This window comes from Caldicoprobacter algeriensis (assembly GCF_023838525.1).
Lineage (GTDB): Bacteria > Bacillota > Clostridia > Caldicoprobacterales > Caldicoprobacteraceae > Caldicoprobacter > Caldicoprobacter algeriensis.
The window spans coordinates 115,343-173,013 of the sequence record NZ_JAHUQD010000002.1; the positions used below are offsets into that span (position 1 = coordinate 115,343).

Annotated in this window: 42 protein-coding genes and 1 riboswitch (2 of these 43 running past the window's edge); of the genes, 9 read left to right on the forward strand and 33 right to left on the reverse strand. The window is 46.6% G+C overall.

What is annotated here, in order from left to right:
* The 5 genes from KVG29_RS01780 to KVG29_RS01800 form a co-directional block, all read right to left on the reverse strand.
* Positions 1-1,537: the 5' portion of an alpha-glucuronidase family glycosyl hydrolase gene (locus KVG29_RS01780; RefSeq protein ID WP_252226028.1), read on the reverse strand. The gene continues 524 nt to the left of window position 1, outside the view; the window shows 1,537 of its 2,061 coding nt (coding positions 1-1,537); the start codon lies at positions 1,535-1,537; its stop codon lies off the left edge, out of view.
* Positions 1,538-1,561: 24 nt separating this feature from the next.
* Entirely contained in the window at positions 1,562-2,638 is a 1,077-nt protein-coding gene (uxuA, locus tag KVG29_RS01785) for a mannonate dehydratase (protein WP_252226030.1), read from the reverse strand.
* A gap of 87 nt (positions 2,639-2,725) precedes the next feature.
* The gene (locus KVG29_RS01790) at positions 2,726-3,931 is read right to left on the reverse strand and encodes an ROK family transcriptional regulator (RefSeq protein WP_252226032.1); all 1,206 of its coding nucleotides are present in this window, start codon (positions 3,929-3,931) and stop codon (positions 2,726-2,728) included.
* A gap of 102 nt (positions 3,932-4,033) precedes the next feature.
* Positions 4,034-7,675, reverse strand: a complete 3,642-nt coding sequence (locus KVG29_RS01795; protein ID WP_252226034.1) for a UvrD-helicase domain-containing protein — start codon at positions 7,673-7,675, stop codon at positions 4,034-4,036.
* Positions 7,591-10,773 carry a PD-(D/E)XK nuclease family protein gene (locus tag KVG29_RS01800; RefSeq protein WP_252226035.1) on the reverse strand — a complete coding sequence of 1,061 codons (3,183 nt, stop codon included), beginning with the start codon at positions 10,771-10,773 and terminating at the stop codon, positions 7,591-7,593. Before KVG29_RS01800 ends, KVG29_RS01795 begins: the two co-directional genes overlap by 85 nt.
* A 226-nt stretch (positions 10,774-10,999) precedes the next feature.
* On the opposite strand from KVG29_RS01800, the gene KVG29_RS01805 reads away from it, so the two are divergent.
* Entirely contained in the window at positions 11,000-11,416 is a 417-nt protein-coding gene (locus KVG29_RS01805; protein ID WP_252226037.1) for a bacteriohemerythrin, read from the forward strand.
* A 73-nt stretch (positions 11,417-11,489) separates the two neighbouring features.
* Positions 11,490-12,647 (forward strand): aldo/keto reductase, encoded by a 1,158-nt coding sequence (locus tag KVG29_RS01810; protein ID WP_252226038.1) that lies wholly within the window; start codon positions 11,490-11,492, stop codon positions 12,645-12,647.
* Between the two features lie 346 nt (positions 12,648-12,993).
* Here the strand turns inward: KVG29_RS01810 and KVG29_RS01815 are convergent, their stop codons facing one another.
* The 8 genes from KVG29_RS01815 to KVG29_RS01850 form a co-directional block, all read right to left on the reverse strand.
* A complete protein-coding gene (locus KVG29_RS01815; RefSeq protein ID WP_252226040.1) occupies positions 12,994-14,250 on the reverse strand; it encodes an anaerobic sulfatase maturase in 1,257 nt (418 codons plus the stop codon).
* Positions 14,251-14,312: 62 nt separating this feature from the next.
* Positions 14,313-14,984, reverse strand: coding sequence for a vitamin B12 dependent-methionine synthase activation domain-containing protein (locus KVG29_RS01820; protein WP_252226200.1), 672 nt, complete (start codon positions 14,982-14,984; stop codon positions 14,313-14,315).
* A 271-nt stretch (positions 14,985-15,255) separates the two neighbouring features.
* Entirely contained in the window at positions 15,256-16,113 is an 858-nt protein-coding gene (locus KVG29_RS01825; RefSeq protein WP_252226041.1) for a damage-control phosphatase ARMT1 family protein, read from the reverse strand.
* 15 nt (positions 16,114-16,128) lie between these two features.
* Complete coding sequence (locus tag KVG29_RS01830) at positions 16,129-17,565, reverse strand: glucose-6-phosphate isomerase (protein ID WP_252226043.1); 1,437 nt, start codon at positions 17,563-17,565, stop codon at positions 16,129-16,131.
* Between the two features lie 172 nt (positions 17,566-17,737).
* The gene (locus tag KVG29_RS01835; protein ID WP_252226045.1) at positions 17,738-18,457 is read right to left on the reverse strand and encodes an alpha/beta hydrolase; all 720 of its coding nucleotides are present in this window, start codon (positions 18,455-18,457) and stop codon (positions 17,738-17,740) included.
* A gap of 81 nt (positions 18,458-18,538) precedes the next feature.
* Complete coding sequence (locus KVG29_RS01840) at positions 18,539-18,955, reverse strand: secondary thiamine-phosphate synthase enzyme YjbQ (RefSeq protein ID WP_025747460.1); 417 nt, start codon at positions 18,953-18,955, stop codon at positions 18,539-18,541.
* 47 nt (positions 18,956-19,002) lie between these two features.
* On the reverse strand, positions 19,003-21,381 hold the full coding sequence (locus tag KVG29_RS01845) for a DNA internalization-related competence protein ComEC/Rec2 (protein ID WP_252226047.1): 2,379 nt from the start codon (positions 21,379-21,381) through the stop codon (positions 19,003-19,005).
* 192 nt (positions 21,382-21,573) lie between these two features.
* Positions 21,574-22,311: an MBL fold metallo-hydrolase gene (locus KVG29_RS01850; protein WP_252226049.1), complete on the reverse strand. Its 738-nt coding sequence runs from the start codon at positions 22,309-22,311 to the stop codon at positions 21,574-21,576.
* Positions 22,312-22,529: 218 nt separating this feature from the next.
* Here KVG29_RS01850 and KVG29_RS01855 point away from each other — a divergent pair, with 218 nt between their 5' ends.
* Together KVG29_RS01855 and KVG29_RS01860 are read left to right on the forward strand one after the other, a co-directional pair.
* The gene (locus tag KVG29_RS01855; protein WP_252226050.1) at positions 22,530-23,051 is read left to right on the forward strand and encodes a ribonuclease H-like YkuK family protein; all 522 of its coding nucleotides are present in this window, start codon (positions 22,530-22,532) and stop codon (positions 23,049-23,051) included.
* Between the two features lie 566 nt (positions 23,052-23,617).
* Positions 23,618-24,742 carry a uroporphyrinogen decarboxylase family protein gene (locus KVG29_RS01860; RefSeq protein ID WP_252226052.1) on the forward strand — a complete coding sequence of 375 codons (1,125 nt, stop codon included), beginning with the start codon at positions 23,618-23,620 and terminating at the stop codon, positions 24,740-24,742.
* A 204-nt stretch (positions 24,743-24,946) separates the two neighbouring features.
* Here KVG29_RS01860 and KVG29_RS01865 read toward each other — a convergent pair whose 3' ends face one another.
* The 10 genes from KVG29_RS01865 to KVG29_RS01910 all read right to left on the reverse strand — a co-directional run bounded on the left by KVG29_RS01865 (position 24,947) and on the right by KVG29_RS01910 (position 40,860).
* A complete protein-coding gene (locus KVG29_RS01865) occupies positions 24,947-26,728 on the reverse strand; it encodes an aminopeptidase P family protein (RefSeq protein ID WP_252226053.1) in 1,782 nt (593 codons plus the stop codon).
* A gap of 284 nt (positions 26,729-27,012) precedes the next feature.
* A complete protein-coding gene (locus KVG29_RS01870) occupies positions 27,013-28,983 on the reverse strand; it encodes a glycoside hydrolase family 127 protein (RefSeq protein WP_252226055.1) in 1,971 nt (656 codons plus the stop codon).
* A gap of 47 nt (positions 28,984-29,030) precedes the next feature.
* Complete coding sequence (locus KVG29_RS01875) at positions 29,031-30,575, reverse strand: xylulokinase (protein ID WP_252226056.1); 1,545 nt, start codon at positions 30,573-30,575, stop codon at positions 29,031-29,033.
* A 173-nt stretch (positions 30,576-30,748) separates the two neighbouring features.
* Entirely contained in the window at positions 30,749-31,819 is a 1,071-nt protein-coding gene (locus KVG29_RS01880) for an NAD(P)-dependent alcohol dehydrogenase (RefSeq protein WP_252226057.1), read from the reverse strand.
* A gap of 423 nt (positions 31,820-32,242) precedes the next feature.
* Positions 32,243-33,568, reverse strand: a complete 1,326-nt coding sequence (locus tag KVG29_RS01885; RefSeq protein ID WP_252226058.1) for a pyrimidine-nucleoside phosphorylase — start codon at positions 33,566-33,568, stop codon at positions 32,243-32,245.
* 110 nt (positions 33,569-33,678) lie between these two features.
* A complete protein-coding gene (locus KVG29_RS01890; protein ID WP_252226059.1) occupies positions 33,679-34,845 on the reverse strand; it encodes an ABC transporter permease in 1,167 nt (388 codons plus the stop codon).
* Positions 34,842-35,525, reverse strand: a complete 684-nt coding sequence (locus tag KVG29_RS01895) for an ABC transporter ATP-binding protein (RefSeq protein ID WP_252226202.1) — start codon at positions 35,523-35,525, stop codon at positions 34,842-34,844. Before KVG29_RS01895 ends, KVG29_RS01890 begins: the two co-directional genes overlap by 4 nt.
* Before the next feature lie 25 nt (positions 35,526-35,550).
* Entirely contained in the window at positions 35,551-37,329 is a 1,779-nt protein-coding gene (locus KVG29_RS01900) for an HlyD family efflux transporter periplasmic adaptor subunit (protein ID WP_252226060.1), read from the reverse strand.
* A 311-nt stretch (positions 37,330-37,640) separates the two neighbouring features.
* On the reverse strand, positions 37,641-38,990 hold the full coding sequence (locus KVG29_RS01905) for a GH1 family beta-glucosidase (protein ID WP_252226061.1): 1,350 nt from the start codon (positions 38,988-38,990) through the stop codon (positions 37,641-37,643).
* Between the two features lie 79 nt (positions 38,991-39,069).
* Positions 39,070-40,860 carry a DUF2207 domain-containing protein gene (locus tag KVG29_RS01910; protein ID WP_252226063.1) on the reverse strand — a complete coding sequence of 597 codons (1,791 nt, stop codon included), beginning with the start codon at positions 40,858-40,860 and terminating at the stop codon, positions 39,070-39,072.
* 144 nt (positions 40,861-41,004) lie between these two features.
* Here KVG29_RS01910 and KVG29_RS12495 point away from each other — a divergent pair, with 144 nt between their 5' ends.
* Both KVG29_RS12495 and KVG29_RS01920 read left to right on the forward strand, forming a co-directional pair.
* Positions 41,005-43,200 (forward strand): SpoIID/LytB domain-containing protein, encoded by a 2,196-nt coding sequence (locus KVG29_RS12495; RefSeq protein WP_252226065.1) that lies wholly within the window; start codon positions 41,005-41,007, stop codon positions 43,198-43,200.
* Positions 43,201-43,280: 80 nt separating this feature from the next.
* The gene (locus KVG29_RS01920) at positions 43,281-44,642 is read left to right on the forward strand and encodes a CCA tRNA nucleotidyltransferase (protein ID WP_252226067.1); all 1,362 of its coding nucleotides are present in this window, start codon (positions 43,281-43,283) and stop codon (positions 44,640-44,642) included.
* A 20-nt stretch (positions 44,643-44,662) separates the two neighbouring features.
* Here the strand turns inward: KVG29_RS01920 and KVG29_RS01925 are convergent, their stop codons facing one another.
* Both KVG29_RS01925 and KVG29_RS01930 read right to left on the reverse strand, forming a co-directional pair.
* On the reverse strand, positions 44,663-45,700 hold the full coding sequence (locus tag KVG29_RS01925; protein WP_252226068.1) for a YkvI family membrane protein: 1,038 nt from the start codon (positions 45,698-45,700) through the stop codon (positions 44,663-44,665).
* A 109-nt stretch (positions 45,701-45,809) separates the two neighbouring features.
* Positions 45,810-46,004: a DUF3006 domain-containing protein gene (locus tag KVG29_RS01930; RefSeq protein ID WP_252226069.1), complete on the reverse strand. Its 195-nt coding sequence runs from the start codon at positions 46,002-46,004 to the stop codon at positions 45,810-45,812.
* A gap of 183 nt (positions 46,005-46,187) precedes the next feature.
* Between KVG29_RS01930 and KVG29_RS01935 the strand changes: the two genes are divergently transcribed.
* A complete protein-coding gene (locus KVG29_RS01935) occupies positions 46,188-46,529 on the forward strand; it encodes a hypothetical protein (RefSeq protein WP_252226071.1) in 342 nt (113 codons plus the stop codon).
* 85 nt (positions 46,530-46,614) lie between these two features.
* Here the strand turns inward: KVG29_RS01935 and KVG29_RS01940 are convergent, their stop codons facing one another.
* From KVG29_RS01940 to KVG29_RS01975, 8 genes are all read right to left on the reverse strand, one after another.
* Positions 46,615-48,357: a tetratricopeptide repeat protein gene (locus KVG29_RS01940; protein ID WP_252226073.1), complete on the reverse strand. Its 1,743-nt coding sequence runs from the start codon at positions 48,355-48,357 to the stop codon at positions 46,615-46,617.
* 121 nt (positions 48,358-48,478) lie between these two features.
* Positions 48,479-49,381 carry an Hsp33 family molecular chaperone HslO gene (gene hslO / locus KVG29_RS01945; RefSeq protein WP_252226075.1) on the reverse strand — a complete coding sequence of 301 codons (903 nt, stop codon included), beginning with the start codon at positions 49,379-49,381 and terminating at the stop codon, positions 48,479-48,481.
* Positions 49,382-49,416: 35 nt separating this feature from the next.
* Positions 49,417-50,181, reverse strand: a complete 765-nt coding sequence (locus KVG29_RS01950; protein WP_252226077.1) for a class I SAM-dependent DNA methyltransferase — start codon at positions 50,179-50,181, stop codon at positions 49,417-49,419.
* Between the two features lie 81 nt (positions 50,182-50,262).
* Positions 50,263-51,072, reverse strand: coding sequence for a YesL family protein (locus KVG29_RS01955; RefSeq protein ID WP_252226078.1), 810 nt, complete (start codon positions 51,070-51,072; stop codon positions 50,263-50,265).
* Positions 51,073-51,169: 97 nt separating this feature from the next.
* On the reverse strand, positions 51,170-52,333 hold the full coding sequence (locus KVG29_RS01960; RefSeq protein WP_252226080.1) for a M20 metallopeptidase family protein: 1,164 nt from the start codon (positions 52,331-52,333) through the stop codon (positions 51,170-51,172).
* Between the two features lie 131 nt (positions 52,334-52,464).
* A complete protein-coding gene (locus tag KVG29_RS01965; protein WP_252226082.1) occupies positions 52,465-53,637 on the reverse strand; it encodes an iron-containing alcohol dehydrogenase in 1,173 nt (390 codons plus the stop codon).
* A gap of 262 nt (positions 53,638-53,899) precedes the next feature.
* Positions 53,900-54,484: a hypothetical protein gene (locus KVG29_RS01970; RefSeq protein ID WP_252226084.1), complete on the reverse strand. Its 585-nt coding sequence runs from the start codon at positions 54,482-54,484 to the stop codon at positions 53,900-53,902.
* A 43-nt stretch (positions 54,485-54,527) separates the two neighbouring features.
* Positions 54,528-55,031, reverse strand: coding sequence for a matrixin family metalloprotease (locus KVG29_RS01975; RefSeq protein WP_252226085.1), 504 nt, complete (start codon positions 55,029-55,031; stop codon positions 54,528-54,530).
* A 311-nt stretch (positions 55,032-55,342) separates the two neighbouring features.
* Positions 55,343-55,525: riboswitch (Lysine riboswitch) on the forward strand.
* Between the two features lie 227 nt (positions 55,526-55,752).
* Here KVG29_RS01975 and KVG29_RS01980 point away from each other — a divergent pair.
* Both KVG29_RS01980 and dapA read left to right on the forward strand, forming a co-directional pair.
* The gene (locus tag KVG29_RS01980; protein ID WP_252226086.1) at positions 55,753-56,772 is read left to right on the forward strand and encodes an aspartate-semialdehyde dehydrogenase; all 1,020 of its coding nucleotides are present in this window, start codon (positions 55,753-55,755) and stop codon (positions 56,770-56,772) included.
* Positions 56,773-56,804: 32 nt separating this feature from the next.
* Positions 56,805-57,671 carry the 5' portion of a 4-hydroxy-tetrahydrodipicolinate synthase gene (gene dapA / locus KVG29_RS01985; RefSeq protein ID WP_252226087.1) on the forward strand. 21 nt of this gene lie beyond the right edge of the window, so only the first 867 of its 888 coding nucleotides appear in the window; it begins with the start codon at positions 56,805-56,807; the stop codon falls past the right edge of the window.

A 57,671-nucleotide genomic window follows, 5' to 3' on the forward strand; every position in this document is an offset into this window, starting at 1 on the left:
TGGAAGTCATCAGCATGGACACTATTGTGTCTACAACTTGTTTATCGTTGCCGAAAGTCAACTTTACCCATTCTTCGGCTATCTCCTGAGCAGATAGATCAGGGTTCCATCCCAATCGCCCAAACCCGTATAAGTTAGCCTGTGCCAGCGGATGGCCGGTCCAGCATTTGCTGTCTCCAATATTCGAAACACCTACTACGCCCCCGTATTTCATCCCAAAAAGCGAACCGCTGACAACCTTGCTGACCGTTGACCCCTGCCCCTTTGCATAAGTATCAAAATCCAGCACCTCTTTCCACATAGTAACGAGATAACACAGGTCCTTTTGCTGACCCGTATACTCTTGAGTAATTTGAAATTCTACAGCAACGTTGGTCTTTTCCATGGCACCAAACAGCGGAGAAACCGGCTCCCTTATCTGAAAATCCATTGGGCCATTTTTAATCTGTACAATTACGTTGTCCAAAAACTTTCCATCCAGCGGTTTGAAGTTATCATATGCAGCTTTAGCTCTATCCACACTGCGGTCTCTCCAGTCAACCTGGCAATTGTATACAAAAGCCCTCCAGAAAACCACACCGCCGTGAGGTTTCAAAGCCTCGGCCAGCATGTTTGCCCCCTCGGCATGATTCCTGCCGTAAGTGAAAGGTCCCGGCCTGAATTCCGAATCGGCTTTGACAACAAAACCACCAAAATCGGGAATGTATCTATAGACATTGTCAGCTACATCCCTCCACCACTTTTTGACCGACTCATCCAGGGGATCAGCGGTGGGCAAGCCACCTATCTCCACTGGAGCAGCAAAATTTATGCTCAAATACAGCCTTATCCCGTACTGCCTGAATACATCAGCTATTCTTGCCACATCAGGCAAGAATTCGTCGGTTATAAGACGTGTCTCTACCTGATGTACATTGACATTGTTGATGGCAACTCCATTTACACCAACAGATGCCAGAAGCCGTGCATAGTCCTTAACCCTGCTCAAATCGCTGACAATCCTGTTATCCTTAAAAAATATGGATTTACCGGCATATCCCCTTTCTATATCGCCGTTCATATTATCCCAGTGATTTATAACCCTCAAAGGGTTACGCGGGGCATCAATGCCCTGCACCTGGGCAAGCGATTTTCCACAACACATCGACCTTAAAAGATGAAATACCCCGTACAACGCCCCTTTTTCGTTTTTCCCTATCACGGCCAGCACATTTCTGCCATTGCGCTCAAATCTTTGCACAATGAATCCATCCTCAGGCAAATCGCTGTGGTTTACCCAAGGCATTTCAGCGTCCATATCATCCCAGGTACCTACAAATATACAGTCGGAATCAGGATAAGACTCCTCTACCTTAGGGGATTGTCCGGTAAATATGATAAATGCCAACTTAAGTTCTTCAATAGCCGCATTTATAATGGAATGCTTGCTTCTGGCTACAATACAGTTACAAAAACTTCTATATTCTTTATCAAAATTATCAGGCAAATACCTGTAATTTAACCAGCATTCATAAACCCTGCTTTTGTTTAAACCCACTGCCTATCACTCCATTTCCAGCTTTTATCTTCTGCTCATCTTGTCAATCGCTTCCCACAGCCCGAGCAGATACATTATTCCCAGCGCTCTATCATATAAACCGTATCCCGGCCGTGCCTTTTCGCCCCATATCATCCGTCCATGATCGGGACGCATATACCCATCAAAGCCTATATCGTAATAGGCCTTCATGATTTCAAACATATCAAGCGATCCATCAGAAGACAGATGGGACGTCTCATAAAAGACCCCCTGCTTTTCAATCTTGATATTCCTTATATGGGCAAAGTGTATCCTACCCTTGCCGCCAAAATATCTTATCATCTCAGGTAGGTTGTTTTCCAAATTGGCTCCCAGCGAACCCGTGCACAGCGTGAGCCCGTTATACGGGCTGTCAACAAGATTGATTATCCTATCTAAGTTTTCTTTACTGGTGACGATTCGCGGCAGTTTAAATATTGACCATGGTGGATCATCAGGATGGATAGCTAGCTTCACATCATATTCTTCACAAACCGGAACTATACTTTCAAGAAAATACTTCAGATTCTGAAACAGCTTTTCCTCATCAACATCATTATAAAGTTCAAACAGCCTTCTTATCTCTTTCAACCGGTAAGGCTCCCAACCAGGCAGCGAATATCCTCTTGAGCCGGATTCCATCTCATTGATCAGTTGAATGGGATCCAAATCCTTGATTTCGTTATCGTCATAGGACATGACTTCCGAGCCATCAGGTAATTTCATGGCCAGATCGGTTCGTATCCAATCGAATATCGGCATGAAGTTATAACACAACACCTTGATACCGGCCTGACCCAAATTTTTTATGGTTTCTTTATAATTGTCTATGTAACGGTCTCTGGAAGGCAGGCCCAATTTTATATCCTCGTGGACATTAACGCTTTCTATCACCTCTAGTTTTAACCCGTGATCCTCTACCTTCTTCTTCAATGCCAGTATCCTTTCTAGAGGCCACACTTCTCCTACTGGAATGTCAAACAATGCAGAAACCACTCCGGTTACACCGGGTATTTGCCGTATCTGTTCAAGGGTTACGCTATCGTCGTTTTCTCCAAACCATCTGAATACTACCTTCACTCCATTCACTCCTTTTAATGATTTTTGTAGTAGATATTATACACTATGATAGTCGCTCCAACAAACTTAAAAGATGTTTATAAAGGCTCAGGAAATATCAGGATGAGCAAATAGCTCCGAAATAACCAGGGATACCGCTCCCATAGCTCCCGCATGAAGCTTCAACCTCGAAGTCCTGATTTTTGTTCTGTGGTATTTATATACCAAACATTTCTTCTCCACTTCATTCAATATTTCAGGCAGGATAATGTCTTCTGCCAGAGACAGCGTATTCCCGATTATCACCAACTCTGGATTAAAAGTATTTATTAAATTTATTATTCCTATACCCAAATTCCTGCCTATCTCCTTTAACCCTTCTACTGCAATGATACTACCTTCCCGCGCATACCGTATTATACTCAGCGCATTTAATCCATCTATGGTATTGCGATTTATATATTTGTCCTGATTCCCCCTCTCCAATTGAGCATACATGTAATTGAGCAATGCCCTCTCGGAAGCATAATTCTCCCAGCAGCCAGTATTCCCACAGCTACATATTTCATCGTATATATTTATAGTCGCATGCCCTATTTCTCCAGACAAACCAGATGCTCCTCTGTACAGTTCTCCGTTAATTATTATCCCTGTGCCAATTCCTATCCCTGCACTCACATACACGAAGTTGCTGCATTCAATGCCAATCCCAAACCACTTTTCACTCACCGCTCCTACGTTGGCTTCGTTATCTATATGAACCTTTATTTCAAATCTATTCTCCACAATGTCTTTGAGAGGCACATTTGTCCATTTCAGGTTGGGTGCCATCAATATTGTTCCCTTTCTGTAATCCACAATACCAGGAACGCCTATACCAATACCCATAATTCCATTAACAGTCTTAGGGGTATTTGCCACAGCTTCAGCAATAGATTGCAGCAAAAACTCAATGACCTTTTCTTGCCCTTCTCCAAGCCTTAAATCTACCTTTTTTTCCCAGATTATATTCCCGGTCAAATCAGCCAAAACAGTTAAAATATAATTTACGCCTAAATCAACCCCTATTATGCAACCTCCTTTATCGTTTATTGTTAGCATAATAGGTTTTCGTCCACCCTTTGATTCACCGGGCCCTATTTCCTTTACAAAGCCCTCACGTATGAGTTCATCTACTAGAAAAGAAACCGTTGACTTATTCAAGCCTGTAAACTCAGCAATACCAGCCCTTGAAATGACCTCTTTTTTTCTTATAGTATTTAAAACTATGGATTTATTGATCTGTTTGACCAATAGTTGATCCGCTGTAATCATATTATGCCCCCACTTCACTTAATCAACTTTTTTGTCTTTCAAAAATATGTATTATGGTTTATAGTATATAATAACATAAACGCAAGCCTTTTTCATCAAAATTCAAGAACTTCCGACAACCACATCGCAAAACCTTCTCACCGGACACAAAGCACATGCCTCGGATTTTTTGGGTTTGTATTCATCAAATGGTTTCATGCCCAGCAAAGCAGGCGACTCAGCTACCATCTCGTCAATTATTTTCTCGGCATATCCTTTATTGATCGGGACGCTTATAGCCCGGCCTGCGTTTAAGAAATATATAACCGCCTCGTCCACAATTACCCTTTCACCCTTGTAATGGAGTACCTTATTCAAAGCCCAGGCGTAGCAGACAAGCTGGTCGTGATAGTACATCGCCTTTTCTTCGGCTTCAGCAAGGCTGTTTACGCGAGTGGTTTTATAATCTATGACGGTGGCCCTGAACCGTCCTTCTCCCCGATAAATATCCACCCTATCGACGATCCCGGAGAAGTAAAGGCCCTCATCGATAGGCACCCTAAAGGCGTATTCTCTCAAGCTATCGAGCAGCTGACCTCGTACCTCTTTTGCGCGCTGTTTCTCTATCTCACACAACCCCTGCATATATCCTTTAAGCGCCGACACATCGCGTTGGATATCGATGCCCAGTTCTCGAGCAAACTCGGTCAAGGTTTCGATTTTCAATCCGGGCAAATCAGCCACATCGACTTCCTTTAGCAAAAGATGAACGTTTATCCCTAAATCAACAGGTGTGGTCTCACCTGCCCACTCATCCATCCTCTCTTCCAGCAATTCATGCAGAAATGCGCGGCTGTCCTGTTTGAGGTTCAATATATTTTCAAAGTAAAACCTTCTGGGGCAGTCCTTATATTTCAGCCAAGACGATATGCTTATGCTTCCTTCACGGGAAGCATCCAGGGGTTTCAGTTTCAGCGTAAAAGCACCACCTACATCGACGCTCTTCAAAACGCCTTGACCATTGTTCCCCTGCTTTGCTTGGAGACACAGCAGTTCCTCTGCCTTCACTTCTATCAGCTCGGCAATGTTGCCGGATTGCTTTATAGCCCACGTGAGCTGCTTCATGAAACTGTTCAGCTTTTCAGGGGCGCAATCCTCACCTATATCCTGACGCTCGCCTATCAATGCCAGATACTCCCTTGCACGGGTAGCCGCGACGTAGAAAAGCCTTCTTGACTCGTCAAGCTCTGCCAGCAGCCTACGGTTATAAATCTCGGCATATGCTGGGTTTACGGCCTCGTTTAGCTTGCCTTCACCGTCAACACCCATAGCCACCAGGTTGTTGTGTTCATTCAGCAGGAAAAGGAACTTATTCTTTTTGGCCTGCGCATCCAGCGCCTGATCCATATCGGGTATTAAAACCGCCCTGAACTCCAGGCCTTTTGAAGCGTGGATGGTCAATATCTTCACCGCATTGCTGTCCTCGCTGTCCAGCGAAGCCTCTTCTTCCCTATCCGATGACCTGCTCAGAGTATCCACGTACACCAGGAAATCCCGGGCTGTATATATCCCCTTATCCTCAAACCGCTCAACTATTCCCATCAGCTTTTCCAGGTTGCGCAGCTTTTTCTCGCCATAGGGTAGGGCCATCAAGATTTCATCATACCCTGTCAGCTCAATGAGCCTATCAAATAATTCCGCTGCATTTGTTATCCCGCCAAGGGCACAGACGCCTTTAAGTATTGAAGCCGCCCTTTGAACCACCCATGCTTCCTCATCCTGCAAAGCTTCTGAAAAAGCCTCCATCAACGCATCCGGCCTGGTATGTTCCATCCCCTGTTCTTTCACAAATCCTGCAAATTCGAGCAAAAGGTCATCGGAAAATCCGAATATTGGCGATCTCAGTACGGTAAACAGAGCCAGCCTGTCGTACGGATAAAACACCAGCCTGTATAGAGCCAGTATGTCGGTTACCTCCTGCTTGCTCCAAAACCCTATTCCCCCAAGCACGCAGTAAGGGATACGGTGGTTTGTAAGCGCCCGTTCGACCTGCGCCAGCGAAGACCTGCTCCTTAAAAGTATGGCTATGTCGCTGTAATCAAAGCCTTGTGATACAAGCCTGTGAATGGCTGCCGCAATCACATCCCCCTGGTAGTCCTTTTTGCCCACCGAAACTATATCGTCGTATTCCCCTTCCAATACCTCTTTAAGCTGATCCATCGAATCCTCGGAGAGCAGCAACCCCTTTGCCAAATCCCATCTTGTCCTGGGCTTGACCTGCTTTAAAGCCTCCTTACCCCATGTTATAAGCTCCACCTTTGGCTCATTGTAGCGTTCATCCTTCTGCTGCTCGGGGTATTTTAAAGGCTCATATGGGTTCAATAGGTGTTTAAACACCCCGTTGACAAAACCTATGATGGTTTTGGTGCTCCTGTAGCAATTGCTCAAGTATTCCACCCTTCCACCGTGCTCAGAGATCTGCCTGCACCCCTCTTCAAACACCCTGTAATCCGAACCCCTGAATCCGTATATGGACTGCTTGTAGTCTCCGACTATGAAAAGCCTTCCTGCAGGTATGCATCCATTCCTGTGCGTAAGGAGATCAAGGATTTTCTTTTGAAGGGGATTGAGGTCCTGAAACTCATCCACCATTATGGCAGTAAACTTCTCATGGTAGTATTTCTGTATATCGGGGTTGCTGAGCAGCCTCAAAGCATTAAGCTCCAAATCGTTGAAATCGAGCATATTCTCTCTGTCCTTGTACTGGCTATAGCTCCTGTACAGGCATTGTATCAGCCGCAGGCCCACATCTTCTAAAATGTGCATAAGGTCCGCTTCTGCACCTTTTACCTTATCCTCCTGGCTGTATTGCCCCACCTGCACAGACTCTTGACTCACCCGGCCGTCCGTTACACCATCGCAACCGTCCCCTGGGCCATCGCAGTCAGATTCTTCATAAACATTATTTGCGCTTTCATGAGCGCAATCAGTTTCTCCATCCACTTCATCGCTTTGAATATCACTACTGCCCTTTTGCTCTGTTTCTTCACAGCTTTCTCCGGTTCCAACGCTCGATTTCAGATCCTCTGGCGTACATCCCCTTTCCATCATCGCCTTGAATGCCGATAAAATACCATCTTTAAGCTCACCGGTAAAAAACGATATCGGCAATCTGTCGGCAATAGCCGCAACCATCTTTGTGTTTTGCGGGTCCTCGACAAACTCCCGTATTACTTCATCGGCTATCCTTGAAAGCACGATATCCCTGTCGATCTCGTCCATTACCTTAAAATCGGGGTCGATGCCCAGATACGCAAAGTTTTCGCGCAGCAGCTTGGCGCAAAATCCGTGTATGGTATCGATGTTGGCGCTGGTGATACGCATCCTCAATCCCGAAAGCCTTTTCTTTTCATCCATGCTGCTTTTTAGGATCCTATCCGAAAGCTCCTTGCGTATCCTATCCTTCATCTCGGCTGCGGCTTTGCGGGTAAAGGTTATGGCAACGATCCTGTCAAGGTCCACATCGGGATTTTCCAGGATCAGCCTTATGAAGCGTCGCGTTAACACCCGCGTCTTGCCGGAGCCTGCACCCGCCCTCACTGCGATGCTGGCAGCGATGTCAAGAGCCCTGGCCTGTTCCTCGTTTACGCCATACCTCTCGCATATATCCTGAAGCATCATCACACCCTCTCCTTTCTGGCCATCCTGGCTTGGTCGTGCCTGCACATGCCGCTGTAGGCACAGCCGAAGATTCCCGCCGGGCACTCCTTTTGCGGCATGAAGTACCCCTGCCTTATCCTGTCTATGACCTTTGCGGCCTCCTTCAGGCTCCAGGACAGCACTACCTGCATATTGCCTTTGGCAGGGGTTGCCCTAGGCCCTTTTTTACCTTCAAACAGCGCATTCTTTATATCCTTCCGAATTATGCCGTTCCATTCCAGCTTTTCAATGCTGTAATACAAAAGGGCCAAGCACTCGGGATTTTTCACTCCAAACCGCCTCTTTATCATTTCGTCGACGGCAGCGTGGTACAGCGGCAACTGAAAATCGCTGCCCTCTATGCATTCCTTTATGCTCTTTATGCCGCTCTTTTTGTAATCGTATATTATGTATCTGCCTGTAAATCGGCCTTTTGCATCGGCCTCCATATCCACCCTGTCTGCTACGCCCCGTATGACGGCGCTGCATCCGTCGATTGTGGTTTCAAAAAATTCTTCCAGCATCACCGGTTTCAAAATACGCCCCGTAACCTCATAGTACCTTGCCATGCTCCGGGCATCATGGATGATGAAATTCTCCAGCACGCTATGCAGCTGCTTCAAAGCAAAGTCCTTAAGCGGAGGCAATACATGGTCGAGGTGCAGATCCTGTGCCTGCTCAAAGAAGATGGCGTTAAACCTTTGCATATCGGGTGTCAACACATCATCATTGCCATGATAGTAAGCCTTCAGTACGGAGTGATAAAAGCTCCCAATGCCCATAGATCGTTCAGCGGCATCATCCTCAGCCTGTATGTCAAGAACCCTCTGGGCAAAATAGGTGAAAGGGCACCACACATAGCTGTTGAGCTGCGAAGCAGAGAAGGCATACTCCAAATCCTGCTGTTTGAGGCGTGGTAGCGTAAGCCTGCCATCGTAGGAATCAAATTGAGGGCAAAATTCCCTTGAAAATTCGATATTGGCTGCATAAGCCGAATACCTAAGCCTGTTTGCTGCCTCGTCAGCAGACACTTTCCAATCAATACGCCGGCCGCCCTGAGCATTCCTAATGTGCAGGCTGAAGGCCTTTATCGCTTCCCTTGCGCTGCAGGGTTTTTCATCAGACGCCATCCTGTCCCTCATGCTGACATGCTGTGCCACCACAGCCCTACGGGTTTGCTCATCCAAAGTCGACAGCACTTCGTCTATAAAAGGCGAGGGGATCATCACGCTCCCGTCCTCATCTGCCGTCCTGTAGGAGAGATAAAGGCTTTTTCGCGCCGAAGATATGCAGGCATTAAACCTGATTTTCTCACGCTCAAGCTCCCACCACAATGGCCTTAAGTTGATGCCCACTTCGAAAAGCCTGTCAACTTCGCATCCGTCAAATATGCCGACGCCGCTGCCGCCGACAGGGAAGATGCTCTCGTTCAATCCCAGGACAAAAACCGCATGGTACCGCTGTCCCCTTAAGAGGTCGGGAGTAATAAGCCTCACCCCTCCCCTCTCCGCGCTGAGGTCAGCGGCCTGTTGCTCAGATAAAGCAGATATAACATCATGGACAGCCTGTTGTAAAGTTGCAATGCCGCCTTCGGAAGCATACTGCCCATAGGCCTTATACAACCGTTCCAGGGCCTCAAACATCCTGCTCACGGCCTCTATATCGCGCAGCCACAGCCCCACATCCAGCAGGCCACGGTTGTAAAGCTTTGAAATTTTATCCTCTATGTTAAGCCTTTTCAAAAGCTCGTTAAAGAGCTGAAAAAACTCCACCGGGCTGGAATTTGGGGCGTTCACAAGGCTCTCCAGCCCGCTTAAAAATTCGGTGACCACGCCTATGTACTCCTCCATACCTGCCCTGGCTGCATCGTCCTGCGCTGTCTCAGCGTACCCTTTTAAAAATTCCGCAAAGTACATTCCGGGCTGTCCAGAATACTCTCCAAGTATGCGCTCGGCAATAGCAAGCAGCCTTGCAACATCAAACCCTTCATGATGCAGGACGTCAAACGGCAACAGATACTTGGAGGTAACTATGGATACAAAAGCGCTGTCCCTCTCCTCCTGATAGAGCACAAATTTGAGCAACGATATTATATCCTTTATCAGCGGTATCGACACCAAGCCGTTTTGCCTTCGAGCCTTTATGGGGATGCCATACTCCCTAAATACCTCTAGAACCTTATCCCTGTAGCCATCCATGTCAGCAACCACAACGGCTATATCAGAGGGATTCACGTTTGAATCCTGTATAAGCCCTTTTATTCGCCTGGCCGCCGTCCTTATCTCATGGTCAATACACGGGCTGTTCAGTATTTGTAGGCTTTCGCCATCAATCTTTACGCTTGCCCCTCCGGAATAAAGCCTTCTGGCCAGCTCCTCAAGATAGAAACCAGCATCAACACCGGCTTCTACGCGCTCAAATCCCAATCCCTCAAAATCCTTGACTATCTCCTCCATCACAAACTCTCGATTATAGTCATTTTTAAATGGTACATTGACGTATATGGGAATATCGGGATGGCTCTCCATTATTCTGCTGACCAGGTTCAAGTTCACGGGGTCCACGTTTACAAACCCATCTATGACTATAACGCCCGTGGCTTTCAATATTCTGGCATCCTTGCACGCCTTGATAGCCTCAATCGAAATGTCTTCTATGTCCATGAGATTCCTACGCGCCTTAAACCTCTCATACTGATGATAAATTTCGTACACACTCCGGCACTTTTCAAGTAATCTGCCGTAAAAGCTCGAGGTCCTGACCCAAAATTCATCGGGCGTGACGCACGAACGCTTAAAAAGCCTTATGGTATCAATCATGAGATTTAAAAAGCCCTGCTTGTATCTCACTCGCCTGAAAAAATTATCCTCCGAAAGCCCCTCAACCAACCGCCTTAATATGACCCTTTTCTCGGTATCATCGATCACACGCTTCTTCCTCAGCTCATTCTCCAGGATCATCCGTTCCAGGTCATCAAAGCCAAAAACGTGGCAGTTGAAGATACCCCCCATTTGTTCGGCAAAAAGCCGCCTCACGTCAAACATGGCTTCCCTTGAAGGCAGTATGTACAACGCCGTCTGCCCCTGCTTTATGCGCTCTATGCACTCCATGACCAATGCATGTCGCCTTTTACATGAATAGGGTTCAAAGTATAAAATGCGCATAAGGTACCCCCCAGCTTATGATTGATAACAGCCAGAATGAAAACGTAGCAGCTGTTTCGCGCATGCTTTTTATTTTATCTTGAGTGCTGATTTAATTTACGTGCTCCATAAGTTATGGTACTACATGGAAACAAACATGTAAATATCATAAAAAATATGTTTTACAGCCTCAAAATCCGTTTATGAAAATATATTATAAAGAATGAGGACGAAAGAAGGTGGTACTATGTCCATAAAGTGGAGGCCCGAGTTGGAAATCGGCATTGAGGAGATCGATAGACAGCACAAAGCGCTGATAAACGCCGTCAACGATTTTTTACAGGCCTGCGCCGAAGGGAAAGGCAAAGAAGAAGTGGGCAGCACAATGGACTTCCTCTCGAATTACGTGGTGACGCATTTCAATTACGAACAGGATTATCAAAAGAAATACGACTATCCCAAGTATGAGCAGCATTTGATGATGCACCAGGCTTTCCTCAAAGAAGTTGAAAATTTAAAGAAGAAATTTGAGAATGAGGGAGCTTCCCTACATTTTACCATTCAGTTTAGCAAAAAGGTGGTAAACTGGATTATAACCCATATTTGCGGGGCCGATGCAGAATTTGCTGCATATGTTAAATCCCTGAAAAACAGCGATAAATAGGCGTTGACTTTAATTTTAACTGTAAATTTGATATAATTTTAAAGGGCCATAAACAAAGTAGGGAGGGATTAAATTGTATTACAGGGAGTTTGGGAACTTAGGGTTTAAAGTTTCAACATTTGGTATGGGTTGCATGCGTTTGCCCCTTAAAATACAGCCGGACGGTTCAACGGATCAGTCGGTCATAGACGAAGAAGAAGCCATCAAGATGATCAGGTATGCAATAGACAACGGAGTCAATTACATAGATACCGCTTATCCGTATCATGGCGGCAACAGCGAAATTGTGGTGGGCAAAGCCTTAAAGGATGGATACCGTGAAAGGGTGAAGCTGGCCACTAAGCTTCCCATGTGGAAAGTGGAGTCTTATGAAGACTGCGAAAAGCTGCTGGACGAGCAGCTGTCAAAACTTCAGGTTGACTATATTGATTTCTATTTGCTGCACGCTCTGGATAAGGAAAGATGGGAAAAAGTAGAAAAATTCAACATATTGAAGTTCCTAGATAAAGCTGTCGAATCTGGAAAAATAAAATATCCTGGATTTTCATTTCACGATGAACTGCCGGTATTTAAATCGATAATAGACGCATATGACTGGAAGATGTGCCAGATCCAGCTCAATTTCCTGGATGAGAACTATCAGGCCGGGGTAGAAGGCATGCGCTACGCCGCATCCAAGGGAATACCCGTCGTGATAATGGAGCCCTTAAAGGGTGGCAGGCTTGCCCATAACATACCCAGGGATATTCAGGAGCTGTGGGACAGCTTCAGCGTGAAACGTTCTCCGGTTGAATGGGCATTCAGATGGCTGTACAACTTCCCTGAGGTGACAGTCATCTTAAGCGGCGTCAGCACCATGGAACAGCTCAAGGAAAATATCGAGATATTTAAAAACGCGGCCCCCAATTCAATGGCTCAAGAAGAGCTTGACTTGGTTGCCAAGGTAAAAGCCGCGTATGAAAGCAAGATAAAGGTGAGCTGTACATCCTGCAACTACTGCATGCCCTGTCCTTCGGGAATAAATATACCCAGAATATTCAGCCTGTACAACAACGCCTCCATGTACGATGATATTGCAGGTCAGAGCAAGGGATATAAGAAACTCATTGATGAAGGGGCCGATGCTTCCAACTGCGTAGAATGCGGCCAGTGTGAGAGCGCATGCCCACAGGGCATACCTATAATAGAGAAGCTCAAGGAAGCACACCAAGTGCTGACACAGGGATTTTAACATCTTTGCCGGAAGAAGTCTCCATCTTCTATAAGATGGAGATGAATTGTGGTTGACTCGATTGGCAAGAAGAATCTTCCACTTTTTTAAACGAGAAATGCATGTTGTACGGAGATGATCGCAAAGAGCAATATCTGTAAAGCCTTTGATAAAAGAAAGGCAAAGGAAGAGAGGCAGAGGATGTCAAAAAGAAAAGCTCCTTGCCCTTCTAGCAGCGATGAGCAAGGAGCCTTTCTTTTTTACCGCTAAATTTGTACCAATTGAACATGCCAGTTAAACATACCCATTTTATACCAATTAAGCATGCTCATAGCTTAACTATTAAAATGAAAAACGTTTATCAACTCTAAGAAGCATCAGAAACATCAATATTTCCATGGCATTTCTTGTATTTCTTGCCGCTACCGCAAAAACAGGTATCATTGCGTCCCAGCCGTTTTTCTGGGAACAGCTCATATCGCCCTGTTTTTGCAATAATGCCGGCGCGTTCCCTTTCTTTCAATACCTTCAAAGCCAATTGTTTGAAATAGGGCATGGAATGCTCAAAGAATTTTTTCCAGCCAGCACACAGCCAGCTCAGCTTACTGGAATTGCCGCCACCATACAGCCTGTGCTTGAGGCAGTCTCCCGAGCATAGGTAAAGCCACCGGCACCTCTGACATTCGCTGTTCCACTCGGCCTTTTGCTTCCCAAACTCCACATACGTGGGGCTGTTTTGCAGCTCCTCCCAGCTGTCCTCCATCACGTTCCCCAGCTTAAGCTGGCGGGTGACAAAGAAGTCGCAAGGGTATATATCCCCATTGTACTCCACCACAAAGTACTGACAGCAGTTCCCCGCCAGATGGCATGTGGTGTATATCCCATCCACCAGGAAATTCAATATCGAATCAAATATCCGAACCGATACTCTGTACACGTCTGACTTTATCCACTCATCAAAAATTTCGCACAGAAACCTTCCCCATTCTTCCCCGGCTACGGTGTAGGGCATGGGATTTCCCTTTTCATCAAACTCCACGCAGGGGATGTACTGGTGATAGAAGCACCCCATGTCCTTCAGGTATTGGTATATCTCCCTGCCTTGCCCCGCGTTTTTTGCATTGACCAGCGTCAGTATGTTAAACTCCACCCTGTTTTTGCGCAGGCATTCGATGCCCTTCAGCACCATACTGTGGGTTCCCTGACCGCCAGCTGTCCTACGATAGTGATCGTGCAGCTCCTCTGGCCCATCCAGGCTGACCCCTACCAGAAAGTTGTACTGCGCTAGCAGCGCAGCCAGTTCATCGTCTATAAGCGTGGCATTGGTCTGAAGGCCGTTGGAAACCTTAGCGCCCAACCTACCATACCGCTGCTGAAGCGAAACCACCTTTTCAAAAAACCGCACTCCCATAAGAGTGGGCTCCCCACCCTGCCAGCCAAACGAATAAACCGGCTGCTCTGTTGCCATATAAGTGGATATCATACGCTCAAGGACATCATCAGGCATCCTGTGAATATGAGTTTCGGGATACAGCAAAGACTTGTCTATATAAAAGCAGTATTGGCACCGCAGATTGCAGTCGGCCGACGCCGGCTTTATAAGCAAAGAAAAAGGCTTGACCATTTCCCCTTTAAAACCCCTTTTGCTGATATCTTAACGCTTTTTATAGTTGATCCTGCTAAATATCACATTCCATAAGACTTTACAAACTCCGGGTCATATGGCGCCCTTCTGCCGGGACAATTCTCCCTGGAACACAGCTTGCAGTTCTCAAAGCCGACCTCCGTAGCAAACCGAATGCCCGATACCGACTTTATAGGCAGCATCAAATAGCTGTCGGTCAATTCCACCCCTATATACCGCTTAGGGTCATCCAGTATCTGAAAAAGCTGCCTCTGCTGGCTTATTGGCCAATCTTGCAGCGAACCCGGGTTCATGCTAGACGTTTTGCCCGGATGGAAGTTCTCATCAAGGTGTCTCTCAAAAGCCTTTAAGGCTTCATAGAGCGCCATCTCCTTGATGCCGTCTGCCCAGTAGCTCTCCAGAATATCATCTATGGTCTCGGACCATCTTTCCAGTTCAATACCGCAAGTGACGATATACGGGAACACCCTGTATACGTGCTCCAGGTTGGTGCGAAGTATACGGCTGGTCAATTTTATCCCGTCCACTATTACGAAATCCTCTCCCTTATCCTCTACATAGGCCTCCTTGTACAACACCTTGGGCCTGCCTATCTCTTCGGCCTGACGCGCCAGCGCTTCCACCTTTGCCGCATCCTGACTGCCCGGCTGCAAACGAAACTTCTTAAGCAGCCTGTCAACATCCACCTTCCAGGAAATATTATCCAATACCATTAACCCCACAGTACATCCCCCGTTTCCAATCAATACTATAGTCTCAGAGCCCTCTTAACATCATATGTTTGCCTTTTATTTTTTATAAAGCAAATCTTTTCGGTTCATCAAAATGCCATTGAAACAATGGATTAATTGCTCAGCTAAAAATCAACAATCTCGTTGAGCATATTCAATAAAGTCTGTTATTAACAAAACCAGAGCTCACTTGCTACACAAAACTGCAGGGTTTTTGCTTTAATGTTACCTACAACCTTAAAATAATCAAATGCTATACAGTGAAAAATACAACATCACCCAGCGCTGCTCCTGCAGCCTTTGCCACCTCATCACATTTTATCTTGAGCAAAAAGAATATCCTGTCCCGTGCCATCTCATGCTGCTCAAGCGACTCAAAATTGGCCTGCCCCTTTGATATGATGAGTGGAGCTTTGTTCAGTGCATCGGCGAACTCCTGGGACATGTGCTTAAAGCTTACGCCCAGAAACCGCGAGCCCGTGGTGATCACCCTTGCCGCCTTGTCCATACCCACGTAGGCAGCATCTTCCATGGTAGAATCATTGAGCACAGGGCCCTCTTTGACGACATACGTCACCTTTTTCCCCAGCCTCACCAGCTCTTCTACCAGTACCTTGTCAAACACAATCTCTCCCGCATTGTCACCCAAAAACAGCACTTCATCAACTTTCTCGAGCTTTTGTTTGAATCTATCGTAATGGTCCTTCGAAAAGCCGGTTTCTATGCTGTACCGCAATTCTCCTTCGATGTCAAAGCTTCTTCTTATACCCAGATCAATCACATTCCCTGCCACTGCTATCTTGAGGGCACTATGCAGCCTGTCTCCATACTCGTCCAGCATCTGTTTTAGGCGGGGATACAGCTCAAGCGCCAGGTCATTTGATTGTCTTTTAACTTCCTTATAGGGGTCATCCACACCCATGAGCTCATATGTTTTCAAGACGGCATAGGTGGAATTTTCCGCAGGGGTGGCATTCCTGTCAAACTCCTTCACATAATCCATGAGCTTGAACAATATCTCATGCTGAGAATCCTCATTAAGCCCCGCCATTCTCATGCACGACACGGCCTGCTTCAGATAGCAATGCACGCAATCAACCGTGGCTTTCAACGCTGTGATTCCCCCTTATATTATATACTCCTCGCGCTTCTTTGGCCTGCCCTCCAGTTCTGCCTTCTTCTCCTCATAACCTGGGCGGCCCATAAGCGCATATGTGGCGTTCTTGCCTTCCTCCACTCCCGGCTGGTCAAACGCATTGATGTTGAGCAGCTCACCAGCAAAGGCCGTTTCAACTTCCAGCAGATAAAGCAGCTGCCCCACTGTAAACGCATTGACCTCAGGCAGTATGATGGTCCTGTTCATCCGTTTGGCCTTGTAAAGCGCATATTCAGTGGCCGTCTGCTCGGCATGTAAAAGCTGTCCCAAAGTATGGCCTCCAAGAAACGAAACGGCAGGCATGTCCTCATAACCTTTGGGGATATCAACTTGGCTGCGGAAATTCTCCACCTTTATGAAGGTTATGACCTTGTCAAAAGGCCCTTCGGTATACAGCTGTATCTGGGAGTGCTGATCGGTAACGCCCAGAGCTTTTACGGGAGTTTGTCCCACATACACTTCTCTGCCCTCAACGTCAAACTTTTTGCCTAAGCTCTCAGCCCACAGCTGTGCATACCAGTCAGCCATATACTTCAAGGAATCGGCATAGGGCATCATGACGGATATGTTCTTGCCCTGTTTCATGGCGATGTACTGAAGAACAGCCGCCATATAAGCCGGATTTTCAAACACGTCATCCTTGCTGCACAGCTCATCCATATAAGCCGCCCCTGCCAGCAACTCCTCGATATCGATGCCGCACACCGCCGCTGGCAAAAGCCCCACAGGTGAGAGCTCGGAGAACCTGCCTCCCACACCAGCAGGAATATAGAAGGTCTTAAATCCTTCCTCCCTGGCTATACGGATGAGATTGCCCTTCTCGGCATCGGTAGTGGCAATGATATGCTCACGGTACTTATCCCCAACAGCTTCTTTTAGCATGTCCCTCACAATCAAAAATTGAGCCATGGTCTCCGATGTGCTACCGGATTTTGTTATAACGTTAAACGCCGTACTCTTGACATCAATGATATCAAACAGAGCTCTCATCCGTTCAGGGTCTATGTTATCCACCACATAAAACCTCGGACAGCCGTTTCGCTTTTCCCTGGGCAGCTCGTTGTAATGCAGATGGTTGAGCGCCTGATGTACCGCTATAGGCCCCAAAGCCGACCCACCAATGCCCAGTACCACAAAGCACTCGAATCTTCTCTTTATATCCTCTGCAGTGGCCAAAATATCCTTGACCATATCAGCCTGGGTATACGGCAGGTCCCTCCACTCGGTTTTACCGGCCTTTCTCTTCTCCTTCAAAGCTTCAATGGCAGCCTTTATCCTGGGCTGCAGCGCAAGGATCTGCTCCTTGCTTATGCCGTATTCCTCTCCAATCATATCTGACATCATGTTGTTGTAATCAAACCTTATCCTCATGCTTTCTCTCCAGCTGGCATCTTCAAACCTCTTCATGAGTATCTTACCCCTTTCTTTAATAAATCTATGATCTTACTGTAAAAGGTGTATTTTGCTGCTTTAAAACGAAATCCGCAATTTTGAAGAAAAAATAACAATAAGCGAAAAACTGCAAGCCGAAGCTTTGTTTTATCAAGCTACATTTAAGCAAATTAAGTTTGCAGCAAAATCAAATATACCCTTCTATCAGCATCTTATTTTCCACGCTCTTCTCAATGAACTGATGCAACCGTATGAACACCAGTCGGCTCTCACAATCACGGAAGATAAAGTGCCCGGATTTAGGGAAATACTGAATTTCTTTATTTTGACCCAAAAAACTGTCGTATATGTAAGACGCACTCTTCCAGTCTACGATATCGTCCTTTTTCCCCTGTATCACTAGAAGAGGGCAGCGCAGCCTGTACAGTGCCTTTTTTACCTGATGGAACAGCCTGTTAAAGCCCATCAAGTGGTACAAAGCCAGGATGATAATCCTGTTAAGATGCGGGTTACCCACTCTTACACCTTCACGGTACAGCATTTCAAGCAGTTTCTTGGCATCAACCAGATATATGGGGGTATTTATGGTTATCAACGCATCCACCATATACTTTTCGGCAAGAAGTATGCCTATCAGTCCCCCAACCGAAACGCCTATGACCACCACATAATCGTATTCTTTGTAAAACTCCTCAAACTCCCTCTCGGCCCTGTACAGCCATTCTAAATAGGCATAAGTGTTAAACAACTTTACAGAGCCAAATTCTATGCCAATTCCACAACAATATGTACCGTACCCCTGCTCCTCCAGGTAAGAACAGAGAGCTTCCACTCCAAAGCGGTCACCGCTGACACCGTGAAGGATAAAACACCCTACCCGACCGTTTTTTTTAGCAAATACAGCCACGACTGCCCTCCTTTCCGATTCAGATTAACAGACATATTTTATCATACACAGCCGGCACCTTCCATGAACAATTATTCCCATTTATTCCCCTATGATCTTTACGAGAACGCGCTTGCGCCGTTTCCCGTCAAACTCGCCATAGAAAATCTGCTCCCAGGGTCCCAGATCCAGTTTACCATCGGTGATTGCAACCACTACCTCTCTGCCCATTATGGTGCGCTTCAAATGGGCATCGGCATTGTCCTCAAATACATTATGCCTGTACTGTGAATATGGCTTCTCGGGAGCCAGCTTCTCCAGCCATTCCTCAAAGTCCTGGTGAAGTCCTGGTTCGTCATCGTTTATGAACACGCTGGCGGTGATATGCATGGCATTGCATAGGAGCAAGCCTTCCTTTATCCCGCTTTCCCTCACACATTCCTCCAAAATAGGGGTAATATTGATAAAATCACGTCGCTTGTTTACCTCAAACCAAAGCTCCTTCCTGTAACTCTTCATTGCCTTCCAGCCCCCCTCCTTTACTTTTAGTTTTGCCCTTCATCTTTTTACCATTCATCAATCATCCAGCGTATACGCCATTTTCTTCCTGTATAACGGGCTATGACTGCCCCGTGATGGTCGTTTCGCAACACCTTTGATCCTCTATTCTCCAGCCTCTGCAGCACCTCAGGGCTCGGATGCCCAAAGGTATTTTCTCCAACCTGTATAACCGCCAGCTGCGGCCTTAAAACCTCCAACCATTCATCAGAAGAGGAGGTATTGCTGCCGTGGTGAGCTACCTTCAATATATTTATCGGCAAATTCCAGCTTTTCAACAAGTATTTCTCTACATCAGCCTCTATATCTCCTGTAAAGAGAACAGCGGCATCCCGGTAGCGCAGCAAAATCACCAGCGAACGGTTGTTATCGCCTCTATCGAATAACGCTTCAGGCTGCGCCCCTTCAGCATCGGGATACACCACATCAAGCCGCACGTCCCTGCCCACCCTGTACGACAGGCCAGAATAAGCATACACGTTTTTGATGCCTTTTTCAAGCACCAGCTCTTTGAGGCGGATATATTTATCACTTTTCTCCCCAGGAGGATATTCCATAAAAGCCCTCACAGGAATATTTTCAAACACCGCAACCAATCCTCCGATGTGGTCATCATGAGCATGGGACATGACCACAAGGTCGAGATGCCCCACACCGTTCTTCAGTAAGAAAGGCACTACGACGTCTTCACCTACATCAAACGTACCAGTATAGCTTGCGCTCTTACCACCACCATCTATCAAAATGTACTTTTCATCCGGAGTCTTGATGTATATACAATCTCCCTGACCAACATCTAAAAATACCACTTCCAGGTCATTATCCAGCAGGGGAGCCAGTATCCCAGCCAGCAACAGGACAGCCGCCATGACGCCGCACCACAGCAAAGGCTGCCTCACCCATCCCGGCTTCTCTGGCGACAGAAACCAAATCGCCAGGTAATAGCATGCCAGAAAAAGGAATGAAGGCGAAACCACGCGCACAAAAGCCCATGAGATGGCTGCAAAAATTTCATTTCCCCTCACGAGCAAAAAACTCAAAAGTTTGACGGCCGGCCCCAGCAAAACTCCCATAGGCGAAATCAGCAAAGCCCCGACCATCAACGCAAAACCCGTCAAAACTAACAACCCTGACAGGGGCACCAAAAACAGGTTGGCAATCATGGCAACAACCGAAAAAGCGTTAAAATGATAGGCTATGATGGGCCATACCCCCAGCTGGGCCGACAGGGTAACCGATAAGCCGGCCGCCATCCACCTGGGCAAAAACTTCAACCAGCTCTCAAAGCATTCGGCAAACAGGATGATGCCCACAACTGCAGCAAACGACAGCTGAAAGCCTACATCAAACAGGTCCAAAGGCCTGACCAGCAATATCGAGAAGGCAGCCACAAACAGGTTGTTGAGCATATCCGGCTGGCGCCCCACCGCTTTACCTCCCAGAAGCAAAGCGGCCATAACAACGGCCCGCACCACCGATGGGGCAGCCCCCACCATAGCGCAGTAAAGGCACAGCAGGCATACCTGAAAGACAAACGCCTGCTTTTTTGTAAGGCAAAGCAGCCTCGCAATGGACAACAGGGCAGCCGCAATAAACCCTACATGCAGCCCTGATATGGCAAGCAGGTGAGACAGACCGGTAGTCTGAAAATTCCGCTGTACCTCTGAAGGCAGTAGCCACTTCTGACCAAGCAGCATGGTCTTTACAAGAGCGCCCTCTTCACCGCCCACATATAGATCAAATACGGCCTCAGCACGGCTCTTTAAAGCATAAATTAATGACCGCACATATGAGAGACTGCCAATACCTGTCTTTTTTATGCTATATGGCTGCACCGACATAACGTTGTAAATGCCGCGCCTTTGCAGGTATGCCCTGTAGTCAAAGCCTTTTGGATTGCGCTGGCCCGGCGGCTCTTCAAGCCTGCCCCTTACCTCAACGATATCCCCATAGCTGTAGCGCTGCCTCTCCTTTTGTTGGCCTTCGGGATAAACGCTAACCTGAACCTTGGTTTTTACATTTCTCTTGTCCCCCTCCGCCACAACCCAAAGCGTCTCAACTACGTAAATATCTCGTTGCTGGGTATACCTCGGGCTTTCCACAATCTGTCCCTGTATCTGTACCAGTTTATCCGTTATGTCTCCAAGAGGGTTTGTGGGATTCAGCCTTACCTGTACGGCCAGAATGCCAAACAAGCCAAACAGAATCAATACCGGGATCAGGCCGGCATTGCTCTTACGCTCCAGCATCCAGGCCATACCGGCTACCAGAACAGCAGCCACTCCGGCAAACAAGGCAAGTTCCTTACTGAGCCTTGTTCCTACCACAATCCCGATGATATAGGCGGATGTCAGCCATATCGCAGGACGTTTTACCCAAACCGTCAAGGCCCATGAAACCCCTTCCACTCGTGTCAATCGTACCGAATGTGCAAAGCATTTAAATAGCCGCTTAATCTTACAGGAGCAGATTTCAGCGGGTTGAATGTAAAACAAACCGCTTTTCTAAAACACGATTTTTTAAGATAAAACTTCACAAAACTTTCTATCACCAAAGTCTTCTTCAGCCTAAGCCAGGTCTTATACACTGTATGCCTTCATTTCCTGGGCAATAAACGCACCGGGATAGCTTGCCGCAGCTTCAGCCAGTATGTCGTTTTCGTCATACCATGGCCATATATGGGTGAGCATCAACTGCTTTACATTCGCCTTTGCCGCGATAAGCCCAACCTCCCGGGCAGTGAGGTGTGGCACGTTCGGACTGGTTTTGTCCTTCTCCAGCAATCCCGCATCGGCAATAAAGAGGTCAGCGCCACAGGCAAACGCTTCTATTTTTTCGTTATAGTTGGTATCGCCCGTGTACACTAATGTCTTGTTCCCTCCTGCGATTTTGATGCCAAAGCTCTGAACGGGATGCGTCATTTCCTGGAAATAAAATGACAGGTCCTCTATTTGCAGCTGCATACCATCGTGGATCGGATGCACTTCAAATACGTTTTTAAAAAACAACCTATCGTATTCATCCTTAGGAGTCTCAGGAACATACACGGGAAGCGGTTTAACCTCCCTGAGCCCGCGGACGTTTAAAATATCCAGTGCATAACGTAGCACCAGCATATCCGACATATGGTCGCTGTGCAGATGCGAAATGATAATCGCATTTAATTCATCTATAGGGCAAATCTGCTGGAGTCGGCTGAGCACCCCATTGCCGCACTCCACCAGTATCCTGGTATTTCCCTCCTGTACCAGATATCCCGAACAGGCTCCTGAAGCCGCAGGAAACGGCCCGTATTTGCCAAGCACCGTAACCTTCACAGCCATCGTCCTCCTCTATGGCTTATTTTTCCTCAAAATTCTCGATTATATATCAAATATTAGCATATTTTGCTATATAAATAAAGAAAAAACGGGCAGAAAATTTTTAAAACACCCTGTGAAAATAGTATCAATTGATGTATAATAATATATAAGCCAAAAACTCGGGAGGGATCAGTATAAAAGCTACAGCAACCAGGTCGGTACAACAGACGTTATTGTTCTCCAACTCAAAATACCATAACTTAACTTTTGACCAGGTGTATGAGCATATACTCAACTTCATCAGGCAGGCTCCTTATTGCGAATACCGCCTGTCGGTGGGTTCGGATTCGCAGGTGGGCAGAAATACTGTGTTTGTCACCGCCATACACCTTCACCGTATTGGCAGGGGTGCCATTGGCTTCATTACCAAACACGTAGTTCCCAGGCCCATGAAAAGCCTCCGGGAAAAGATATATTACGAAACCGCCAGGACCCTTGAAGTGGCTGCCCTATTCACTCCCGATAAAATTGAGAAAATCGTGCAGTGCCTAATCAGGCCTTCGGGCCGTTCAGGCGATATACACTTTGAGTTTCACCTTGATGTCGGTATCAATGGTGCCACCAGGGATTTAATAAATGAAATGGTGGCCATGGCCAAGGGCACAGCCTTTGAACCAAAGATTAAGCCTGAAAGCTATGCGGCCAGCTGTTATGCCAACCGCTACACCAAAGACTCACACCTGTATAGAGTATAAGAGACGGTTTTAGCCATTAGCAGGGTTTAGCGTGTTTTTTGAGGAGACTTATATTTATAGGATGTGTAGTGAAAAGACAAAACTTAGACTGTTTAAATAGCAGCAAAGCCCCCTCTTTTTTAATTTCCTTTTATTGAAAAATGCTCTTATTTTGTAGTGCCTTAATTTTGCATCATTCATTGACACGCGCTCCAAAATTCCTGGTAGCATATTCGAGCACCAAACCCTGTCATGTCTAACCTAACCAGCATCAGTTCTAGCATCTATTTTATCGAAAGAATATGCAAAAAGACCCCATCTTTTACAAGATGAAGATGAATTGCTAAAAATGTGATAAAATATTTTTCGGGTGATGGCTAAGGTACAGAACTTAAAGTAGCTGGCGAGTCTGCAGTTGAGCAGATAGTCAGTAGTGGATGTGTGGACCACCCTGTGAGAATAAGGGTAGCTTAGACTACCAAACTTCTCATGAAGCCACCACCGCTATAGGTGGTTGATAGTTCACTTCAAAATAGGGTAATAAAGCACAAATAAATAAAAATCACGCCTATAAGGAGGAAATTTTTATGAAAAAAATAACGCCTTGCCGCCCGAAATGGAATGGTACCATGACAGACCGCGAGCGGTTTAACAATCAGATGCATTACAAGCCCTTCGACCGGTGCTTCAATATGGAGTTTGGATACTGGGATGAAAATTTCAAAGAATGGCCCATATTTGTGGAAAACGGCATCACCAACAACCATGAAGCCGACATCTTCTTCAATTTCGACAGAATAGAAGTAATAAGCGGCAACGTATGGATGTCCCCTCCCTTTGAATCAAAGGTGATTGATGAGACCGAAACCACCAAAATCCTCATCAACAGCGACGGCCTCCTGGCTGAGGTGCCAAAAGATGGCCATGACACCATTCCACACTTCATAAAATCCTCCATCGTAACCCCTGAAGACTGGAAAAGGTGCAAAGAAGAACGCTTCCGAAGGGATGACCCTTCGCGGAAAGTGGATATCGAAGCGCTCAAAAAAGCCCATCCACCCGACAGGGACTATCCGTTGGGCGTAAACACCGGTTCAATGATCGGTAAGATTCGCGACATGCTCACATTCGAAGGCCTGGCATATGCCTGTTATGACTATCCTGATATGGTTGAAGACATGGTGGAGACCTGCTGCGTCCTAGTTGAGGATTTTTTGGATCAGGTGCTGCCACATTTCGATTTCGATTTTGCAGCAGGATGGGAGGATATATGCTTCAAAAACGGGCCCATAGTCTCGATCGATTTCTTTAAAAACGTGGTGGTGCCGCGCTATAAGCGCATACATAAGAAGCTCAAGGAAGCCGGTATAGATATATGGTATGTTGACTGCGATGGCGACGTCCGGCCTCTTTTGCCTTACTTTTTAGAGAGCGGAATCAATTGCCTGTTCCCCTTTGAAGTCAACAGCTGCTGCCATCCAAAAGAGCTCCTTAATGAATACGGGAAGGAATTGAGAATCATGGGCGGTGTAGACAAAATGGTACTGGCCCAGGGTAAAGAAGCCATCAAGGAGTACCTCGAAAGCCTTGTACCGCTGGTGGAAAGAGGAGGATATATCCCGTTCTGCGACCATCGCTGCCCGCCCAACGTAAAACCCGAAGATTACCTTTATTACCTCGACCTGAAAGAGGAGCTGTTTGGCATGAAATAGCCTGCCGTTATATAAAGCTACATAAAAAACAAAAGGAGCCATGGGGACTTATAAAAACCTCGTGGCTCCTTTTCGTTTTATCAATTCTTGTTGTTCGTTTCATCCCCGAAAATAAATTCCCATACGCCAATTTGTATCCAGTACACCTGACGGCAGGCTCGAAGACGGCATCATTTACAGCTAAACCTTTAAGTGCTATCTATGTTACTCTATCGGCCTGGTCTTGACTTTGAGCCATTCTCTCTCCTGTTCGTCCAGTAAAGGCGATAACAACTCATACACCATGGCGTGGTATTCATTAAGCCATCTCTTCTCCTCTTCACTTAAAAGGCCGGGATCAATTCCATTGAGGTCAATAGGGCAGTATGTGACGGATTCAAACCTTAAGAACTTTCCAAATTCGGTCTCTCCGTCCTCTACCACCAGCATCTCATTTTCGGTGCGTATGCCATACTGTCCCTCGATATACACCCCCGGCTCGTTGGTCAAGATCATCCCCTTTTCCAGCTTGACGTTGTTGGGGATCTGGCTCATGCGCTGTGGCCCTTCGTGGACATTGAGGAAATACCCTACTCCGTGCCCGGTACCGCATTTGTAATCAATTCCCTGTTCCCAAAGGGGCAGCCTTGCCAGTATATCTATGTTGGAGCCCGTAGTCCCGTACAAAAACCTCGCCCTCGCCAGGTTTATGTGCCCTTTGAGCACCAGCGTAAAATCCCTTCGCTGCCTGTCGGTGATGGGCCCTAAAACTATTGTGCGGGTTATATCGGTAGTCCCTCCCAGATACTGGCCTCCCGAGTCGATAAGCAAAAAACCCTCCTTTTCAAGAGTATAGCAGGTTTCATGGGTGGCCTGATAATGCATCATGGCAGCATGGTCCCTGTAGGCTGCAATGGTGGCAAAGCTAGGGCCCATAAAGCCTTCCTGCTGCCACCTGAACTCTTCCAGCTTTTCGGCCACGGTAATCTCGGTTATTTCCTCCTTGCCCAAGTTCTGCTCAAGCCAATAGAGGAATTTGACCATGGCCACCCCATCACGCACATGCACCTTTTTCAGGTTCTCTATCTCAACCTCATTCTTCACAGCCTTCAATCTGGCAATAATGCTCAGGTCCTCTACCTTTTTACACTCCTTTGCCATGGCGTCATACAGCCGGCTATTGGTGGCGGCCGGGTCAAAGAGTATAGCATCGCCTTCTTTCAACCTGGCAAGGTGCTCATATATCTTTTCGTAGTTCTCGACGATTATCCCATTCTCATCAAGCATGCACGCCACATCATCAGGAACCTTACTTTTGTCTATAAACAGCCAGGCCTGACTGGAAGAAACCAGGGCATATGCTATGGCCACTGGATTGTAGGCTATATCGCTGCCACGAATGTTATACATCCATGCCACATCATCCAGACTGCATACCAAATAGTAATTGACGCCTTTCTTTGCCATTTCCTGGCGCACCATATGCAGTTTTTGAGCAGCAGTTCTCCCCGCAAAGGCCACATCGTGAACAAATACCGGCTGCTGGGGTACTGGAGGCCGTCTCTCCCATATCTCCTCCACCAGGTCGAATTCCTTGTTGAGGGATATGCCTTTTTTTGAGAGCTCCTTCTCCATTTCCTTAACCTTGGAGACTGAGAACACCTCACCGCATATCCCAACACAGCTATTTTCAGGAAGTTCCTGCCTAAGCCATTCTATGTAATCAGGTACCCCTGGCATTCCAGCTTTAAAAAGCTGTATTCCCGTGCCTTCAAGCTGCTTTTCGGCCTGGATGTAGTATCTGCCGTCAGTCCACAGACCGCTTTTTTCACAGGTCACAACCAAAGTCCCAGCCGAACCTGTAAAGCCAGACAGCCATTTCCTGCTCTCCCAGCGAGGAGCTACATACTCGCTCATGTGAGGATCCGAACTGGGAACGATGTAGGCCTCCATGCCCTTCTCCAGCATCTTCTCACGCAATCTATTTATCCGCTCTTTTACATCCAAACGATTACCCCTCCCCGATTTGTTGTATTTGCTATACATCTGCGGTATAGATGTTATGGAGCTATCCCCGCCTATCCACGCTCAAAGAATTTTCCCGTCTCCTTTTTATCGTCCACATGGCCTTTATTCGCACCTTCGACGCTAAATCTATGAAAACATTTTACCATATTTTTAAAGGCAATTCACCCTCATCATAGAAGATGAATTGCCCCTTAGGACAAATTCTACTAGAAACAAAGTTCTTTTATGACACTTTACACAACAGCATTAAAATCTCCTCATCTCTACTTCAAAATGCAGGTTTCCTCTCTCAGCCAAACCATCATCTCACCGGTCCCCCTGTTGCCCCATGCATAATAGGGCACAGCCTTAACCTCTACTTCTTCATAGCCATTTTGAGCGAAGCTATAGCATTCATCATCAAGCCAATCTTTCAACCTGTACGCCTTAAAGTTTATGGTTACTACTCCGTTTAAAAGCTCCTCCTCAAAAACTTCCCTAAACTCCACATTCTTGGGTACTATGATTTTGTGTAGCCCTTTCCCGTTATCCACCTCTTCTATGCAATAAACCATTGGCCCACGCTGTATAGCTACTTTCCCCACGTTCTCCCGCACTTTGGGGTTAGCCCGTACCAGCACAGCCTTCATCGGATAAATTACATCGATCTCATCATTGGGCTCCCACACCCTCCTTATCTTAACATATCCCTTCTCAATATGCTCTCCTATGTGCACCGTCTGTCCGTTCACACGAATGGAAGGCTGTTCACACCATGAAGGAATGCGTATTGCTATAGTAAACTCCCCTTTTGAATCAGGATTGACATTGATGTTTATATTTCCATCCCAGGGATAGCGGGTCTTAACATCAAGAGCAACGTTTTTGCCATTTAAAGCTATATTTACGCTGCTGTTTGCGAAAAGGTGGATATATATCTCGCCATCGCTGGAGGTAGAATACATGTAATCGCCTATCGAGGCATAAAGCCGGCTGACATTGGTAGGACAGCAGGCACAGGCAAACCACGCTGAACGTTGCGGCCTCACATGCGAGTGGTCCATCCTCTTCTCGCACGCCTCAGGATCCACCTCAAGGGGGTTAACGTAGAAAAACTTTTTGCCATCAAGCGATATTCCGCTTAAAATTCCATTGTATATGGCTTTCTCCAAAACATCCGCATACCTGCTATCTGGGTCCATCTGAAGCATTCTGTGGGCAAAAAACGCAAGGCCTATAGAGGCACAGGTCTCACCGTAGATGGTATCATTGGGCAAATCATAATCAAATGAGAAGGACTCCCCATAACTTTGCGAACCTATAGCTGCCGTTATGTACATCCTCTTCTTGGTCACGTTATCCCATAGCCTTTTCAGCACCGCAAACAATTCCTGATCACCGGTTTCCCTGGCTATATCAGCCATACCGGCATACAGGTACATAGCCCTTACCGCATGCCCTTCAGCAGTTGTCTGTTCTCTCACCGGCAGATGAGCCTGGCAGTACCTATACCCAAACCACTTGCCACCTCCACCGGTGGTAATCTCGTGCTCCCCTCTTTGTTCAGCCTCGAGTGTGAAATAATGTGGCTGTGTACCCCTCTCATCGATGAAGAACTTGGAAAGCTTCAAATACTTTTGATCACCTGTAACTTTATACATCTTAACCAGGGCAAGCTCTATCTCCGGATGACCGGAATACCCTCTCTTTTTCCCCGGCTCAGGGCCTAGCACTGTTAATATATGATCAGTAAACTTGCTCATGATGTCAATGAGCTTGGTCTTACCAGTAGCTCTGTAGTACGCGACAGCGGCTTCCATCATATGCCCTGCACAGTAAAGCTCGTGCAGGTCCCTCAAGTTGGTCCATTTTTTATCGGGATGGGCTACAGTAAAATACGTATTTAAATACCCGTCTGGCTGTTGCGCCCTGCCGATGAGGTCAACCAGTTCATCCAAAATTTTCTCCAGCTCAGGGTCAGGTTTCAACATCAGGCTGTAGCTGGCAGCTTCCAGCCATTTAGCCACATCGCTATCCTGAAAGAACATGCCGTAAAACTCGCCCTTTTGCTCCCCTGCTGCAATGCGAAAATTGGCTATAGCGTGGCTTTTGGGTGCCCCCTCCACATTGTCATTAAGTACATCGTACTGGTATGGGATGGTCTCATTCACGATTAAATCTTGAACAGATCCCAACAGTCCTCCATTGAGCTTTACATTTTCCATTTTGACGTTGGTAAGTTTGTTTAGCGTCAATATATATACCTCCTCCCTCATGTTATCAATCAAAAAAGATATAATCTCTAATCAACTCCCATCAACCTTGCTATCTCATCATATATGGGTTTTAGCTGCCTGTACATCATGTTATATATCCGGTAGTAGCTTTGATAGGCCTGCACCTCGCTTGGAACCGGCTGGCAAGAACGCTGATATCTGATAATCCTGGCAGCATCCTCGAAGCTCTCAAAGATGCCAACACCCACACCCGCTGCAATTGCAGCACCCAGCGAAGTGGCTTCCCCCGGGAAGCTGTGCACCCTTATAGGCTTTCCATATACGTTGCACATGATCTCGTTCCACAGCCTGCTCTTGGCTCCTCCTCCAAGCAGCGTCAGTGACTCTACTTTTAAACCGTCTTCCTCAAAGACATCCAGAACATTCTTAAGAGCAAAAGCAACGCCTTCATAGACCGAGCGGAAGAGATGGCTCTTCCCATGATACAGCGTAAGCCCTACAAACCCACCCCTGGTGTTTTCATCCCAGTGCGGTGTCCTCTCGCCCATCATGTAGGGTACAAAAAACACCCCGTTTGAGCCGACGGGGGCCTGCCGCGCCAAATCCTCAATAATATCAAACACCCTATCCCTCGCCTCGACTTTTTCCAGTTCATAACCGCCTATATTTTCAATAGCCCAATCATAGGCAATGGTAGCGCACTGCACCGTCCCTGTGACATTATAATTTCTCCCATCCAGATCGTAAAAATGAAATATCCTGGCGCCTTTGTCCAATACAGGGCAGTCGTTTATGGTAGATATCCAGGCGCTACTCCCAATATAGTTATAGGCTTGCCCCTTTTTGACCACACCGGCTCCTTTGGTGGCGCATGCGCCGTCTCCTCCGCCCACTACCACCGGCGTTCCGGCCTTCAAGCCCAGGATATCTGCCGCCTGCTTCGATAGGCCCCCCAAGACGTGAAAAGAAGGCATCTGCTCTGGAAGCTTATGTACATCTACACCTGCTTCACTTAAAACATCTTCTGCCCACTTTCCTTTGTTGATATTCAGCATACAGGTCAACGAAGCGTCAGAAAAATCGGTAACCCCCAGCCTGCCGGTCAGCTTAAACCCAACGTAATCCTTAGAATTTAAAAAATACGCCGTTTTATTATATATTTCCGGATAATTCTTCTTTAACCACAGTATCTTTGTAAAGGTGTAATGCGGATCGATCCTGTTACCAGTAATGCTGTAAAAATGCCATTCATCAAATACTCGCTTAAGATAAGAAGCCTCTGCCTGGCTCCTACAATCCGAATGGATTATATTTGGATATAAGACATCGCCGTTTGCATCCACAGGAATGCATCCGTTCATGTGCCCGCTCAGACCAATGACCGAAATCCGTTGTGAGCTAATATTACCTTTCTCCAGCAAAACCTTAGTCCCATCAATTATGCCTCTCCAATAGTCCTCTGGTTTCTGCTCAGCCCATCCCGGCTTGGGATAAATTGTATCGTAATTGACAGTATGTGCACAGGCCTTCTCCCCATCCGGCTTAAAGGTAGCACACTTTACTCCCGTGGTGCCTATATCAAATACCAGTATCAAACCATCTTCCTTCATACCCTTTTGCACCTTCCATTTTATTTCATGATTCCCCAATAAATTGGAGAAGGTTACGGTTTCTCTAACGTTTTCTCACCGTTCTAAAGCCAAAATCTCTTTTTTCAAGGTCTTCTTGTAATTTCTCATTCCTAACCCAGTTGCCCAGGCAATTTAACCTTCCATCTGTAAGCTTACATCCCGTTGGGATAAACCATTATCTTTATATGCTTTGCCTTATTCACCCGCGCCTCCTCGAGGGCTTGAGCGGTCTGCTCCAAAGTAAACTTTCCGGTAATCAATGGTTTAACATCGGCTATACCCGATGACAATATCTCGATCCCTTTGGGATACGTGTTGGCATACCTGAATACCCCGTATATGTCTACTTCTTTATCGACAATCTCGGGAACATTAAATGGAATGCTGTCCTGTGTAGGTAAACCCACCACCAACATCTTTCCCCCTCGCCGCAGACAAGCCAGTGCATCCTGAAGTGTCTTTGGATGCCCTGCGGCCTCTATGGCCACATCAACTCCTCGCCTACCTGTAAAATCCAAAATCTCCTTGAGCGCATCATGCGTCCTGGCATTGATAACCAAGGTTGCCCCCAGCTTTTTGGCAGATTCTAGCCTTATCTCCTCCAGGTCCACGGCTATAATCTCGTTGGCGCCAAAAGCCCTCGCCGCAATCACAGCCATCAATCCTACCGGCCCCAAACCGAAAATAACTACCGTTGCCCCCGGCCTTACATTTGCCCTGGTGGCAGCATGAATCCCCACCGAAAACGGCTCAATCAAAGCCGCTTCTTCAAACGTTAAATGCTCTGGAATGTGAAACACAAAATCCTGCCTGTGCTTGAAATACTGGACAAACGCTCCATCAAAAGGCGGAGTAGCCAGAAATTTAACATCAGGGCATAGATTATACCGCCCCTGCTTGCAATACTCACAGGTACCGCAAGTGACACCTGGCTCAACAGCCACCCTGTCACCCACTTTAAAACGGGTAACGCTGTCCCCTACCGCTGCAACAACGCCAGCACACTCATGCCCCAGTATTATTGGTTTCTCAACTACATACCTACCGATTCTACCGGTTTCATAATAGTGCACATCCGAACCGCACACGCCCACTGCCATGACTTTTATAAGTACCTCATCGGGACCTATCTCTGGAACAGGCCTATCTTCAATCACAATTTCAAAAGGTTCTGTCAAAACCGCCGCTTTCATGCTATCAGGCAAATCAACAGCCTTTAACATGATATACCACCTCCATATTTTTTCTTATTTCAAGGTTCAGCTTTTAAAGCTTCACCCTTACTTTTTTACAATTTTTGCATCCAATACATCAGTTAATACCCACCTTGACGCATGAGTAAGTTTTTATCGTTTTCGGAAGTTTCTCATACCGCTCAAAGCATCGGAAACTATTTTATATAACCGCTTAATTATCCGAAAATACACAACTATCAGAACGTCAAAATTATAATTTCGAAAAAACAATCAACTGACAGCACCGTTTACAGGCCTCAACGATAAAATCGTTAAATCATATCCTATATAGCTCTTATAGCTCTCAATTTTTTTAAATGAAATGTTAATCACCATGAGTCCGCTGCAGAATACCATCCTCCTGTATTATAATAGTACGCTCTCGAAAGGTCCAAGAGCTTTATTCCCTTCCTACCACCTGTCCACACCCTCACGGGTTACCACGCCGTACACCAGCGGTTTTGCCTGAGGCGGCTGCTTATCGATACCCACACCTTGATTGAATATATCAACCGCTTCCTGCAAATTGTCCTCCCTGGTCACATAAAACTCCGCCAGCGTGTCGCCTTTTTCTACCCTTTCACCCACTCGCTTGTACAAAACAATGCCCACCCTATGGTCTATCCTGTCTTCTTTGGTACTTCTGCCAGCCCCAAGCAATCGAACAGCCTGGCCTATGCTGCGCGCATCCATCGAACTTATATAGCCCTCTCGCTGCGCTTTTATGGCGATAACCTCTTTTGCCACCGGTAAAAGTGAAGGATCATCCACCACACGCTCATCACCTCCCTCAGCGCGAATCATCTCCTTGAACTTTTGCGCACCCCTGCCGCTATTTAAGGCCTCCTCTATCATCTCACAGCCCTGCTCAACGGTCCGGCAGCGCCCGGCTGTATACAGCATGTAAGCCCCCAGCAACAGCGAAACCTCTTTTAATGCCCCTGCCCTTTCTCCTTTTAATATCTCTATCGATTCTTTTACCTCAAGCGCATTGCCAACAGCCATACCCAGTGGTTGGCTCATATCTGTAATAACGGCTGTGGTATTGCGTCCCACGCGAGTACCCACGTTTACCATCTCCTGCGCCAGCTCAAAAGCATCTTCTACCGATTCCATAAAAGCACCGCTACCCGCCTTTACATCCAGCACTATGGCATCGGCTCCGGCGGCAATCTTTTTGCTCATCACGCTGCTGGCAATGAGAGACTTGTGCTCAACGGTCCCCGTCACATCTCGCAGTGCATACAGCTTCTTATCGGCAGGCACTAAATTTTCGGTCTGCCCTACCACAGCCACCCCAACTTCTCTCACTATACGAATAAAATCCCCAACCGATTGAAATGGGTTGAATCCCGGGATGGATTCCAGCTTATCTATGGTACCGCCGGTATGCCCCAGCCCCCTCCCCGACATCTTGGCTACCGGTACCCCACAGGCCGCCACCAAGGGCGCAACTACCAGGGTGGTGGTGTCCCCCACTCCACCGGTGCTGTGCTTATCCACCTTTATACCCGGTATGGGCGACAGGTCCACAGTTTCCCCTGAATAGGCCATGGCTAACGTGAGGTCTGCGGTTTCACGGCTGGTCATGCCCTGAAAATATATGGCCATCAACAGAGCGGATGCCTGATAATCGGGTATTCGGCCTGCCACATACTCGCGAACGAAGAAATCAATCTCATCACTGGTAAGTTCCCCGCCATTGCGTTTTTTCAATATGATATCCAGCATTCGCATTACTCAACAGCATCCTTTCATCGTTTATTTAATTATTGATTTTGCTGCAAACTTGATTTGCTTAAATATAGCTTGATATTGAATTATTATCGCAGCTCATTACCATTTTATCACTCATAGCGCAGTGCATCAATTGGATTTAAGCTGGCCGCCTTGCTGGCCGGGTACAGCCCGAATATAACTCCTACCCCCACTGAAAACCCGGTTGCCAGCAATACCACCTCGGCAGAAATTGCTGCAGGAATGTTCAAAATCCTGCTTAAAAAGCTTACCCCGACAAAGCCCAGCATAATCCCCAGTACACCGCCCAATCCGCTGAGCACGGCCGATTCTATGAGAAACTGGATGAGTATATCCCTCCTCTTCGCCCCAATGGCCTTTCTTATTCCAATCTCCCGGGTTCGCTCGGTCACAGATACCAGCATTATGTTCATAATGCCAATACCGCCCACTAGCAACGATATCCCCGCAATGCCACTCAACATCATGGTCAGCGTTGTAGTTGCCTCATTTATCGTAGAGAGCAGCTGCGTCTGGTTAAACACCCTGAAGCTGTTTTCATCGTTGAACTTCCTGGTTAAAAAGCGCTGTATCTCTGCAACCACCTGATTTACGACGTCAGGAGATTGCGTTGAAAGGTAAAAAGTCCGGACTTCCGTGTTTCTAAGGAGTCTCTGACCGGTAGTCAGCGGTATTATAACCCTGTTGTCATCAGAGCCAGCTATGGAACTCCCCTTTTCCTCCAGTATGCCCACAATTGAAAATTCCACTCCGTTTATCGAAATCTTCTCTCCGACTACATCTCTTCTCCCAAATAGCTCATCGGCAACATCCACCCCTATCACCGCCACTCTAAACCGCATATCCAAATCGTTTTGAAGCAAAAACCTGCCAAGCTGAACATGCGTATTTCTCACCTCCTGGTAACCGGGCGTAGTAGCTTCCAGAGAAGTATTGGTATTTTTGTTGCCCGCCTTTACCGTTACACCACCGCTCAATACAGGGGCTATTTCGCTGACGCCAGGCATGCTTTTTATCCGCTCTAAATCCTCTTGAGTAACGCTGCGGTTCCTTCCCCCTGTGATATTGATGATGATCAAATTGGTGCCGAGGCTTTCAATTTGACTGGATACACGCTGGGTAGAACCCTGCCCAAGGGCGATCAGGGTAATTACAGCGGTAACGCCAATAATTACTCCCAACATGGTCAAAAACGAGCGCATCTTATTTGATAAAATCGAGCTAAAAGCCATTTTAATGGCCTGCGTAAACTTCATTGCATCTCCACCTCTTCATCAGATACAATTTGCCCGTCGCGTATAGTGATCAGTCGCCTTGCATACCTGGCTACGTTTATATCATGCGTGATGAGTATAATGGTATTGCCCCGAGAATGAAGTTCCTTAAATATCTGCATGATTTCCATACCGGACTTGCTGTCCAAATTACCGGTAGGCTCATCAGCCAGTATGACAGAGGGGTGGTTGACAAGAGCTCTCGCAATGGCCACCCTCTGCTGCTGTCCACCTGATAGCTCCGAAGGCCGGTGATGTATGCGTTCCTTAAGCCCCATCATTTCTAAGGTGCGTATTGCTTCTTCCCTTCTTTTTTTAGCTCCCACGCCCGCGTATATAAGCGGAAGCTCCACATTTTCCAGGGCAGTCAACTTAGGCAGCAAATTAAAGCCTTGAAAAACAAACCCAAATTTCTTATTACGGACCTCCGCCAATTGGTTCTGATTATAAGAGGTTATATCACGCCCATCCAGGTAATACTTTCCTTCCGTGGCTACATCCAGACACCCAATTATGTTCATAAGGGTGGATTTACCAGAACCTGAAGGCCCCATAATGGCAACAAACTCGCCTTTGTTGATGGATAAGGATATATTATTCAAAGCTACAACCTTATTATCCCCCATTTTGTAAATTTTGCTTAAGTTCTCAAGCCGTATCATGCGCCCAAAACACCTTCTTTCATCATCAACGGGTGTTTGAAGGAACCCTGGACCTGTTAAATCCACCCTGGGGGAAAGCCCCTCTCATATTACCAAATCCCGGGAACATTCCCTGCCAATTATTTTGAGTGCTGGTTGAATTGGATACTGGGATAAGTACTTCTTCTCCTTCTTCAACCCCGCTTATGACCTCGGCGTAAGTCTCATTTGTAAGGCCAATTTCTACCTTGCGAAAGCTAATTTCTCCAACTAAGTTTCTAGATTGTATACTTACACTCCTATTTCTCGTCACAAATCTCCGCCCTTCAGCGCCTCGGGTACCTGACGTTTCAGGCGCAGAAGCAGACCCGCCAGCCGTTTCCCCTTCACTTTCTCGGGTGTTTTGTGAAGAACTAGAAGCTACCATCACATATTTTTCACCGTTTTTCTCCTGAACCGCTTCTATTGGAAGAAGCACCACTCCTTTTTTGCTTTCCACCTGAATTTCGGCAGTTGCACTCATCCCAATCCTAACATCACCGGGGTCTTTTATAGAAATGGTTACATCAAAAGTTGTTACTCCTCCGCCGGAGGATTGCCCTATATCAGCTATCTTTATAACCTCTCCTTCAAAAACCGTATCCGGGAAAGCATCTACCTTAATCTTAGCTTTTTGACCTATTTTCACTTTGGGTATATCAAGCTCATCCACCGCAACCACTACATTGAGCTGCGTAGGGTCTATAATAGTAGCAATTGCCTTACCTTGCTGCACCTGATCTCCAACCTTCACTGTCAAAGAAGTGATGATGCCATTGATGGGGCTTTTGACCTCAGTATTTCCCAGCTGACTTTTCTTGCTCTCCAGCTCTTTTTGAGTCTGTTCAATGGCAAGGTTCTGCGACTCTATATTAGCCTTAACATCAGAATCATCAAGTTTAAATAGATTGTCGCCACGCTTAACCACGCTGTTTTCTTTGACATAAATAACGCTTATCTTCCCGTTATTCCCTGTGACACTAACCCCCTGATTGACATCCAGCGTACCCTCACCTATGACCACGTATTCACCGGAATTTTCATCGCGCTTTAAAACGGTAGCCTTGGCTCCAATTGGCAGGTCGTCCCTGTTAATCTGAACCTGTACGCTTCCTGTGATGGGCCCAGCCTGGCTGTCCTGCTGGCCTGAGGGACCCGCCGGCTGGCTTAAAGATGTATCCACCACAGTTCCCTCTACCTCGGTACTATCCTCTAACCTGACCAAGACCTTTTCACCTGCAGTCAAAGAAATGCTCCCCTGCGGCTTGATAGTCACTTTCATCTTTCCATCAGTAGAGATAATAGCCAAAGCACCGTATGTTCTGGTAGTGGTTCCTACGTCTTCGCCCACCCTTGCTTTAAGGAATTTAATCCGTCCATCAGCAGGTGCCTTTATGTAGAAATCGCTTAAGCTGGCTTTCAACTTTGACAGAGAAAGGTTCTGCTGCTTAAGATTGCTTTCAATCCTCTCTATCTCCTGTTGCAGGCTGTCATCGTCAATAACGGCTATCACATCTCCCTCCTTAACCCTGTCTCCTTCTTTAACTTCAAGCTTTTCTACCGCTCCACTTACCAGCGGAACTACCTCCTGCGAGACCGCTGCAACCACCGTACCGCTTGCAGAAACATTGAGTTCTATATCTCCAATTTGGGCTCTCGCCACCATATAATTGGCATTTGCATTGGTTTTTGGAGCCTGCAACCTGCGATAAACAAAATATCCACCCACAAGGAATAAAACCACTAGAGCCATTGCTATTATTCTCTTTAGCCATTTTCTGTTCATTTTGCATCCCTCCATTCATCGATATAAAGATTTGAATTACATTTGAGGCAGGTATAAAGATTGCAGTCAGCTTCAATCCAGAATACATGTGTTTCTGTAATGCTTAGCAGAAATGATTGCATGACTACCCTTAGCTTGACATACATTATTTAATTGCGTCATTGTTTCAATGTACCAAAAAACTCCTAATTGAACATTTAAACCACTGCCATTAAAAACCGCATATCATATTCCCAGTATAACAATAATTTTTGGTGAAATCATGAATGAATTTTGAACTATTTGTGAACAAAAAAGAAAACGGGTTTTGATTAAAACCCGTTTTCAACGATTACATCGCGGTACCACAATGCACTTTTCTTTGGAGTCCTCTCAAGCGTCTCATAATCCACATACACAATACCAAACCGCTTGCTGTAGCCATAGGCCCATTCAAAGTTGTCCATAAACGACCAGACATAGTAGCCTTTGAGGTTTACCCCATCCTGTATGGCTCTGTAGGCCGCCTCAAAATGGCTCTTCAGATATTCTAACCTGTCCTGGTCATCCACCATGCCATCCACTACCTTGTCGTCCTTAAAGGCAGCGCCGTTCTCGGTTATATAGATATTGGGAGCGTTGTAGTCCCTGTGCACTCTCATGAGAAGGTCATACAATCCTTGAGGATAAACCTCCCAACCCATCTCGGTGTATTTACCCTCGGGATGTACGTGTTCTACCGAATCAAAACCATCTTTTTTCCCTTTCTTGACTACGGCTCTAGTATAATAATTTATCCCAAGGAAATCGACGGGGTTGTTCGCAATGAGCTCCATATCACCGGGACGTATCACCGGCGCCTTATATTTCTCCTGATAAAATGCCAGGATATCCTCGGGATAAGCGCCTTTAAAAACCGGGTCCAAAAACCACCGATTCTGGAACCCGTCCTGGAACTGTACCGCCTGGCTGTCCTCAGGGCCGTCAGAAGCAGGATAAACAGGCGTCAGGTTCAGGGTAATCCCTATCTGACCACCATCATCGTTCCCCGACTGGCGATAGGCCTGCACCGCCTTGGCATGAGACAGCAGCAGATGATGGGTAATCCTTACTGCAAGCGCAAAATCCTTATAGCCGGGCGCATGCTCGCCAAAGGCGTTGCCGACAAAAGCCACCACCCAAGGTTCGTTGTGGGTGATCCACTTCTTTACCCGATCCCCCAAGACGTCATACATCTTGAACACATACTCGGCAAAGTAATCCGTTACGTCTCTATTGTCCCAGCCACCGATATCCTGAAGTGCCTGTGGCAAATCCCAGTGATAAAGGGTAACAATCGGCTCTATGCCAGCCTTTAAAAGCTCATCCACAAGCGAATTGTAAAAGTCCAAACCTTTTTGGTTAACCTGCCCCTTCCCCTGCGGATAAATCCTGGGCCAGGCTATGGAAAACCTGTATCCTTTGAGTCCTAATTCTTTCATCAGCTGTACATCTTCTCTGTAACGGTTGTAGTGATCACAGGCCACATCGCCGGTATCTCCATTCAGCACCTTGCCGGGCGTATGGCTAAACCTATCCCATATAGACTCGCCGCGCCCGTCCTGGTTTACTGCCCCTTCCACTTGATAGGAAGCGGTAGCCGAACCCCATATAAAGTCTTTCGGAAAAGTTATTTTGCCCATCTCTAATTCCCCCCTTAGACTTGTTCTTATACACAATTTCTATTTTAGCACAACATTGCCTTTGTCTTCCACAACAATTCTATATGCTCTTTCTCTCGTTTCTTTCAACCCCGAGAAGCTGAATGGCAGCAGGCCGATAAAGCAACCTGAACAACCTGGATCGCATAAGGTTAAGCCTTTTAGCCAGGTCAAACCAATGGTCAATGGCACCAAAATTATCTCTGCTAAAAATGGCCAAATCGCCATTTAAAAGTAACCCTTCAGGATAAGCCTTCTTTAACCCTTTGACAACCTGCCGGCCTATCCCCAGGCTGAAAACATACGCAAAAAACCTCTCCCAATCTGCAGGAAGCAGGCTATCAGCCTTATGGCTCAACTGCTTTAAGGCTTTTTTAAACCTAACCCAGTTCTTATAGTGCTGCTTCCCAAAAGGTGTCCTTATGTAAACTTTAAAAGGAGTAACCCTCTTACTAAATCCCCAGCGGACGGCCTGCCTCAGAACCAGCTTCTTCCATATTACAAATCGGTTACAAAATTCCCTCTCAAACCCTCTACCATAAGCAGCCTGTAATATTGCCTCTGTTGAGACTTTTCTTCCATCCCCTATATCCTTAAAAAACCAGTTCACGAGATACTCTTCATGAGGCTTCAAGCTGCTGGGCTCAAAATCCTTCAAAGAGAGGACATAAGATTTGCCACCGGATGCCTCAACATCCAAATACCTTCTCACAGCCAGATCCATCAGCGTTGCCACCATATCCCCCGGCCTGATCCTTTTTCCGCGCAGCAATACGCTGAGCTCGGCTGGGGTATAATAATCAGCCGGCAAATCGATAGCAGGCATCTCTTCCTGCTTCTCACTCTTTGGCCGGTCGAATATCCCAGCCCGTTGTTTTGTTACAACTTGGCCTCCTGGTTTATCATGCACCCGCCGTTTGAGCTCCGAAAAAACGCCGGTTGACCTTATGCGACGTCTGCTCATCCATACGCCCACGCACACGCCTATACCGACAATCCCCGCTGTCGCCCCCGCTACGGCGGCCAAGCGCAGCTTTTGCTCCTGCTCTTTCTGGCGCCTTAAAAGCTCCATCTCTTCCGCCTTCAAGCGCTGCTCTTCCAAAATTCTTCCCAGCCCATCGTTGTCAATGAGCTTTCTGCCCTGCACCACACCGTCCTTTGGAAATACCAGCGTAACCTCCATAAACTCCTTTGAACCCAACTTTTTTGCCGTTATGCCGACTGCGCCATCCTTCAAAACTTCGCAGTTGCCTTCTAAAGCCCCGTACACAAAGGGTTTAACGCCATCGGGCTTTGTTCCTTGAGGCAATGCAATGCGCATGTCCATATTTCGCACATCCAAACCATAACCCTTTGCAGCGGGGTTCCAGTAAAGCAACGCCGTATCGCGATACAAAGACACTAGGTCATTGAGCCGGTATTTTAAAACAACTGTGTGCTCACCGCCGCCAGCTGGGAGATATATGAGGACCTCTTGAACCTCTTCTGGGCTGGCCCCCGGCTTTGTGGTATAAACCTTACTCATATTCTGGTCAGACTCATCCACAAATTCATAGGGCTCAAGCTCAGGTTGGCCGCTACCTTCTGTATCGGCAGGGATCACCGAGAAGACCTCCAAGTTTTCCATGCTGGAGGAATGAGCAATGTCGATATGCCGCACCACAGGACCTTCATGGCTGCGCGGAACGTCGTAAGTTATGTACTCCTCCACATCCATCGAACCATCTGGGTTTACCACCGCCGAGATGCGCCATTCCCGCACAGAATATTTAGGCGGTGTATCAGCATATACTGTAAATGTTACAAGAGCATAAACTATCAGCAGCGCCAGCGCAAACAAAACCCTTTTCACTATATACAACCCCCCGTCCGTCTCTATTGTAACACGAAAGCCAATGGGATTTCTACACATAAAAATCTTAAAAATTTTTCCTATGAACATACGGCATATGATAAAATAAAGCCAGAGTTTAGGGGGAAACAGGGGGTTACACCGGTGAAGAAGATTCGATTTTCCCATATATTGATATCAATCGTTCTCATTGCCACCGTGTTGTTGGCGGTATTTATGCTGTATCCGTCCCCTCCTGAAAGGGCAGTCAAACAATTCCTTGATTATCTGCTGTCTGCCGATAAAAAGTTTTACAGTTTGCTAGACAGGCACATAGACAAAGGCCATCCTTTCTTAAAGCTGGCATTTGAACAAGCGCCCTTTAAAAATTTTAAAATAGCAGAATCAAAATCCATAGCAAAAGGCGTTTATCGAGTAAGGGCTTTGCTGTATCTGGAACAGGGCTGTATAAGCGTTCCTTTTACGGTAGATCAAACCAATGATAAATGGTACATACAATACCTGCCCAGCGTAATCCATTTTTCAGCCGCAATACCGGTAATAGAAAACAGGTCAAGCGGGCGCTCAACGGAGGTCCTGCTGTATGTAGCCGAAGACCGTCTCCTGTGCACCAACCCCTTGCCTCCCGATAGGATTCAAAATTTAACGCCTTCCGAGATAATACTTGTGGAAAATCAGATTGTACACATAAATCCGCTCAAACCCGTAAAGCTTTCAAAAGTCTTGGCGGCATCCCGCCTGGGCCGTTATATCGAAGATGCCCGCCTGGGCAGGATCCCAACTACAGGCGATATCCCTGTGTATTCCATTAAAGGCAGCTCTATCTCATATCAGGGTATAATGTCGGGCCTTGTGGGCCGTACCGATTCAACACTGTTTTGCGATAATGATGGTATCGGACGGACGATTATCACCCAGGACCAGCTTATACCAAGGGACGGAATACGCGTGCTCATAAAAAACAAAGAAGACAACGGCGTGCTTCACAGCCAGATCAGCATCACCTGCAATGCAGATTTTACCGCTCAAACATTGATACAGCCGGTCTCCCATACCTTCAAGGCGGGCGAGGTTATAACCCTGAAACCTGATGCCGAGGGCATGGCCCTGTATCTAAACGGCCGAAAGCTGGCCTCCTCGCCCAACAGGTGGTACATACGCCCTATGGAGGGCGGCAGGCTCAGCATTCTGGATAACCACGGAAGTTCGCGTAAAAAATCAAGCAGCATACCCTATCGAGGGACTCTGGAGGTAGCCTTAGACGGCAACGATAACGGTGGCCTCACCGTGGTAAACGAGTTGAGCCTGGAGGAATACCTGTACACCGTGGTACCCAGCGAAATGCCCATAAAATTTGGTCTGGAGGCCTTGAAGGTGCAGGCCATAGCCTCCAGATCCTATGCCATACGATGCTTCAAATCTGAGGGCTATGCGCCCTTTGGAGCCCACGTCGATGACAGTACAGCCAGCCAGGTATACAACTCCATAGCAGAACAGCCCATAGCCGTACAGGCGGTGGATGAAACCCGCGGGCTGGTAGGCTTTTTCGGCGACCAGGTGATAGACGCCCGCTTCTTCTCAACGTCCTGCGGATATACCGCCAATTTTCACGAGATATGGAGCGATAAAAACAACAGATTTCCATCGCAGGAAGTACCGTATTTGATAGCTAAGCCCCAGTTTCCCAGCAACATCCCCGACCTTCACAACGAAGAAAATTTCAGGGCCTTCATAGACCAAAAGGATTTAAACGGCTATGACCGCTTTTCGCCTTTTTTCCGCTGGAGCGTCACCATGAAGCGTGAGGAACTAGAAGCCAGCATCCAGCGTAACTTGCCGCTGGTGCAGCGCTCGGAGCCCGCATTCGTCCTGACAAGAAAGGGTGAAAGCGAATTCGTGCAGCAGGAAATACCGCAGGATATTGGAGAGCTGCAGAACCTGGTTGTGACCCGCCGTGGCCAGGGAGGAAACATGATGGAGCTTGAAATAACCACCACCCATGGAGTATTTAAAGTCATAAAGGAATACAATATACGAAAAGTGCTCCAGCCGGTCAACTACCTTGATTCAAACCGGCCCATAAAGCTATACTGCTATGATGGGTCGGTAAGGGATAACTTCCCTATACTGCCCAGCACTTTCGCCTACATAGACATACGAAGAAACTCCGAGGGGATAATCGAGGAGATAACCATATCAGGTGGCGGGTATGGCCACGGCGTTGGTATGAGCCAGTACGGCGCCTATGGCCTGTCCCTGCTGGGATATTCATTTGAACAGATATTTCAGCATTTTTATCCAGGCTGCCAGCTCAAGAATATATACGAAGGCGGGGTTTGATGTGAGATACATTTGATGTAAAATAGATAGGCTACAAAAAACAGCATTATGATATATCAAAATTCAACGAGGAGGGCAACATGAACTCCAGCATCAATATATCCCTTCCCAGGGAAGTCGAAATAATATTGAACCGAATAATGGAAAAGGGTGGACAGGCGTACGTTGTGGGCGGTGCCGTTCGCGACGCCCTCCTGGGCAGGCCCGTAAACGACTGGGATGTGGCCACATCCTTTCACCCCGACGACATCGAGAGGATATTCTCGTTTGCCCGCACCATCCCCACCGGCAAAAAATACGGCACCGTAACGGTTATCATAAACGATATGCCTGTTGAGGTGACCACATTCAGGGGCGAGGGGCAGTACAACGACTTCCGCCACCCGGCCCAAATAACCTTTCTGTCAGATATCGTCGAAGACCTGTCCAGGCGCGATTTCACCATAAACGCCATGGCGTACAATCCCTATCTGGCCGAGCCTTTGATAGACCCCTTCGGCGGGCGCGGAGACCTGTCGCGAAAGCTTATAAGGACAGTGGGCCAACCAGAACGCCGCTTTGCGGAAGATCCGCTGCGCATAATGCGAGGAATCAGGTTTTGCGCCGAACTGGGCTTTAGACTGGAGGAGAATACCTTTAAGGCAGCTTGCGCTCACCATCACCTGCTCTCCAGGATATCCCCCGAGAGAATCCGCGACGAGCTCAACAAAATAATGATTGCTCCCGACCCGTTTGAGTCTCTCATGCTGCTTTATGAGGCCGGTACCTTTGAAGTGATACTCCCGGAGGAACTCAGTCAATACTTGTCCCATGCAGGGCAGCTGGCATTCAAAGCGGTGAAGCTGTGCAGGGCCGATGGCGTGCTGCGCCTTGCAGCGCTGTACTGCTGCATGGTTGCCCGACCGGGCAGCACATCGGACCAAACGACAAACGGCTATGCTCCCGAGCTGCCAGACAAAGTCAAATTGGTGGAGCGCTCCCTCAGGCGACTGCGCTACGACAACAAGACCGTACGCAGGGTGACGCAGCTGGTATCCAGCTTTCCGGTGCAATTCAGTAGCGATACGGCCGAAGCAGCCTATCAGATAAGGAAGCTCATGGGCAACCTGGGCGTCCAGGACGCCTTCAACCTCTTTGAACTTAAGCGGGCGTACCTTTTGGCTGCAGGGCAAAAAGAACAAGCAGAAAGGATAGCGGCGCTTACATCAATAGCCCATGAGATTTTAGCAAGGGGAGATGCTTTAAACCTTTCGCAGCTGGCCATCAACGGCCACGACGTAATGGCAGCGGGGATCGGCGTCGATGACCCGCGGGACATCGGCAAGGCCCTGCAACAGGCCTATGAATGGGTGCTCATGCACCCCGAGTGGAACGACAAAAAGCTTCTCTTGTCCAGGCTCAAAGCGTTGTACAAACAGGACAAGGATGAAGAAAAAAGATGAGCAGCTTTTCCGGCTGCTCCTTATTTTTTGACCAAAAAGAACATCACAGACATCACAATAAATCCTATTATTCCCAATAATGGGTAGACAAAGGCTACGATTCGCGAAAAACCTACAAAGGACAGCGCAACGCAGGCTACAATCGTCATCAATAGCGCTGCATGCACAGGCAATTTAAAAATGTCATTGACCGCACACGCCACCGAAAACACGTTGGCCACAAGAGTGGTAAGTATGGCTCCCCACATCACCACCGCAAAAGCCGCACAAAAAAAAGGCCCCATCCGGTGTACTATGTACAGCATGGGAACTTCAAACTCGTAAATCTCAGGCACATATCGCATCAAAGAATAGTTGCTCATAAGGAGCATTGCCCCCAATATGACGCCTCCCAAAACGCCTCCCATCTTCAGAACCCGTGGGTCATCCACCCCAGAGCCTGCGGAGGTCAGGACTCCCACCGCCAGCACAATATTGAAAGAAGCATACGATATGCCGGCTTTGACGATATCGAAAACCGTCACATCAAATACCGGCATGACCTCATATGTATAATCATCCATCTGCAGGCTGTATGCAAACACAAAAACGTTAAAGATCAGTATAACGGGGATGATCCAGGCATTTATCGCAAAGATGCCTTTTAGCCCAAAGGCCACGAACACCCACACTACGACAACCGTTATGGCTATCCCCGTATAAAACGGGACGTGGATATATTCCTCAAACAGTGCGCCCGCCCCGGCCAGCATGGCGGCAGCCACCATTATTATCGCCAATAACATATATGCGTTGACAAAAGGGGATAACCTGCCGAAAACCAGTTTCATGGTATCCCGAAACGACCTGGACCTCGACTCAAAGCCCATCTTTAAAACGCTTATTCCCACCCATACAAACAAAAAAGCGGCCAGCAGGATAGAGAAGGCAGAACGCTCCCCGTACACCGTAAAAAACCGTAATATTTCCTGGCCGGATGCAAAGCCGGCTCCTATCACGGTGCCCACGTATGCAAAAGCAATTCTTACGCCCAACATGACACGGCTATATCTGCTCAATGCCCAACTCCACCTTCCAAACATTCACTCAATGAGATTTTCTAGTAAGTATGAATATTCGGAAGGCAGAGCTGTCATGCCTTATTTTGGATTTAACGCCCCATATGCTTTATACGCTTTCAGGCCCATTGAATAAACGCTCCAATGTCTCAAAGGGGTTAAAATACACTTCAATTTTGAGCACATCACCAACGCGACACTGAAGCGGCAAGTATTTCAGCGGTATGACAACCTCTTCCCCGTCTTGGAATGATACCACCGCTTGATGGCCTTCAATGCGTTTTACCACTACATCCCACTGCACGCCAATTCCTCCTCTCCCCCACCAATTCATGATACCATTTTATGTCCCATTTTAAAAGGGTAAAATTCTCCAAAAAATTCATAAGGTATTTACAATTTGTTCACACTTTGTTCATACTTTCTTACTATAATATGCCATGCGTTGGCCAACGTTACATAAATATCTCGAAGGGAGGGAAACATCTTGAAAAAGTGGGCAGCGGTCTTACTAACGGCTCTATTCTTAATCACAGCAGTGGTATTCACAGGCTGCCAGAACAAATCCACAGATTCGCAGGAGGGTACTGGCCAGAAAACTACAACCACCACTGAAGAGAGCTCTGACAAAGCAACTGAAGAAACCTCTGATAAAGCAACAGAAGAAACAGCAAATGAAGATGACCAATCTGCTGATAGCGAAGAAAGCGTAGAAAACGAAGAAGCTTCTGACAGCGAGGAGACCACTGAAGAGACACAGGAAACCGACCAGGAATCCTCCAGCGACAGCGAGGCAACCGAAACCACTAATGAAAACACGCAGAATTAACAGCCTATAGCCAAAGCAACTGACGTACCCCTTCATAGTGTTTAATATAAAAAAGGGCTGCTGAAGTAATGTTCAGCAGCCCTTTTTATTGCAGATAAGGCGTTACCTTGTTGTACTCATTTTCCAGCAATGCAAGGCTGATACGCCTGCAGGCATTCGATATGGTATAATATGAAGCGCCATAGCGATGAGCCAGTTCCGTCTTATCCACAACAAAACCAGAGGTTAAGCAGTAATACAGCTCCAGCGCTGCAGCCCACGCTTCCGGCTTCCTTATCCTGGGCAAACCATAGGGCAACATCGCCGAAACAAAATTATTCCATATTTCACGCACCTGGACCTCAAAGCCTTCCTGATAACGTTCCTTCATCATCTCAACTGCCATGTTTACCACATCACGAAAGACCTGAGGGAGGTCACCAGGAGGATTTTTAGCCACGACGTCTATCTTGATCTGCACTATATTATCGTCCAGATAGGCTATATATGGCTCAGGAGCGTCCATCTGCTTAAGCAGCATAACCGCTTCCCTCTTCAGCTCATCATCCACGCTTTTCTTCAGTATAAACTCCCTCAAAAAGCTTTCAGCCTTTTCATCCTTAAACGAGGCGATGACGCTCAAAATAGCCCTCTTTATTGAAGGATCATTGAGCTCCAGACCCCATTTCAGCAAAGCCAGCAACTCATCGCCGCTGCTCCACCGCTTCTTCAAATCCTTATGCGGAAGCCTGAGGAGGTCGTTGATCTTTTTTATGCGGCATATGATCTCTTCATAGGGGACCTGGAAATGATAGGATATCTCGCTGAATTCCCTTTCATTTGTCATTATGGCATGCGTCAACCTCTTGTAAAAGCTGCTTATGGTATTGTTGGGCGCTATTTTGTCGATCTTGCTCCAGTATTTCAGCGCTTCCTTATACCTCTGAGTATTAAAATAAGAAACCGCGATATAGTGGAGTATCTTTATATCATACGGCTTGTATTGGATCAATCGCTTAAGCAGCCTATTAGCCTCTTTATGCTTTTTGAGCTCACACAGCGTCACAGCAATCTTATGAATCTCCTCTGGGTCATTGGTCTCTATGCCCAGTACGGTCTGCAGGTGCTTCTCGCTTTCCTCCTCCAACCCCTTTTCATGGTAAAAAATAGCTATATTGCAATTGGCATGAACGTTTTGCGGCTGCTCTTTAAGCACGCCCTGGCACACACTGATAGCATCATCAAGCCGCCCCACGCAGAAATAGGCCAGAGCAAGGTTGTTCCTGGCAAATACCAGAGAAGGGTCTTTTTTTACCACGCTTTCCAAACAGCGGATAGCTCTCTTGTAATCTCCCATATCCAGAAAATTTTTGCCTTTATTGGCAAGCTTGTATAGCCGCTCTCTGCCGGAATTCAACATGACCTCTAGATCGTTGTCAAAATATATTTCATGGCTTTGAAGTATATCCAGCAAATCCTGGGCATCCTCTGAATAGATCCCGTCAGGATCCAGCTGAAGGTATTTCTCGAAACACTCCTTTGCCCTTTCATACTCCTGCAATCCCAAAAAATTACATCCTAAGCAGAAATAACAATCGGCATTGTTCTCCTCCCTTTGCAGTATATAGAGCAATATCTGATTGGACTCTTCATAATACCCCATTTCGGTAAATACCTGGGCCAGGTCCAGCCTGTATTCCAGATTTTCAGGGTCTTTTTCAACAGCCTTACGGTAAAAGCTGAGCGCATCTATATAATTGTTGCTTTCAACGTATTTCTTGGCTTTCCTGTAATAAAACTGCCCGTTTTGTTCAAAGGGAATAACCTTCCTTTTGGTTCTTGCAGACAATCCTCCCGCCATATTCCGCTCCTTACTTAAACATACTTCTTGGGAATATTATAGCATATAATCCCCAAAAGCTCTATACAATCAACTGGTTATTTACAGCGAGATTTCCGGTTACCGCTGATCAATAAGGGTTTTCTTCATTTTTTCTTCTCTGTTCTAACAGCTCTTTAAGCTCCTCTTGCTCGAATATGTATTTTTTATTGCAGTAATGGCATACCACTTCAGCCCGCTTATCGTTTTCTATAATATCTATAAGCTCTTTCTCATCCATGCCCATCAATATGTATTTAAGGCGCTGCCTGTTGCAGTCGCACTTGAACTGTACATCCACTATGGCATTTACCTTCATCCCATGCTCGCCCAGAATACCTTCCAGCACCTCTTCGGGGGTCCTGCCTTCATCGAACTGGCGAGAGATGGAAGGACTGCTGCTAACCTTCTTCTCAATGGCGGCGATAACATCCTCCGGTGCTCCCGGCAAGGCCTGTATAATAAAGCCACCTGCGGCTTTTACGGTACAATCGGGATTGACAAGCACCCCCAGTGCCACCGCTGAAGGCTGCTGCTCCGACACCGTCAGATAATAGGCCACATCTTCAGCTATCTCACCCGATATCAGGTTGGCCTGTCCTATATAGGGCTCTTTTAACCCTAAATCCTTTATTACCGTTATTCTGCCGTTTTTCCCTACAGCAGCTGCCACATCCAGTTTATTGTGAACATTAAGCGGTAAATCCAGCTTGGGATTTGCAACGTATCCCTTTACATAGCCACCCGAAGTTGCCACCACCACAACGCTGCCCAAGGGACCATCCCCCTTTATGATGAGCGAAAGGGTATCCTTCTTGCCTTTCATATCAGCGCCCAGCATAACGGCAGCCGTCATGGTGCGTCCCAGCGCAGCGCTAGCTACGGGGGACAGTCCATGAAGCCTTTGAGCCTCCTGTACCAGATCAGTGGTCCTGGCGGCAAAGCCGCGAATAAATCCATTGGCAGCCGTAACTCTTATTACATAATCCTTCATCTACGTCCTCCTTTTTGCTGTCACATTTTGGAATATCAGCAGCCCTTGGGACAACTTTCTCCCTTCCTGGCCGCAAAAAAAATGCGCTCGGACTTCTTCTTGGGAGGCTTCAGCGTAAAAGGCTGATATACCCCTATATCTACAAAGCCGTTCTTCTCAAGGCGCTCCACAATCTCCTCCACCTCATAAGCACGCTGATAGTGAATCTCGTCAAACCTCCTGTAATACTCCCCTTCTTTAACAAAAAATGACAGCTCCATCTCGCATATCCCGGAGCGCCTATCAAAATAGTTCTGCCATATATAGCTTATATCCTCATCGGTTCTTACAAACGTATTATTTCCCACTATTGAAGAGAGCTTATAGTAAGAGCTGGTGTCGAATACAAAAATCCCCTTTGGTTTCAAATATCTGTATACGCCTTCAAACACCAGATCCAGTTCCTCTTCGGAGGGAATATAATTGATGCCATCACAAATGCAGGTCATGGCGTCCACGGGGTGGTGAAGGCTGATATAGCGCATATCCTGAAATATAAAAGGGATGTTCATCCCTTTGCTGCGCGCCTTCTCCCGTGCGACGAACAGCATATCCTCCGACTGATCAATGCCTATGACCTCATAGCCCCTCTCTTTCAAAAGGATGGTGACGTTACCTGTACCACACGCCAGATCCACTATTTGCCGTGGTTTTACGCCGTAGTGCCTAAATAACAGCTCAATATAGTCAACCCACCTTGGGTAATTCACATCCTGCATCAATGCATCGTAAATATAGGCAAAGCCGTTGTAAATACCCATCTACCCCTTCTCAGTTCAATTTACACTCTGTTCCCCCTCATTACAACCACGGGAAGCTGGTACATCCCCCTGACGACCTCACTACTCATCTTCATAGGTATCGCTCTCGGTTGCGTTATTGGCCGGTCTGTCCATGTACTTGTAAAACACCCAGTTGGCTAATGAAACGCCTATAAGCATGGGGAAGGTCAACCCCACAAAAAACACAGGGAAGATATACCAGGCACTGGCTATAAACAAAGCCACCATCAGCATAAAAACCACAAAAGTATGCGGAAGCTTTGCCAAGGTAAAAAGCAGTGCATTTTTGAATATCTGCCTTACCTTCAACTTGTAAGTGACCAGCATTGGGAAAATATATATATTCATCATGGCGTAAATAAGCCCAATCATCAACATAAAGTAATACAACATGAGGAACAAGATATTCTGTGAGGCCATTGCGCGGTAAAAAGTCAAATTTACGTAGAATATCATCAGCGCAAGGCCATTGATGAACATGACAATCAGACTTTCCTTCCAGTTCATCTTCCATGCATCTTTAAAATCGCTGAAAACCCAGGCATGGTCATCCCTTGCCCAGTTTCTGAGCACATAAGTGACACCCGCCGTAGCAGGCCCGGCAAAAAGGAGGCAGGGAATCAGTACCAAGAAGTAAAACGCGCTTATGGGTTCCCCGGTCTGTGCAGTAACCTGCAACTGAATATACGTCCATATAAACGCCGGAAGCCAGAAAATCGAATACAGCAAATTCAGCTTAATGAGATTCCAGAATCGTATCTGTAAAACAGTAAAAAACAGCTTAATGGGCTTTTCCCTGAGATTTTCATACTTCAAATCGGGTTTATTGGGGTTACCGTAATACATCCTTTCAAAGAAACCACCAAACATATCAACAATCCCTTCTATTAGTTTTACTTATTTAAACTTTCCCACATTTTAATTCTAACAACAAACTCCTATTTATTCAATATAAGAATTTTGCCACTTAACGTACAACACCAAATCCCTTTATAATGTCATGGTAGACCTGCAATCCGTACAGCAGTACTTCTTCATCGAAGTTAAATTTGCTGCTGTGAAGCGGAGCAGTAAAGCCCTTGCTTTCATTCCTGCAGCCAAGGAACATGTATACTCCCGGCACCCTCTGCTGGTAATATGAAAAATCTTCGGCTATCATCAAAGGCTGTATATCCTGGAGCACATCAGGAGGCAAGAATTTTTTCAGCTGGCTTACCAGGTTTGCATCGTTATTTACCACAGGGTAGTACACATCTTCACGGTACTGTGCCTTTACCCGGTGGGAGAGCTCAAGGCCACTTAGAAGCCCCTGAATGTTTTCCTTTATGCGCTTATAAACCCCCTCGTCAAACGTGCGTATAATACCCTCTATGGTTGCCTTGCCTGCAATTATGTTCCTCTTCTCTCCAGCATGAAGCTTCCCGATGGTCAGCAGGGCTTTATCATCCGGAGAAACCCATCGGCTTATAAGTCCATGCACAGCGTTTACAAAATAACAGGCCGCCAGCAGCGCATCAACGCCGCGATGGGGCATCGCTCCATGAGCGCTTTTCCCGGTGACTTCTACTGTAAACTCGCACGTCTGTGCCATCACAGGCCCGGCTCTAAGCCCTATCTTGCCCTGAGGAATGTCGGGGAGCACGTGAAAACCAAAAATAGCATCTACCCCGGGATTTTCCAGCACCCCTTCCTTGATCATGGGCAGGGCACCCCCCACCGTCTCCTCAGCCGGCTGAAAGATGAGAACGACGTTGCCTTTCAACTCCTCTTTGTGCAAACTCAGCCATTCCGCAAGCCCTAGTAAAATGGCCATATGTCCATCATGGCCACAGGCATGCATTCTCCCGCAGTTAACTGAAGCGAACTCGACACCCGTCTCCTCATGCAGCGGCAGAGCATCCATATCTGCCCTGAAAGCCAGGGTCATGCCTCCATCATTGCCCTTCATGACAGCTTTTATGCCGCTGCCGGCCACTATCCTTATCTCGTCAAAGCCCCACTTCTCAAGCCAGGATAAAATATAATCCCGGGTGGATGATACATCAAACCCGGTCTCAGGATACTTATGCAAATGCCTCCTGTGCTGAGTCAACCTGTCTTTAAGCTGGTAAACTTCTGCATCTACATGCATTTTGGTATTCCTCCACAAAAAGCTTTTAATTTAAGATAATCCCTCTCCATCTTTATGATGAAGAGGGATTACAAATTGTCTGGATTTCGCTAATTTATTCAGGAAAATTGTCTTAATGCAGCCTTTTATCCCTATTTACGGGCCATTTTGAGTATGTTGAGCACATCTTCCCTGCCCAGTTTCTTGAAGTTGCCTATCTGTTTTGTGCCATTATTGGTGCACTTATTGGCCATTTCCTCCAGCCTGTCATCCGGTATACCCAGCTCTTCCAGGGTCACTGGCAGGCCAATCTTTTTGAAGAACTGGGTAAGCCGTTGTATCCCTTCCAGAGCCGTCCTTTCAGGGTTTGAAAAATCCATCTCTACGTCCCAAACCCTGGTTGCAAACTGCACAAACCTGTCCATATCCTCTTTGTAGACGTATTTCATCCATGCAGGGAATACCACAGCCAACCCAGCTCCATGGGGCACATCGTATATCCCGCTCAGCTCATGCTCTATCGCATGGGACGCCCAATCACCAATCCTTCCTGTGCTCAAAAGGTCGTTGTGAGCAATGGTGCTTGCCCACATTATCTCGGCCCTGGCCTGGTAATTCTCCGGCTCCTCAAGCACGATGGGCACGTTCTTAATGATTGTCTTAAGGGTGGCCTCGCACAGCCTATCGGTGAAATCGACATCCTTTTGATGGGTAAAATACCGCTCCATCACATGGGCCATAATGTCGGCAGCGCCACAAGCCGTCTGATAGGGCGGAAGCGTGAAGGTGATCTCGGGATTCATTATGGCAAACTTGGGACGTATTATCTCAACGTTTAATCCCCGCTTGTACCACCCATCCTCATTGGTAATTACCGAGCTCTTGCTGGCCTCGCTACCTGCCGCTGGAATGGTAAGTACCACGCCAACAGAAAGCGCCTTTTCTGGCACGGCCTTTCCGCTGTAGAAATCCCACACATCGCCTTCATAGGGTACGCCAACGGCGATGGCTTTGGCCGAGTCGATGACGCTGCCGCCTCCCACAGCCAAGATGAAGTCAATGTTATGCTTTCTGCAAAGCTCGATCCCCTGTTTCACCAGGCTGAGGCGTGGATTTGGCTGTACTCCACCCAGCTCAATGAATTCTACGCCTGCATCCCTGAGGGACTTTACCACCCTGTCATAGAGCCCTATGCGTTTGATGGTCCCCCCGCCATAGTGCAAAAGAACCTTCTTGCTGTAAACCCTGGTCTCATCCCCTACCTGATTTTCTACACCCCTACCAAATATGATCTTTGTAGGGCTTAAAAATGTAAAATTCTCCATAATCCACTTCCTCCTACTCCCAATTTTAGTTAGCAAATATGTGAACCATTATACATCTATTGATGTGAACACTTAATGAGAAATTTGGCACTCAAGTTATGCCCATTTTCACGGGTGACTAATGCCCTCACATTTTTTAAATTTATCCTAGCATATATGTATGGAAAAATCAAGAAGTATGGGAAAGCATTTTGTAAATTCTAGCAACCAAAATTGCAAAAACTTAAGCCACAACAAAATAGCAGTAGCTTTGCTACTGCTATCATTCTTTTTCATATTTTGATTTAAATCTTTCACGCTCATATACTTTTTCATTTTTGTACGCTTCTTCATATTTCTTCACTTTTTTACTTTCATTCAACGCTTTAATATCTCCAGCATCCAATTTTTCATACGCATATGGATTATCTATAAACAAATCACCGTTTTCTTGTGCGAGCATACAAAATATATAAACATCACCAACAGATAAGAATGCATCTTTCTTGTCTAGCGTCTCATAAAAAACTAACTTGTTATCCACATACCCTCCAGCCTTTTTAACAATTATATCATCTGCTAATGAACCTTTTATATTTTTCAATACCTTTATCTGGTATTCGGTATAAGGAACACCGCTTCTACCTGGTACTGGAGGTAGATTACCTATTTGTTTTTCAACCTTCCCTACACAAACGTAATCATAAAAACCCACAAACTCTTCCAGATTGTTCGGATCAACTGCTAACTGTGCGGCTACGTATTCAGTGATCACAGGTCTATCGTTATTTACTCTATTATAGACTAAAAAAGCACCTAGCAAAAATAAAACGCAAATTGATGATACAATGACAATTCTCTTTTTCATTTTAACACTCCTCTTTTCCTTCCATTTTTAAATCCACCACCACTCATTTCCAAATATCATTATACGCAGTTCGATCTCCATTGCCTAACCAAGTCTGCGATGTTTGGTAAGGGTACATAATATTACCCGCTGACAGATGCTTTATGCCCAGTGCATGCCCTAGTTCATGAGCGGCTGTATTTGTTATCTCATCTGAAGTACAATTATCTAAATTGTATGTATTAAATCCAATTTTCCCAGATGAATATGTTACAGCGGTTATAGACGATACTTCATAGTAATCATAAAGTTCGACATCTTGAACAGTAAATATTGTATCTTTACGAATGCTCACAACACCCATACTATTCCATATACTAACAGCATTGTTCCACTGTGCAGAATATTTTGTGCTTCCCCCCCAATCACAATGTAACCCACTATCTACCAAATCCCATCCTAGATAATACGGACTGCTTGTATTTGGTGCAGCAAACACTTCTTCTGGCAGCAATGCTGTGAGCAATATGACGCACATTAACATGCCTACTACTTTAGCAACCCTCATTTTTAGACCCCCTCCCATTTTTCCTTTGGTAGTTTTATCTATTTAACATTATATTTATACTTAATTTTCCTGTCAATCCCTATTATGTTAATTATACCTTTTTTTACATATATATACAAAAAGATTTAAAAGGGCATATTTTCGTGGTATAATCGTACTGAGCCATAGTGGAGCCTTGCCGAGCATTTTTGTTTGGGAGTGTTAACTTAATTTAACAATAAACCATCTTAACTCATCAGGGCCGAAAATACCAAAAAACGTTTGACATTTATGGATTTAAATGATATGATTTAAAAAAACGAATATATGCGAAGCAGTTTAGAGGCGCACCTTTCAAGAGTAAGCAGCTGGAGAATACGGGGTTCGATGAAAGCTGGCGAAAGGGGAAGGTGCCGAAGGATGTGGTATGTCCCCGTCATCCACCTCCTGGGCCCTGGGTTAAGAGCCCTGGGACTGTCATCATTGGGAACCAATGATGGAGCGCTAACTGCTTTCGAATCGCAATCCTCTTGCAGGGCTTAAAATTCATCTGCAAAAGTTGTAAGTTGTGATACGAAAGCGGCTGGTCATCCATCAGCCGCTTTATTCGTGATTATCTATATGAGGCGGAATTTAATGAGGCACCATAACCTGTAACGACATATGATGGATAATGAGGTAAACTCTGCAAGATAAAAGGACAAAAATTATGCATCTCATAAAATGTGAGGAGGAGAAAGCCATGCAAAAGTACAACATAGCCATTGTCGGAGCAACCGGAATGGTAGGGCGCAAGTTTTTAGAGGTCTTAGAGGAGAGGCAGTTCCCGATAGCCAACTGCTATCTATTTGCATCGGCACGCTCAGCAGGAACCCGTATAAAATTTATGGGAGAGGACCACGTTGTGGAAGAGCTGACCGAGACCAGCTTTGATGGCAAAAACATCGACATAGCCCTGTTTTCGGCCGGTGCAACCGTCAGCAAAAAATTTGCGCCAATAGCCGCATCCAGCGGTGCCGTAGTCATCGACAACAGCAGCGCTTGGAGGATGGAAGAAGATGTACCGCTGGTGGTCCCCGAGGTTAACCCACAGGAAATACTCAAGCACAAAGGGATAATCGCCAATCCCAACTGTTCCACCATTCAGGCCGTTGTGGTGCTCAAGCCGCTGCACGACCACTACAAGATCAAAAGAATCGTATATTCCACATACCAGGCGGTGTCGGGTGCCGGCATGGGAGGCTATCTGGACCTGCAAAACGGGATACGCGGCGAAAAAACCCTCCAGAAGTTCCCTCACCCCATATTTGCCAACTGCATCCCCCATATAGATGTATTCCTAGATAACGGCTACACCAAGGAAGAGATGAAGATGATCAATGAGACCAAAAAGATCATGGGAGATTACAGCTTAAGGATCACCGCAACTACGGTACGCGTACCGGTATTTTACGGGCATAGCGAGTCCATAAACGTCGAGTTTGAAAGGGATTTTGATTTAGATGAACTTAAGGAAATCCTTACAAAGGCACCTGGCGTTGTAGTATTGGATGACCCCAAGAACAACATTTACCCCATGCCCATTTACGCAGAAAACAAGGATGAAGTGTTTGTAGGGCGCATAAGAAGGGACGAAAGCGTACCCAGCGGTGTAAACTTGTGGGTAGTGGCAGATAATATACGAAAGGGAGCGGCTACCAACGCCGTACAAATAGCACAAAAGCTCGTCAAATATTGGGAAAGCGGTCAGCTTGCTAGGTAAAAAATAAAAAAAATATCAGGGAGTGATTAATAGTGAGCGTATTTACTGGCTCGTGCGTCGCTTTGGTTACACCTTTTACAGAAGATGGCGTCAACTTTGAATCCTTAGCCAACCTCATTGAGTTCCAAATACGAGAAGGTACCGACGCTATATTGGTATGCGGTACCACGGGGGAACCTCCCACCATGACCAGGGATGAAAAGTACTCGGTTATAGGCTTTACGGTGGAGAAAGTAGCAAAAAGGGTTCCAGTCATTGCCGGGACGGGTGGCTACAACACCGCCACCGTCATCGAGGACTCAAAAGAGGCCGAGAGATTGGGTGCCGATGCGCTGCTCATCGTAACCCCCTATTACAACAAAACTACTCAGAAGGGCCTGATCCAGCACTATGCAGCCATAGCCGACGCCGTCCACATCCCCATCATAATATACAACGTGCCGGGCAGAACCGGACTCAACGTAGCCCCTTCAACATTAAAAGAGCTTTCAAAGATCGACAACATAGTTGGGATAAAGGAAGCCAGCGGCAACATCGCCCAGGTGACCGAAATGGCCAGGCTATGCGGTGATAAGATAGACATATACTCGGGAGATGACAACATAGTGGTGCCCATACTGGCACTTGGAGGAAAAGGGGTTATATCCGTGGTGGCAAATATTGCTCCCCAAGATACCCATGAAATGGTAGCCAAATTCCTAAACGGAGACATTGAAGGAAGTCGAAAGCTTCAATTTAAACTGAATCCTTTGATCGAAGCCTTGTTCCTAGAAGTCAACCCCATACCGGTAAAGACCGCTTTAAACCTCATGGGAATGAATGCCGGTAAGCTCAGGATGCCTTTGACTGATATGTCAGAGCAAAACCTGGAAATACTTAAAAAGAGGATGCTGGAATAC

Excerpts from the sequence above, each read along its gene's own strand:
- KVG29_RS01920 (WP_252226067.1), top strand. The coding sequence starts at position 43,281 with ATGAACTCCAGCATCAATATATCCCTTCCCAGGGAAGTCGAAATAATA.
- KVG29_RS01805 (WP_252226037.1), top strand. The coding sequence starts at position 11,000 with ATGTCCATAAAGTGGAGGCCCGAGTTGGAAATCGGCATTGAGGAGATC.
- KVG29_RS01815 (WP_252226040.1), bottom strand. The coding sequence starts at position 14,250 with ATGGTCAAGCCTTTTTCTTTGCTTATAAAGCCGGCGTCGGCCGACTGC.
- KVG29_RS01960 (WP_252226080.1), bottom strand. The coding sequence starts at position 52,333 with ATGCATGTAGATGCAGAAGTTTACCAGCTTAAAGACAGGTTGACTCAG.
- KVG29_RS01975 (WP_252226085.1), bottom strand. The coding sequence starts at position 55,031 with ATGAGGGTTGCTAAAGTAGTAGGCATGTTAATGTGCGTCATATTGCTC.
- KVG29_RS01875 (WP_252226056.1), bottom strand. The coding sequence starts at position 30,575 with ATGAAGGAAGATGGTTTGATACTGGTATTTGATATAGGCACCACGGGA.
- KVG29_RS01890 (WP_252226059.1), bottom strand. The coding sequence starts at position 34,845 with ATGAAGTTTACGCAGGCCATTAAAATGGCTTTTAGCTCGATTTTATCA.
- KVG29_RS01900 (WP_252226060.1), bottom strand. The coding sequence starts at position 37,329 with ATGAACAGAAAATGGCTAAAGAGAATAATAGCAATGGCTCTAGTGGTT.
- KVG29_RS01970 (WP_252226084.1), bottom strand. The coding sequence starts at position 54,484 with ATGAAAAAGAGAATTGTCATTGTATCATCAATTTGCGTTTTATTTTTG.
- KVG29_RS01950 (WP_252226077.1), bottom strand. The coding sequence starts at position 50,181 with ATGGGTATTTACAACGGCTTTGCCTATATTTACGATGCATTGATGCAG.
- KVG29_RS01980 (WP_252226086.1), top strand. The coding sequence starts at position 55,753 with ATGCAAAAGTACAACATAGCCATTGTCGGAGCAACCGGAATGGTAGGG.
- KVG29_RS01880 (WP_252226057.1), bottom strand. The coding sequence starts at position 31,819 with ATGTTAAAGGCTGTTGATTTGCCTGATAGCATGAAAGCGGCGGTTTTG.
- KVG29_RS01840 (WP_025747460.1), bottom strand. The coding sequence starts at position 18,955 with ATGAAGAGTTACAGGAAGGAGCTTTGGTTTGAGGTAAACAAGCGACGT.
- KVG29_RS01895 (WP_252226202.1), bottom strand. The coding sequence starts at position 35,525 with ATGATACGGCTTGAGAACTTAAGCAAAATTTACAAAATGGGGGATAAT.
- KVG29_RS01955 (WP_252226078.1), bottom strand. The coding sequence starts at position 51,072 with ATGTTTGGTGGTTTCTTTGAAAGGATGTATTACGGTAACCCCAATAAA.
- KVG29_RS01790 (WP_252226032.1), bottom strand. The coding sequence starts at position 3,931 with ATGATTACAGCGGATCAACTATTGGTCAAACAGATCAATAAATCCATA.
- KVG29_RS01905 (WP_252226061.1), bottom strand. The coding sequence starts at position 38,990 with ATGGGCAAAATAACTTTTCCGAAAGACTTTATATGGGGTTCGGCTACC.
- KVG29_RS01830 (WP_252226043.1), bottom strand. The coding sequence starts at position 17,565 with ATGAAGAGGTTTGAAGATGCCAGCTGGAGAGAAAGCATGAGGATAAGG.
- hslO (WP_252226075.1), bottom strand. The coding sequence starts at position 49,381 with ATGAAGGATTATGTAATAAGAGTTACGGCTGCCAATGGATTTATTCGC.
- KVG29_RS01965 (WP_252226082.1), bottom strand. The coding sequence starts at position 53,637 with ATGGAGAATTTTACATTTTTAAGCCCTACAAAGATCATATTTGGTAGG.
- KVG29_RS01885 (WP_252226058.1), bottom strand. The coding sequence starts at position 33,568 with ATGCGAATGCTGGATATCATATTGAAAAAACGCAATGGCGGGGAACTT.
- KVG29_RS01800 (WP_252226035.1), bottom strand. The coding sequence starts at position 10,773 with ATGCGCATTTTATACTTTGAACCCTATTCATGTAAAAGGCGACATGCA.
- KVG29_RS01820 (WP_252226200.1), bottom strand. The coding sequence starts at position 14,984 with ATGGTATTGGATAATATTTCCTGGAAGGTGGATGTTGACAGGCTGCTT.
- KVG29_RS01860 (WP_252226052.1), top strand. The coding sequence starts at position 23,618 with ATGAAAAAAATAACGCCTTGCCGCCCGAAATGGAATGGTACCATGACA.